The organism is Sulfurospirillum sp. MES (genome assembly GCF_000789415.1).
In the GTDB taxonomy this organism is placed as follows: Bacteria; Campylobacterota; Campylobacteria; order Campylobacterales; family Sulfurospirillaceae; genus Sulfurospirillum; species Sulfurospirillum cavolei.
This window is the reverse complement of sequence record NZ_JSEC01000001.1, coordinates 1-57,671: the sequence shown is the minus strand read 5'-3', so window position 1 is coordinate 57,671 and position 57,671 is coordinate 1. Positions and strand designations below refer to the sequence as shown.

General features: G+C 41.3%; 56 protein-coding genes and 1 other RNA gene (1 of these 57 running past the window's edge). 38 read left to right on the top strand and 19 right to left on the bottom strand.

Translation table 11 applies throughout. From position 1 onward, the window contains the following. From OA34_RS00280 to prfA, 3 genes are all read left to right on the top strand, one after another. Nucleotides 1–607, top strand: partial view of a potassium channel family protein gene (locus tag OA34_RS00280; RefSeq protein WP_039671841.1) — the 3' portion only. The gene continues 1,079 nt to the left of window position 1, outside the view; only the last 607 of its 1,686 coding nucleotides appear in the window; its start codon lies beyond the left edge, outside the window; its stop codon occupies nt 605–607. Nucleotides 608–731: 124 nt separating this feature from the next. Then, the gene (rpsT, locus tag OA34_RS00275; protein ID WP_039671840.1) at nt 732–1,007 is read left to right on the top strand and encodes a 30S ribosomal protein S20; all 276 of its coding nucleotides are present in this window, start codon (nt 732–734) and stop codon (nt 1,005–1,007) included. 37 nt (nt 1,008–1,044) lie between these two features. Continuing rightward, nucleotides 1,045–2,112 carry a peptide chain release factor 1 gene (gene prfA / locus OA34_RS00270; RefSeq protein WP_039671839.1) on the top strand — a complete coding sequence of 356 codons (1,068 nt, stop codon included), beginning with the start codon at nt 1,045–1,047 and terminating at the stop codon, nt 2,110–2,112. A gap of 6 nt (nt 2,113–2,118) precedes the next feature. Here prfA and OA34_RS00265 read toward each other — a convergent pair whose 3' ends face one another. From OA34_RS00265 to coaE, 3 genes are read right to left on the bottom strand one after another with little or no spacing between them, the layout of a single operon-like run. Further along, on the bottom strand, nt 2,119–2,865 hold the full coding sequence (locus OA34_RS00265) for a glucosaminidase domain-containing protein (protein ID WP_254376924.1): 747 nt from the start codon (nt 2,863–2,865) through the stop codon (nt 2,119–2,121). Beyond that, nucleotides 2,843–3,586: a diaminopimelate epimerase gene (dapF, locus tag OA34_RS00260; RefSeq protein WP_039671837.1), complete on the bottom strand. Its 744-nt coding sequence runs from the start codon at nt 3,584–3,586 to the stop codon at nt 2,843–2,845. The genes OA34_RS00265 and dapF overlap by 23 nt, the downstream gene beginning before the upstream one ends. Beyond that, the gene (gene coaE, locus OA34_RS00255; protein WP_039671836.1) at nt 3,567–4,172 is read right to left on the bottom strand and encodes a dephospho-CoA kinase; all 606 of its coding nucleotides are present in this window, start codon (nt 4,170–4,172) and stop codon (nt 3,567–3,569) included. Before coaE ends, dapF begins: the two co-directional genes overlap by 20 nt. Before the next feature lie 88 nt (nt 4,173–4,260). Here coaE and purM point away from each other — a divergent pair, with 88 nt between their 5' ends. Together purM and OA34_RS00245 are read left to right on the top strand one after the other, a co-directional pair. Further along, on the top strand, nt 4,261–5,259 hold the full coding sequence (gene purM, locus OA34_RS00250) for a phosphoribosylformylglycinamidine cyclo-ligase (protein WP_039671835.1): 999 nt from the start codon (nt 4,261–4,263) through the stop codon (nt 5,257–5,259). Next, nucleotides 5,256–6,041 (top strand): YdcF family protein, encoded by a 786-nt coding sequence (locus OA34_RS00245; RefSeq protein WP_039671834.1) that lies wholly within the window; start codon nt 5,256–5,258, stop codon nt 6,039–6,041. Before purM ends, OA34_RS00245 begins: the two co-directional genes overlap by 4 nt. A 3-nt stretch (nt 6,042–6,044) precedes the next feature. Here the strand turns inward: OA34_RS00245 and OA34_RS00240 are convergent, their stop codons facing one another. Genes OA34_RS00240 through rsmA form a run of 7 tightly spaced genes read right to left on the bottom strand, consistent with a single transcriptional unit; the run spans nt 6,045 to nt 13,946 of the window. Further along, nucleotides 6,045–6,323 (bottom strand): EscU/YscU/HrcU family type III secretion system export apparatus switch protein, encoded by a 279-nt coding sequence (locus OA34_RS00240; RefSeq protein ID WP_039671833.1) that lies wholly within the window; start codon nt 6,321–6,323, stop codon nt 6,045–6,047. After that, complete coding sequence (locus tag OA34_RS00235) at nt 6,320–8,152, bottom strand: flagellar hook-length control protein FliK (RefSeq protein ID WP_039671832.1); 1,833 nt, start codon at nt 8,150–8,152, stop codon at nt 6,320–6,322. Before OA34_RS00235 ends, OA34_RS00240 begins: the two co-directional genes overlap by 4 nt. A 34-nt stretch (nt 8,153–8,186) precedes the next feature. Then, nucleotides 8,187–9,380, bottom strand: coding sequence for a replication-associated recombination protein A (locus OA34_RS00230; RefSeq protein ID WP_039671831.1), 1,194 nt, complete (start codon nt 9,378–9,380; stop codon nt 8,187–8,189). Then, nucleotides 9,370–10,149, bottom strand: coding sequence for a pseudouridine synthase (locus OA34_RS00225; RefSeq protein ID WP_254376981.1), 780 nt, complete (start codon nt 10,147–10,149; stop codon nt 9,370–9,372). Before OA34_RS00225 ends, OA34_RS00230 begins: the two co-directional genes overlap by 11 nt. An 8-nt stretch (nt 10,150–10,157) precedes the next feature. Beyond that, nucleotides 10,158–11,123: a KpsF/GutQ family sugar-phosphate isomerase gene (locus OA34_RS00220; RefSeq protein WP_039671830.1), complete on the bottom strand. Its 966-nt coding sequence runs from the start codon at nt 11,121–11,123 to the stop codon at nt 10,158–10,160. Nucleotides 11,124–11,131: 8 nt separating this feature from the next. After that, nucleotides 11,132–13,135 carry a ribonuclease J gene (locus OA34_RS00215; RefSeq protein ID WP_039671829.1) on the bottom strand — a complete coding sequence of 668 codons (2,004 nt, stop codon included), beginning with the start codon at nt 13,133–13,135 and terminating at the stop codon, nt 11,132–11,134. Then, nucleotides 13,104–13,946, bottom strand: coding sequence for a 16S rRNA (adenine(1518)-N(6)/adenine(1519)-N(6))-dimethyltransferase RsmA (gene rsmA, locus OA34_RS00210; protein ID WP_039671828.1), 843 nt, complete (start codon nt 13,944–13,946; stop codon nt 13,104–13,106). Before rsmA ends, OA34_RS00215 begins: the two co-directional genes overlap by 32 nt. 149 nt (nt 13,947–14,095) lie before the next feature. Here rsmA and hisF point away from each other — a divergent pair, with 149 nt between their 5' ends. The 3 genes from hisF to rlmN are packed head-to-tail and all read left to right on the top strand — an operon-like array spanning nt 14,096 to nt 16,482. Continuing rightward, nucleotides 14,096–14,854: an imidazole glycerol phosphate synthase subunit HisF gene (hisF, locus tag OA34_RS00205; protein WP_039671827.1), complete on the top strand. Its 759-nt coding sequence runs from the start codon at nt 14,096–14,098 to the stop codon at nt 14,852–14,854. Next, the gene (locus OA34_RS00200; RefSeq protein ID WP_039671826.1) at nt 14,851–15,402 is read left to right on the top strand and encodes a phosphorylase family protein; all 552 of its coding nucleotides are present in this window, start codon (nt 14,851–14,853) and stop codon (nt 15,400–15,402) included. The genes hisF and OA34_RS00200 overlap by 4 nt, the downstream gene beginning before the upstream one ends. A 6-nt stretch (nt 15,403–15,408) precedes the next feature. Beyond that, entirely contained in the window at nt 15,409–16,482 is a 1,074-nt protein-coding gene (gene rlmN / locus OA34_RS00195; protein ID WP_039671825.1) for a dual-specificity RNA methyltransferase RlmN, read from the top strand. 100 nt (nt 16,483–16,582) lie between these two features. On the opposite strand, the gene OA34_RS00190 is transcribed toward rlmN, so the two are convergent. Together OA34_RS00190 and OA34_RS00185 are read right to left on the bottom strand one after the other, a co-directional pair. Further along, complete coding sequence (locus tag OA34_RS00190) at nt 16,583–17,197, bottom strand: fumarylacetoacetate hydrolase family protein (protein ID WP_039671824.1); 615 nt, start codon at nt 17,195–17,197, stop codon at nt 16,583–16,585. Then, a complete protein-coding gene (locus OA34_RS00185; protein ID WP_039671823.1) occupies nt 17,194–18,114 on the bottom strand; it encodes an RluA family pseudouridine synthase in 921 nt (306 codons plus the stop codon). The genes OA34_RS00190 and OA34_RS00185 overlap by 4 nt, the downstream gene beginning before the upstream one ends. A 116-nt stretch (nt 18,115–18,230) precedes the next feature. On the opposite strand from OA34_RS00185, the gene purB reads away from it, so the two are divergent. The 12 genes from purB (at nt 18,231) to OA34_RS00125 (ending at nt 30,018) form a co-directional block, all read left to right on the top strand. Further along, the gene (purB, locus tag OA34_RS00180; protein WP_039671822.1) at nt 18,231–19,559 is read left to right on the top strand and encodes an adenylosuccinate lyase; all 1,329 of its coding nucleotides are present in this window, start codon (nt 18,231–18,233) and stop codon (nt 19,557–19,559) included. After that, complete coding sequence (locus tag OA34_RS00175; RefSeq protein ID WP_039671821.1) at nt 19,559–21,925, top strand: ribonucleoside-diphosphate reductase subunit alpha; 2,367 nt, start codon at nt 19,559–19,561, stop codon at nt 21,923–21,925. Before purB ends, OA34_RS00175 begins: the two co-directional genes overlap by 1 nt. A 71-nt stretch (nt 21,926–21,996) precedes the next feature. Further along, the gene (locus OA34_RS00170; RefSeq protein ID WP_039671820.1) at nt 21,997–22,695 is read left to right on the top strand and encodes an aspartate/glutamate racemase family protein; all 699 of its coding nucleotides are present in this window, start codon (nt 21,997–21,999) and stop codon (nt 22,693–22,695) included. 213 nt (nt 22,696–22,908) lie between these two features. Continuing rightward, complete coding sequence (locus OA34_RS00165) at nt 22,909–25,023, top strand: ribonucleoside triphosphate reductase (protein WP_039671819.1); 2,115 nt, start codon at nt 22,909–22,911, stop codon at nt 25,021–25,023. Beyond that, a complete protein-coding gene (gene nrdD, locus OA34_RS00160; protein ID WP_039671818.1) occupies nt 25,020–25,184 on the top strand; it encodes an anaerobic ribonucleoside-triphosphate reductase in 165 nt (54 codons plus the stop codon). The genes OA34_RS00165 and nrdD overlap by 4 nt, the downstream gene beginning before the upstream one ends. Beyond that, nucleotides 25,171–25,851: an anaerobic ribonucleoside-triphosphate reductase activating protein gene (locus OA34_RS00155; RefSeq protein ID WP_286682822.1), complete on the top strand. Its 681-nt coding sequence runs from the start codon at nt 25,171–25,173 to the stop codon at nt 25,849–25,851. The genes nrdD and OA34_RS00155 overlap by 14 nt, the downstream gene beginning before the upstream one ends. A gap of 146 nt (nt 25,852–25,997) precedes the next feature. Beyond that, nucleotides 25,998–26,333 (top strand): preprotein translocase subunit SecG, encoded by a 336-nt coding sequence (gene secG, locus OA34_RS00150; RefSeq protein ID WP_039671816.1) that lies wholly within the window; start codon nt 25,998–26,000, stop codon nt 26,331–26,333. 3 nt (nt 26,334–26,336) lie between these two features. Then, on the top strand, nt 26,337–27,293 hold the full coding sequence (locus OA34_RS00145; RefSeq protein WP_039671815.1) for a polysaccharide deacetylase family protein: 957 nt from the start codon (nt 26,337–26,339) through the stop codon (nt 27,291–27,293). Next, nucleotides 27,280–27,840 carry a ribosome recycling factor gene (gene frr, locus OA34_RS00140; protein ID WP_039671814.1) on the top strand — a complete coding sequence of 187 codons (561 nt, stop codon included), beginning with the start codon at nt 27,280–27,282 and terminating at the stop codon, nt 27,838–27,840. The genes OA34_RS00145 and frr overlap by 14 nt, the downstream gene beginning before the upstream one ends. An 8-nt stretch (nt 27,841–27,848) precedes the next feature. Next, entirely contained in the window at nt 27,849–28,457 is a 609-nt protein-coding gene (gene pyrE, locus OA34_RS00135) for an orotate phosphoribosyltransferase (RefSeq protein WP_039671813.1), read from the top strand. Nucleotides 28,458–28,463: 6 nt separating this feature from the next. Next, nucleotides 28,464–28,925 carry an RDD family protein gene (locus OA34_RS00130; protein WP_286682769.1) on the top strand — a complete coding sequence of 154 codons (462 nt, stop codon included), beginning with the start codon at nt 28,464–28,466 and terminating at the stop codon, nt 28,923–28,925. 4 nt (nt 28,926–28,929) lie between these two features. Then, entirely contained in the window at nt 28,930–30,018 is a 1,089-nt protein-coding gene (locus OA34_RS00125) for an MFS transporter (RefSeq protein ID WP_039671812.1), read from the top strand. On the opposite strand, the gene OA34_RS00120 is transcribed toward OA34_RS00125, so the two are convergent. The 4 genes from OA34_RS00120 to typA form a co-directional block, all read right to left on the bottom strand. Continuing rightward, nucleotides 30,002–30,457 (bottom strand): flagellar basal body-associated FliL family protein, encoded by a 456-nt coding sequence (locus tag OA34_RS00120; RefSeq protein WP_039671811.1) that lies wholly within the window; start codon nt 30,455–30,457, stop codon nt 30,002–30,004. The two genes, OA34_RS00125 and OA34_RS00120, sit on opposite strands and share 17 nt — an antisense overlap. Further along, a complete protein-coding gene (locus OA34_RS00115; protein WP_039671810.1) occupies nt 30,457–31,422 on the bottom strand; it encodes a DUF3137 domain-containing protein in 966 nt (321 codons plus the stop codon). The genes OA34_RS00120 and OA34_RS00115 overlap by 1 nt, the downstream gene beginning before the upstream one ends. A gap of 20 nt (nt 31,423–31,442) precedes the next feature. Next, nucleotides 31,443–31,997 carry a LemA family protein gene (locus tag OA34_RS00110; protein ID WP_039671809.1) on the bottom strand — a complete coding sequence of 185 codons (555 nt, stop codon included), beginning with the start codon at nt 31,995–31,997 and terminating at the stop codon, nt 31,443–31,445. Nucleotides 31,998–32,069: 72 nt separating this feature from the next. Further along, the gene (gene typA / locus OA34_RS00105; protein WP_039671808.1) at nt 32,070–33,869 is read right to left on the bottom strand and encodes a translational GTPase TypA; all 1,800 of its coding nucleotides are present in this window, start codon (nt 33,867–33,869) and stop codon (nt 32,070–32,072) included. Nucleotides 33,870–34,063: 194 nt separating this feature from the next. On the opposite strand from typA, the gene fliK reads away from it, so the two are divergent. The 5 genes from fliK to thyX all read left to right on the top strand — a co-directional run bounded on the left by fliK (nt 34,064) and on the right by thyX (nt 41,574). Next, complete coding sequence (gene fliK / locus OA34_RS00100) at nt 34,064–35,758, top strand: flagellar hook-length control protein FliK (RefSeq protein ID WP_039671807.1); 1,695 nt, start codon at nt 34,064–34,066, stop codon at nt 35,756–35,758. A 12-nt stretch (nt 35,759–35,770) separates the two neighbouring features. Continuing rightward, nucleotides 35,771–36,481: a flagellar hook capping FlgD N-terminal domain-containing protein gene (locus OA34_RS00095; protein ID WP_041962775.1), complete on the top strand. Its 711-nt coding sequence runs from the start codon at nt 35,771–35,773 to the stop codon at nt 36,479–36,481. 9 nt (nt 36,482–36,490) lie between these two features. Beyond that, the gene (locus OA34_RS00090) at nt 36,491–38,185 is read left to right on the top strand and encodes a flagellar hook-basal body complex protein (protein WP_039671806.1); all 1,695 of its coding nucleotides are present in this window, start codon (nt 36,491–36,493) and stop codon (nt 38,183–38,185) included. 85 nt (nt 38,186–38,270) lie between these two features. Then, a complete protein-coding gene (locus tag OA34_RS00085) occupies nt 38,271–40,898 on the top strand; it encodes a flagellar hook-basal body complex protein (protein WP_039671805.1) in 2,628 nt (875 codons plus the stop codon). Nucleotides 40,899–40,953: 55 nt separating this feature from the next. Further along, a complete protein-coding gene (thyX, locus tag OA34_RS00080; RefSeq protein WP_039671804.1) occupies nt 40,954–41,574 on the top strand; it encodes an FAD-dependent thymidylate synthase in 621 nt (206 codons plus the stop codon). A 59-nt stretch (nt 41,575–41,633) separates the two neighbouring features. Here thyX and ruvC read toward each other — a convergent pair whose 3' ends face one another. Beyond that, entirely contained in the window at nt 41,634–42,098 is a 465-nt protein-coding gene (ruvC, locus tag OA34_RS00075) for a crossover junction endodeoxyribonuclease RuvC (RefSeq protein WP_039671803.1), read from the bottom strand. A gap of 159 nt (nt 42,099–42,257) precedes the next feature. Between ruvC and dnaA the strand changes: the two genes are divergently transcribed. From dnaA to OA34_RS00045, 6 genes are all read left to right on the top strand, one after another. After that, nucleotides 42,258–43,583: a chromosomal replication initiator protein DnaA gene (gene dnaA / locus OA34_RS00070; RefSeq protein ID WP_039671802.1), complete on the top strand. Its 1,326-nt coding sequence runs from the start codon at nt 42,258–42,260 to the stop codon at nt 43,581–43,583. Nucleotides 43,584–43,737: 154 nt separating this feature from the next. Then, the gene (gene dnaN / locus OA34_RS00065; RefSeq protein ID WP_039671801.1) at nt 43,738–44,805 is read left to right on the top strand and encodes a DNA polymerase III subunit beta; all 1,068 of its coding nucleotides are present in this window, start codon (nt 43,738–43,740) and stop codon (nt 44,803–44,805) included. Between the two features lie 25 nt (nt 44,806–44,830). Continuing rightward, on the top strand, nt 44,831–47,143 hold the full coding sequence (gyrB, locus tag OA34_RS00060) for a DNA topoisomerase (ATP-hydrolyzing) subunit B (RefSeq protein WP_039671800.1): 2,313 nt from the start codon (nt 44,831–44,833) through the stop codon (nt 47,141–47,143). Next, complete coding sequence (locus tag OA34_RS00055; protein ID WP_039671799.1) at nt 47,143–48,558, top strand: GGDEF domain-containing protein; 1,416 nt, start codon at nt 47,143–47,145, stop codon at nt 48,556–48,558. The genes gyrB and OA34_RS00055 overlap by 1 nt, the downstream gene beginning before the upstream one ends. Beyond that, nucleotides 48,545–48,940: a preQ(1) synthase gene (gene queF / locus OA34_RS00050; protein ID WP_039671798.1), complete on the top strand. Its 396-nt coding sequence runs from the start codon at nt 48,545–48,547 to the stop codon at nt 48,938–48,940. Before OA34_RS00055 ends, queF begins: the two co-directional genes overlap by 14 nt. Then, on the top strand, nt 48,934–50,145 hold the full coding sequence (locus tag OA34_RS00045; RefSeq protein ID WP_039671797.1) for an HD domain-containing protein: 1,212 nt from the start codon (nt 48,934–48,936) through the stop codon (nt 50,143–50,145). The genes queF and OA34_RS00045 overlap by 7 nt, the downstream gene beginning before the upstream one ends. Before the next feature lie 21 nt (nt 50,146–50,166). Here OA34_RS00045 and ffs read toward each other — a convergent pair. Further along, nucleotides 50,167–50,264, bottom strand: an RNA gene (gene ffs, locus OA34_RS13405) — signal recognition particle sRNA small type. Nucleotides 50,265–50,315: 51 nt separating this feature from the next. Here ffs and OA34_RS00040 point away from each other — a divergent pair. Both OA34_RS00040 and mutY read left to right on the top strand, forming a co-directional pair. Further along, nucleotides 50,316–50,990 (top strand): uracil-DNA glycosylase, encoded by a 675-nt coding sequence (locus OA34_RS00040; protein ID WP_039671796.1) that lies wholly within the window; start codon nt 50,316–50,318, stop codon nt 50,988–50,990. Then, nucleotides 50,975–51,961 carry an A/G-specific adenine glycosylase gene (gene mutY, locus OA34_RS00035; RefSeq protein ID WP_039671795.1) on the top strand — a complete coding sequence of 329 codons (987 nt, stop codon included), beginning with the start codon at nt 50,975–50,977 and terminating at the stop codon, nt 51,959–51,961. Before OA34_RS00040 ends, mutY begins: the two co-directional genes overlap by 16 nt. Here mutY and OA34_RS00030 read toward each other — a convergent pair. After that, nucleotides 51,908–53,098 carry a multidrug effflux MFS transporter gene (locus tag OA34_RS00030; protein WP_039671794.1) on the bottom strand — a complete coding sequence of 397 codons (1,191 nt, stop codon included), beginning with the start codon at nt 53,096–53,098 and terminating at the stop codon, nt 51,908–51,910. The two genes, mutY and OA34_RS00030, sit on opposite strands and share 54 nt — an antisense overlap. A 125-nt stretch (nt 53,099–53,223) precedes the next feature. On the opposite strand from OA34_RS00030, the gene OA34_RS00025 reads away from it, so the two are divergent. The 5 genes from OA34_RS00025 to OA34_RS00005 all read left to right on the top strand — a co-directional run bounded on the left by OA34_RS00025 (nt 53,224) and on the right by OA34_RS00005 (nt 57,396). Next, a complete protein-coding gene (locus tag OA34_RS00025; protein WP_254376952.1) occupies nt 53,224–53,892 on the top strand; it encodes a hypothetical protein in 669 nt (222 codons plus the stop codon). A 9-nt stretch (nt 53,893–53,901) separates the two neighbouring features. Continuing rightward, nucleotides 53,902–54,525 (top strand): tetratricopeptide repeat protein, encoded by a 624-nt coding sequence (locus tag OA34_RS00020; RefSeq protein WP_286682767.1) that lies wholly within the window; start codon nt 53,902–53,904, stop codon nt 54,523–54,525. 316 nt (nt 54,526–54,841) lie between these two features. After that, nucleotides 54,842–55,855, top strand: a complete 1,014-nt coding sequence (locus OA34_RS00015; RefSeq protein WP_039671793.1) for a hypothetical protein — start codon at nt 54,842–54,844, stop codon at nt 55,853–55,855. After that, the gene (locus OA34_RS00010; protein ID WP_039671792.1) at nt 55,855–56,289 is read left to right on the top strand and encodes a type II toxin-antitoxin system death-on-curing family toxin; all 435 of its coding nucleotides are present in this window, start codon (nt 55,855–55,857) and stop codon (nt 56,287–56,289) included. The genes OA34_RS00015 and OA34_RS00010 overlap by 1 nt, the downstream gene beginning before the upstream one ends. A 9-nt stretch (nt 56,290–56,298) precedes the next feature. Beyond that, nucleotides 56,299–57,396 (top strand): tyrosine-type recombinase/integrase, encoded by a 1,098-nt coding sequence (locus OA34_RS00005; RefSeq protein ID WP_039671791.1) that lies wholly within the window; start codon nt 56,299–56,301, stop codon nt 57,394–57,396. Nucleotides 57,397–57,671: the final 275 nt, after the last annotated feature.

Here is a 57,671-nt window from a genome sequence, read left to right as displayed (position 1 = left end):
AACCAACGACGATACGACCAACCTTTCTATTTTAGCGACGGCCAAAAAACTAAACCCATCGATTATTACCATTGCGCGTGAAAACGAATTGGAAGATTTTTCGATTTTTCAAAACTCCGGCATCGATTCGGTTTTTATACCCGCAAAAATTTTAATCAATAAAACGGTACATGCCATCCTCAATCCGGCACTCGATCAGTTTATCAAACACATTTATGCGTTAGACGAGACAGACATCATCGCTTTGACCAAAACGCTCTTAAACATCTCGATGCATCCGTCGATTTTCGCACTGAAAATCGACGCAACGCAAGCCCCGATGCTTTTAAAACATACGAACAATACGCTTCCGCTCTCTTTACTCAAAACGTCTCTTAAAAATAGACGCATCGATAACAATCTGATCGTGCTCATGCGTTTACGGAACAAAGAAGTATCGCTTTTCCCTTCCTGGAACGAAACGATCGCCATCAATGATCTTTTTTTATTTGCCGGCGACGAAAATGCTCAAGATCACCTCGAGTCGATTGCACAAAATTATTATGAGTTTTATTATGCTCTTGAGGGTAAAGAAAAAAGTATTTTCGGCAGATTACGCACGCCTTAGCCTTCAAAGCTCTTTGAAGGGATGATTTTAGAACAAATTTATTTTAAAATGCCCTTAAAATAAGTTGCGTTTAATATTAGTTTTTATATAATCTACGCCTAAATTTAAAACGAAAGGCTTATCTATGGCAAATCACAAGTCAGCAGAAAAGCGTATTAGACAAACCAAAAAACGCACCGAAAGAAATAGATTTTATAAAACTAGAATCAAAAATCTAACACGTGCCGTAAAAGAAGCTGTTGAGGCGGGTGATCAAGCAGCTGCCGCCGTTGCGTTGAAAAATGTAAACAAAAGCTTTCACTCTTATGCCGGCAAAGGTATTTTGACGAAAAATACGGCTGCTCGTCGCGTAAGCCGTCTTGCTCAACTTGTTAATACGCTAGGTAGTGTTGCTGCATAACCTGCGGCAACTCCCTCTTTATTTTTAGTTTCCCTTCATGTTAAACGAAAAACTTGTCCCCTTCGTCGAGCGCTATAATGAGCTTTCCGCTCTTCTTAGTGATCCTAATATCGCTAACGATATTAAAAAAATGACGGCTCTTTCCAAAGAGCAATCTTCTCTTGAAGAAATTAAAGACAAGTCGCTTGCCTATCTTTCGACCTTAACCCAAATCGAAGAAAATAAACTCCTTTTGGACGACGAAGAACTCGGAGAGTTGGCAAAAGAAGAACTCAAAAGTTTAGAACTTCTTAAAGAAACGTTGGAAGAGGAAATTAAACTTCTTTTACTTCCCAAAGACCCTAACGACGAACGTAATATTTTCCTTGAAATTCGTGCAGGAACCGGCGGAGACGAAGCTGCCATCTTTTCGGCGGATTTATTTAAAGCTTATTTGCGTTATGCCGAAAACCGCGGGTGGAAAGTTGAAATTGTCTCATTAAGCGAAGGGGTTTTAAACGGTTATAAAGAAATAATCGCGTTGATTAAAGGGCAGGGTGCTTTTTCACGACTTAAATACGAAGGCGGCGTTCATCGTGTTCAACGTGTACCTTTAACCGAATCGCAAGGCAGGGTTCATACGTCTGCTGTGACGGTGGCCGTGATGCCCGAAGTCGACGACGTCGAAATCGATATTCAAGAAAAAGACCTTAAAATCGATGTAATGCGTTCATCCGGAAACGGCGGACAATCGGTCAACACGACCGACAGTGCCGTACGTATTACGCACTTGCCGACCGGGATAGTCGTCGTAAATCAAGACGGTAAGTCTCAGCATAAAAATAAAGACGCCGCTATGAAAATCCTAAAAGCGAAGCTTTACGATATGGAGATGCAAGAGCGCAACGCCAAAGAAAGTGAAGCACGTAAACAACAAGTAGGTTCCGGCGATAGAAGTGCAAGAATTCGCACGTACAATTATCCTCAAAACCGTATTACCGATCATAGGGTAGGGCTCACGCTTTACCGTTTAGATGCCGTGATGGAAGGCGGACTTTTTGATGAGATTATCGAGCCTATTATCGCGCATTACCAAGCCGAGCTGATGAAAGAAGCTAACTTTTAATACCGCTTATTGATCGTAAATACTTAAATTGTTTTGCTCGATCATCTCTCGAATCATTTTAATGTACTCCTCTTTCAGTTCGGAATAATTAACCATCGTTTTTGCCGATTCCATACCGTTGAACGTTCGACCTTCGAGAAAAGCTTGATAACGCCTTTCGCGAAATAGCGAATAGGCATCGTTGGTATTGAGGTTGAGCATATACGAAGTAACCGATTTTTGTAAAGAGCTAAAAACGCGAATCATATGTGTTTTACCCGGTAATCGGTTCTGAGGCATTAAACCGATGCCAGAATACGTCCAGTGACCAAAAAGGTTATTGGCTTCCCGTGCGAACCGACTCTTCCCCCAACCGCTCTCCAATGCTGCTTGTGCAAGTGCCATCGAAACGGGAACCGTATTGATTCGTTTGTAATATTCGTCGCGATCGAAGAGGTTTTCGATCCCGTATTTATTGCGTAATGCGATCAGGTAACCGACATTTTTCTGATTTAGCCCCCGAAAAGCTCCCGGCATCGCCTTCGCAAAAAAGTCGGTAATAAACTCACGGTCTTTTTTAATTTCGTCGTTACTTTTATCGACTAACGCTTTCATATGAAGAAAAAAAGCCTCTTTTTGTTTGGTATTGTCGTCAATTTGATAGTAGTCGTTCGGAAGTCCTCCGGCATAAAGCGTACCGGAGATACTTAAGAAAAAAGCGATAAAAGAGAAGAAAAAAATCTTCACGAATTTAGAGTTCCAGCGTCGTTTCAAAGACCTTTTGTACGAGACCTTTGAAAAAAAGTTTGTTGCCTTCGATGCGCAATTGCAACTCCTCTTGACTCGTCGGATAGACTTTGGCGCAATCCTCTAGAAACTTTTCGCGATACGCACTGTAAAAACACGCCGCCATACCCGTTCCACACGCCAATGTTTCATCCTCGACACCGCGCTCGTACGTTCTTACATGTAAGGCTTTTTCACGAATCATGGCGTAATTGACGTTGGCGTTGTATTTAAATCTCATTTGGCGTGCAATCGTTTTGTCAAAACAACCGATATCCTCCACAAACGTTACCAAATGCGGTACGCCCGTATCGCAAAAATACCATACCAAACCGTTTTCTTCAAACGAATCTCTCAATTTTTTCGGCTCGGTTAATTCCGTCTCTACGACGTCGCCCTCCACACAAGAATGAATCACGCCGGCACCTGTCATAAAACGCATTTGTGCGTCGCAGAGCCCGTTGGTATAAGCATAATGCGCGCATGCGCGCGTTCCGTTACCGCACATAGACGCAACCGAGCCGTCGTTGTTGTAAAATTGCCATTTAAAGTCATGTTCGTTATCGGGCAACAAGACGATCAATCCGTCTGCACCGATTCCGCTTTGTCGATTGCATACTTTTTTGGCAAAATCGCTTCGGTCTTTCTCGATAAACGTATGTAAAATAACAAAATCGTTTCCGCTAGCGTTATATTTTGCAATCTGCATATTTTCCTCTTACAAATTTGATAAATTTTTCAATTTCGCTCTCTAAAAATTTCATATCGAACGAGTTGTTAATCAGAAAATCGGCCATAACCCTCTTTTCTTCAATACTAATTTGTGCATCGATACGTTTTTGAGCCTCTTCTTTCGTAAAATCTTCACGTATCATAAGCCGTTTTCGCTGAACTTCGACCGGAGCATAAACGACGACGACGACCTTACACTGATACCCTTCGCTTTCAAAATAGAGCGGAATATCGATAATATAAGGTCTTTTCCGCTCCTCAAGCACTTCGCTACGTTTGAAGATTTCGGCGCGAATCAACGGATGCAAAAAAGCATTCAGTTTTTCACGTTCCGCTTTATCGTTAAAAATCAGAGCACCCAACGCTTTACGGTCGATCGCGCCCTCTTTGATCACGCGATCGCCGAAAATCGCTTCCACTTCTTTGACATGTAAAGGCAAAATCTCTTTGGCGATTTTATCGGCATCAATGACCTCAAACCCTTGTGCGTGAAGCAAAGAAGAAACCGTACTTTTACCCGTTGCAATGCCGCCGGTTAGGACGATCGCGTGTTCGTATGCCATGAATTCTTTCAGACCTTCAATTAGATTTTATAACGATTTTAACATACTTTTGTTAAAATCTTTTAAACAACCTCCTAAAGGCTTATTCATGAGTACAGTCAGCTACAAAGACGCCGGTGTCGACATCGATGCGGGAAACCAGTTTGTAGAAAATATCAAACCTATCGTAAAATCAACGTTTGACCGCAACGTTATCGGCGGAATCGGCTCTTTTGCCGGCGCGTACGAACTCCCTTCAGGCTATCGACAACCCGTCATTCTAGGGGCAACCGACGGTGTGGGTACCAAGCTCAAATTAGCTATCGATTCGGGTATTTACGATACGGTCGGTATCGATCTCGTCGCAATGTGTGCCAACGACCTTATTTGCAACTTCGGAACACCGCTTTTCTTTTTGGATTATTACGCGATGAGTAAACTCGAGATCGACGCATCGGTTAGCATTGTTAAAGGTATTGCGGAAGGTTGTCTCCAAGCCGAATGCTCTCTCATCGGCGGTGAAACGGCGGAAATGCCCGGAATGTACCACGGTAAAGATTTCGATCTTGCCGGATTTGCGGTCGGAATTGCCGAAAAAGACGAGATGAATCGTTTGCCGCATGTGAAAGCGGGCGATATTTTAATTGCACTTCCCAGCTCGGGTGTGCATTCCAACGGTTTTTCCTTGGTAAGAAAGCTCTTTTTTGATAAACTCGGTTATACGTTTGAAACGGAATTTAACGGTAAAACGTTGATTGAAACGCTTTTAACGCCGACACGTCTCTACGTCAAACTTTTTAAAGCACTCAAATCGCACATTAACGCTTTAGCACATATCACCGGCGGCGGTATCGTCGAAAACCTTCCGCGCGTTCTTCCCGAAGGCTTGCAAGCACATGTCTACATGTCAAAAATCAAAACATTGCCGATTTTTGATTTTATGAGCCGATACGTCGACGAAAGCGAAATGCACCGAACGTTCAATATGGGCGTGGGTATGATCTTAGTCGTGAGTCCCGAAAACGTCGATACGGTCTTATGTAACAGCGACGGCTATGTTATCGGCGAACTTAAAACCGGCACGCGATGTGCACTCATGCTTCCATGAGTAGCGTTTATATCGTTTCTAAACTCTTTACGTACCTGTTTTTACCGCCGGGTATTTTTGCTCTCCTTTTTGTCGGCGCAGCGTTTTTCGTCAAACGCTTTCGCCTTTTTTTCTTTGCCAACGGCATTATTCTATACTTTTTAAGCACGCCTTACGTTGCCGATTGGCTTTTAACGCCTTTGGAAGCACCTTACAATACCTCCTTCGAAAAAAGAGCCGTAGATGCGGTCATCGTACTGGGAGGAGGGCATACGCAAGGCGTTGCCAACCTACCGCTTAGCAGCGACGCGTATAAACGCATGATGTGGGGACTTATGGTTGCCAAGTCCAACAACCTTCCGCTCCTATTTAGCGGCGGCGGCAATCAAAAAGAGTATCTGGAAAGCGATGCTTTTTTGGATAGCCTTAAAGAGATCAAATCGTATCTCGACATCCAACCGCCAAGTTCCAAAAGCCTTGCTAGCAAAGAATTTTCTTTACATGTAGAAGATAAAAGCATCGATACCTACCAAAATGCGCTCTTTAGTAAACAAGCTTTCCAAGCGGTAGGTATCTCCGAGCCGACCGTTTATCTGGTAACTTCGGCGTATCATATGAGGCGTGCCGTGATGCTTTACGAGCATTTCGGTTTCCACGTGATTCCTGCGGCAACCAATTTTAAAATTAACCATCGAGCCCGAGATATGTGGGATTATTTTCCCAATGCGCATGCTTTTTATAAAAGCTTCATTGCACTCCATGAATATGCCGGATTGCTCAGCTTGAAAATCAGAGGCATTTAAGCGTTATTTACGTTTATCGTTCGTAATTTTATAAATAAAACTAAAGACTTCCGCCACGGCTTTATAGAGCATCGGCGGAATCTCTTTATTGATTTCTATCTTCGAGAGCAACTCGACCAAATCAGCGTCTTTTTTAATCAGAATATCGTGTTCTTTCGCAAGTTTGATAATATGCTCTGCAACGTTTCCTTTACCGGAAGCGACGACTTTAGGAGCGTTATGTTTTTCGCGTTCGTACTTGAGTGCGACGGCTTTTTGAATTTTCGGCTTTGGATCGTTCATATTTTTAGGTTAATCCCGAATTCAATTTGCTCACCGCTAAAATAATCGTTTTTAACGGCTGAAACGTCTTTGTATTCCAACATTTTTATCATACCCGTTATCAACCCGACTTCATTCAAAGCTCGTTTGAGTTTTGGAAGTTGATCGCCGATTTTCTTTTTGAGCTCGCTTTTTTGTACGGCAACGTTCATATCTACGTATTTATCGTTCGATAGAACCAACATCATATTGATTTTACCGTAATATTCCAAATCCAGATCGATTTGGCAATGAAAGCTCTCTTGCGTACTTTGTTTCATCATCATAGAGCCGTTTTTCATCCCTTCCCAACTAAAAGGAATATACACGTGCGTCGAACTGCTGACGTAAGAAAAGAGCTGATGGTATTCGATTTGCGTTAACAGGCGATTTGTAATTTCATATGCTTCTTTATTCTGAGGCGACGTCGCAAACGCTTCGTTGAGCTTCGTTAAGACCCCTTTTATATCACTCAAGAGTTCTACGTCGCTTGGATCGAGTTGGAGTTTTTGCGCCAATGTTTTACCGACGAAGAGTTCCGGCTTAATCAGTGCATGAATCGTCTGATCCAACGTGCTACTTTTAGTGTTAAACTCGGCTTGACGTACGGTCTGAGGATCGATGACTTCGATTTGCTGCTTAATACGATTAGCAAGCATTTTTAAAGCTTCTTCGACGCTTTGAGGCATCGCGGAAGAGGAGGGCAGAGGCATCGCCGTAACCGAGGAATTTTGTACCGAAGAAGCTATGACCTCTTGATCGCTCATCGGCTCTTCTACCGTATGCTCTTGAAGTAATGCACCTTCTTGCATTGCCGATACGGGAGTTTTCGGAATAGACATCGTATTTGCGGCATCCAGGAGTGAAGATTTGAGCGACTTGACGATTTCTTGGAGAAAGTTTCCTTTCAGAAGTAATTCATCGATCTGAGGCTCAAGATCGTTTAAACCGAGCTCGCTTAAATTTTCTTTGAGCTGTTCTACTAAAACTTGGACTTGCGCATTAAAATGTTCCTCGACTTTCATCGATGCGGGATAATTTTCGACTTTAGACGCAATTAAATCGGTTTGTTTGATCGCATATTCAAGCTTTTGCACCGTTTGATACGCTTCTTTAAACATAGAAGGCTCTGCTAAGACTTGCTTAACGCCTTGCCGAAAAAGATCGAGTAGGGTTTTTAGGTTACCTTGCGCCTCTTTAGATGAGAGATCCTGTGACGTCGCCAATAAATCCAAAACGGCAGAGATCTCTTTGGTAATCGGCGACGATTGAAGCAACGGCGTGTCTAAATGCGTTTGAATATGCGTACGAAGTGCCTCCAACGTATCCGATGCGCCTTGTATCTTAAGCGTATTTGCCAATTTCGATTCAAAGAAAATACCGGAATTTTGTATCTGCGTTTGGAGCATCTTCGTATCGATTTGATCGATATTTTTTGTAAACAATTGCAATAAAGCCATCGGTTGAGCTATCGTAGAATCGAGCTTAACCGTTGTCGTTAAGGTTTTAATATCGTCGGCAAAATTACCCATATTTTTAAAAAGTTGGCTCTTTTGTAAAACCTCATAAATTGCACTTTTCGATTTTGCCTCGCTGATCGCACTTCCTAGAAGTTGTGCTACAACCTCTTTTGCATCACTCGGCGTTTTCGCATACGCTGTTTTTTCGCTACTTAGTTCTAACGGTAATTGCGCACTTTTTTGTATAAGCGCATCGGCTTGCCGTGTGAGTGTCTCTTTAGTCTCAAGCGACGTTTTCGTATCGAGCGTTTGCAGTTGATTGGCAAGAAGCGAAGCCGTATTGACGTCCATAATGCATCACCTTATAGGGTAAATAATTCGTATGTTAACGGTGAACCGATTTGATTTTTTCCAACCACTCGTTTAAAGTCTTTTCAAACCCTATCGGCAAATTTCGATAAAAATGAAGCGGTTTTTCACTGTAGCTTTGCTCGACCCAACCGCCAAAATCGTGCGGATACAAATACCCTTTAGGTGAAGGACTTTTAAGATGTTCCGGAACCGTTAACGCTTTTTCGTTTTTGACATACGATAACGCATCGTTAATCGCCTGATAGGCACTGTTCGATTTAGGACTACATGCAAGGTAGATCAAGCATTGCGATAAAATAATACGCGCCTCGGGATAACCGATCTTACTTACGGCCGTTAGCGTACTGGCAGCGAGATTTAAAGCGTTAGGATTAGCGTTACCAATATCTTCGCTTGCAAGAATGATTAATCTCCGCGCAATAAAGTCGGGACTTTCCCCGCCGTCTATTAAACGTGCTAGATAATAAAGTGCCGCATCGACATCTGAACCTCTCACGCTTTTAATCATGGCGCTAATGAGATTATAATGCGTATTATCTGAACTCACGCCGTCTTTGAGCGCACTCGGTCGCAACGATTTTAGCGTTTCAAGGCTGACATGTAAATCGACTTTCAGTGCAAATTCTAAAAGGTTTAAAAGCGATCTGCTATCGCCGGCACTGGAACTTACGAGGTAATTCAACGCATCTTCGTCAATCGTACATGTCACGACATTTCGTACGCGCTCGACGATAACACGCAAATCCGATTCTTCTAACGGATAAAACTCAAATAACATCATCCGTGAGCGAATACCAGAGCTTAGGACGAAGTATGGATTTTCGGTTGATGCTCCGATAAGAATCATCTCGTGGTTCTCCATCGGCAATAACAAAACCTCTTGCTGTGTTTTAGAAAGACGATGAATTTCATCGATAAAAATTAACGGTTTTTGCAAAGCGTTTTTATACTGTGAAAGAATTTTACGAATTTCTTCGACTTTAATACTGGTGGCGTCGAGCTCAAAAAAAGGCAAATCCAACTCATTCGCGACGATACGCGCTAAGGTCGTTTTTCCTACTCCTGCAGGACCAAAGAAGAGGGCATGACTCATCGAGCCTGCTTTTAACAGTTTGAAGAAAGGGCTACTTTTTGCACTTAAGTGTTTTTGTCCGGCTAACTCTTCGATGCGTTTCGGGCGAAAGAAGAGGGCAAAGTTATTGATCATCGCCCTTGGTATCCTGTTTCACGTATTCAAGATAATCGCGCAAAGCATTATATTCGCTTGCATTAAAAAAACGATGTTTTCCCGGCTTTAGCGTTCCTAAATCGACTTTGCCGTAGCTCACGCGTTTGAGATCTACGACATCCACGTCGAAATATCCGAAAAAGCGTCTCAGTTCTCTGTTTTTTCCTTCGTTAATTGTCACTTTAAGCGTCGAAAACGTCGGCGAATTTTTAATAATACGATACGCTAAAAACGGCGCAAACTCCATGGAATGAATCTCACTCTTGGCATGCCCGCCTTTTCGAGCATCGTCCAATTTCAATCCCTCTTGCATCGCTTTTTCCATCGCTAACGTAATCGCTCCGTTAATCTTAACGTAATAAACCCGCTCCAAATCGCCGTGCATTAACGCCGAAACCACGGTGGGAGAATCACACAGAAGCAAAAGTCCTTCGCTGGCGAAATCAAGTCTTCCGACGCTTAAATAATGCCCGAATTTCGACGGAAGCGAATCGTAAACCGTCTTGCGTCCGCGATCGTCTTTTTTACTTACCAATTCACCTTTGGGTTTATGGTACACGATAACCGAATAACCATGCTTTTCAAAAAGCGCATTACCTTTAATTTCAATCCTGTTTTTAAAACTCACTTGCATCGAAAGATCGTCTACGACTTTACCGTCGACTTTCACTAAGCCGTCTTTGATCAATTGATCCGCTTCACGTCGCGAATAGTGCGTATTGTGGGAAATCATCTTATTAAGTCGCATTAATTCTATCATTTTATCCCCGCTTCTACCAATTGGTGAATGTGCAATACGCCCTCTAGCTTACCTTGTTTATCGGTAATCGCAAGTAATTGTATTTTATATTTTTCGATCAATGCTAGCGCATCGCTTGCAAGGATCGTCGCGTCGTCGATCGTTTTGGGTTGCTTCGTCGCATATTCGTACGCATACGCATCCATGCGAAAATCGTCTCGCATTAACGCACGTCGTAAATCACCGTCGCTTAAAACGGCTAACAACGTATGGTCGCAATCCGTAATCAGGACATTGCCTAGACGCCCTTCGCTCATAGCAATAATCGCCTCTTTCAATTTTGTTTTTTCAGAAATAACGGGTAACTCACTCGTGAGCATCAAATCTTTTACTTTGACAAACAAACGTTTGCCGAGACTTCCACCCGGATGGAACGACGCAAAATCCTCTTTTTTAAAATTTTTCTGCTTCATAAGGCAAACGGCTAACGCATCTCCTAGCGCTAACGTCAGCGTTGTCGAACATGTAGGAGCGGCATCGAGAGGGCATGCCTCTTTTTCGATGTGTAAAGGAATAAAAATATCGCTGTAACGTCCCAATGACGACTCTTTTGAGCGCGCCATACCGATCAGGGGAATTTCGAAACGTTTGATATGCGGCAAAATTTTAATCAATTCTTCACTCTCACCGCTATAACTGATGGCTAACACGGCATCTTCTTTACCGATCATACCCAAATCTCCGTGCATGGCTTCAGTCGGATGTAAAAAGAAACTGCTCGTTCCCGTACTCGCAAGCGTTGCGGCAATTTTTGCACCGATCAATCCACTTTTTCCAACCCCCGTTACGATCAGCTTTCCTTTAATCTTTGCTATCGCAGACGTCGCTTCATTGATCTCTGGCCCGATATGCGCCGCCGTGTTTAAAAGCTCTTTGGCTTCCAATTCTAATACTTCTTTGGCTATTGCTTGAAAATCTTGCATCGGCGATCCTACATCATGAAAATCGTCGGAACGATTGTCGGGTATTTTTTCATCTGGCGATAGATATGTTTACGAACGACTTGTCTTACTTCGTTTTCAAGGGCACGCGCATTTTCGAGTAGCTCTTTTTTAGCATTGGCGATAAACTGATCGATTACGCCTTCCATCTCTATCGAGAAAGCTTTGTCGTCTTTATCCGGCACAAGTCCGTAACTGATAATTTTCGGCTTTGCAATCAATTTGTGCTCGCTTTTATCGATTTGAATCACAAGCATCACGAGTCCGGCTTCCGCTAACTTTTGTCGATCGATAACGACATCATCGGCAATTTGCTCATTGACTTGGTTATCGATAAAGACCTTACCCGTTTTAATCGTTTTGATTTTTTTCATATATTTGCCGCACAATTCCACTTGATCGCCGTCACTCATCAAATAGATATTACGCTCCGGAATACCGCATTGCATTGCCGTTTCTTTGTGTTTGGTAATATGATTGTATTCGCCGTGAACCGGAAGGAAAAACTTCGGTTTGACCAAGCGGAGAATCAATTTTTGCTCTTCTTGCGCAGCATGTCCGCTCACGTGAATTTCGCTAAAATCTTGGTATGCTACGTTTGCACCGCTTTTTAATAAAAAGTTTAACACCTTAGAGACGCTGCCTTCGTTACCGGGAATCGCTTTAGCGGAGATAATAATTTGATCGGTCGGTTTAATCTTTACATGTCGATGTTCATCTGTCGCCATACGATACAAGGCACTCATCGTCTCGCCTTGGCTTCCCGTCGTAACGATTAAAACGTCTTTATCGTTATGCTTATTCACTTCATGCGGATCGATAAAAATACTTTTATCCAACTGAATATACCCTAGATCAATCGCGGTAAAGAGGTTGCGTTCCATCGACCTTCCGATCACACAGACTTTGCGTCCGTATTTTAAACCGTAATCAATTGCTTGATAAACCCTATGAATATTCGATGAAAACGTAGACATAATCACCCGACCCTTTGACTTTGCAAAGATAGAATCAAACGTTTTCCCAACCGTACTTTCGCTACGCGTAATACCTTCTTTATAAGAGTTGGTACTATCGCTCATTAAACACAATACGCCTTTTTCACCGTATGCCGCAAAACGGTTCAAATCGGTTACATACCCGTCAATCGGAGTATGATCGATTTTAAAGTCTCCCGTATGAATAATCGTTCCGGCTTCTGTCGTAATTGCCAATGCGGAAGCGTCGATAATCGAGTGCGTAATATGGATCCATTCGATTTCGAATTCGCCGATTTTATAGAGTTTACGCTTTTCGACCGGACGAAAATACTTCTTATACGCTTTTAAACCGTGTTCGTCAAATTTGTTTGAAATCATTCCCAACGGCAACGGCGTTGCGTAAAGCGGAAACTGCATCTCTTTAAAAAGATACGATATGGCTCCGATATGATCTTCGTGCGCATGTGAAATAATAATTCCGGCTATTTTTTTCTTAATTTGTCTCAAATAACTAAAATCTGGCACCAAAATATCTACGCCGTGCATATCTTCACTGGGAAAACTCATACCGACATCCAGCACGATTGCCGAAGTGTCAGTCTCAAAGACACAAATATTGCCACCGATTTCGCCGAGGCCTCCCAACGGAGTGATTTTGATCTTTCCTTTGGAGTTTTGCTCAACGACGGAGGCTTTATTCAAGCGTTCTTTGTGCATTTTTTGGTTTGCATCAATCGCTTTTTTTATATCGCGCTGCCACGGTTCGTTACCGTCGATCGAAGGCGTTTGCGTTTTCACTTTATTGCGTCTACGGTTATTGGTTTTCGGTTTGTTTTCGCCGGCATTTGGCTGTGCAGTACCGTTGTCGGTTTGCTCGACTGCCGTTTGGTCTTCCCCAGAGTGCATTGGCGCCGCTTTCGGTTTCGAACGTCGTCGTCTGTTTTTATTGGGTTTTGGCGGCGTTGCCGCGTTGGATTGCTCGTTATTCGTGGATGGAATCTCGTTTTCTTGCATCATTCAACCTTAAATGTTTAAATAGTAGATGATGAGACGAGACGCTGAGTTCATGAGGTCGAATCGTTACGGGAATAGCATGAATTTGCATCACTTTTTCAACAAATTCTCTATTATATTCACTCGAAATATTTTTTAACCACGTCTTACGCGGACTTTGAAAAGAGCATCGCAAATACTTTTTAAATTTTTGCAGAGTCTTTTCGTCTTCAAATATTCCAAGAAATTTATCCTGTATAAATTCTTGTTTTTTGTCGATTCTCAAAATAGAAGATGTCACTTTCGGTTGCGGCTCAAACGATGTCGGAGCTACGTCAAAAAGCAGTGTTGCCGTTGCGATACTTTGCGCTAGAATAGTCAAAGAGCTAAACTCTTTCGTTTTCGGTACGGCCGCAAACTTCTCTGCGACTTCCTTTTGCACCATTACCGTCATCGATCGACAGTAAGGATCTTCTAGAGCGTTCAAAATAATCGTCGTCGCAATGTAATAGGGTAAATTCGCCACTAAATCATAAGGCTCGCTTTGCAACGAACCGTTATTAAACTGATCAAGCACATCGGTATGCACCAATGTTAAGCTTCCCTCTTCTATCTCTTTTGAGAACTTCTCTCTCAAATAAACGCACAAGTCTTCATCGACCTCATATGCTACTAAAGGCTTTACCTTAAGTAGTTCTTGCGTCAAATCACCTAAGCCAGGTCCTATTTCAATAAGTTTAAATTCATTGTGGGGCATCGCTTGGATGATTTTGTATAGAATATTTCTATCTTTTAAAAAATTTTGGCCAAATTTTTTCTTTGCCTCTATCAATTTGACTCACTCTTTTTAAAATTTTATTGATTTTACTCAATTTTTACTTACAAAATTGTTAGGAGGCAAAAGAAGCAGGTTTTTCAGAAGTTTTTTTTAATACTTTTGCTATCATAAACACTCAACATTTCCCTTCTAAAGAGACTTTTATGGACTACTTTGCCAAACGTATTATCCCATGCCTTGACGTTAAAAACGGTCGTGTCGTTAAAGGCGTTAATTTTGTCGGCTTAAAAGATGCCGGCGATCCCGTTGAAATTGCCAAACGTTACAACGAAGAGGGTGCAGATGAAATTGCTTTTTTAGATATTACGGCAAGTCATGAAGGTCGAGGAACCATCGTCGAAATTGTCGAAAAAGTTGCACGTGAAGTTTTTATTCCGCTGACGGTTGGCGGAGGGATTCGTACTTTAGAAGATATTTACCGCCTTCTCAATGTAGGATGCGATAAAGTCAGCATCAATTCTCCAGCCATTGCAAACCCTCATTTCATCGACGAATCGTCCAAACGTTTCGGTTCTCAATGTATTGTCGTCGCTATCGACGTCAAACGCACGAACGATAGATGGAACGTTTTTATTAACGGCGGACGTATCGATACGGGCATTGATGCTATAAATTGGGCAAAAGAAGCAGCGGATAGAGGTGCCGGTGAAATTCTTTTAACATCTATGGATTGTGACGGTGCAAAAAACGGTTATGATCTTTCCATTACCTCACAAATCAGCTCTCTGCTTGATATTCCTGTCATCGCAAGCGGTGGAGCAGGGACGATGGAACATATTAAAGATGCTTTTACAAGCGGTGCCGATGCGGCGTTAGCCGCTTCTATTTTTCACTTTAAAGAAATCGAGATCATGGCACTCAAACACTACCTTAAACGTCAGGGAATAGCGGTTCGCTTATGATACTTTGTGCCGGCAACAATGAACATTTTGATTTTGCTCAACCCATTGGTGTCGGGCTTATACAAAGTGCTATACAGCTTACCCGATACATTCTAGAGCAAAAACCTTCTTTTGTGTTTTTTGTAGGAACGGCAGGCAGTTATGGACGATATAAGCCGTTCGATCTTGTTTTGAGCCATAGTGCTGCCAATGTAGAACTTAGTTTACTGCAAAATCAAAGTTATACACCGATTCAAAATACCGTTCATGCAAAACATCATTATAATGTTTCACGTGGAACAAATTACCCTTTTGAAACCGTCAATTCTAGCAATTATATTACAACGGATTTTCAGGTATCGCACTCTTTCAATGAGAAAAATATTGCTTTAGAAAATATGGAATTCTTCTCCGTTATACAAGTAGCCAATACCTTTGATCTTCCATGCCTTGGCTTGTTTGTCGTTACCAACTATTGCAATGAAAATGCCCATCGTGATTTTGTCTCCAATCAAGCGAAAGCCAAAGAGTTAATTACCTTACATGTAGAAAAAAATATGAAAATTTGAGGGCATATGGAACAAATAAATATACTGGATTTGTCAAAAGAAGAGTTGTCAAACGCGATAAAACCTGCTTTTCGAGCAAAACAAATTTATCAATGGCTGTATCAAAAATACGTTACGTCTTTTGAAGAAATGAAAAATCTACCGAAAGAACTTCAATTGGCGTTAAAAAAAACGTACTATCTTGATCCTTTACGCATCGTCAAAATCGAAGTCAGTAAAGACGGTAGTAAAAAGTACCTTTTTGAATTGAAAGACAAAAACACGGTTGAGTCGGTTCTTTTACCCATGAAGCAAGAACAAGTCGACGAAGAGGGCAAACGCGTGCATCATACACGCTATACCATCTGTATTTCGTCACAAGTGGGTTGTAAAATCGGCTGTACTTTTTGCCTTACCGGTAAAAGCGGATTCAAACGCAACCTCTCTGCCGGAGAGATAACATCACAAGTTTTAATGATTAAACGCGATAACGCTATTGCCGAAAACAGACGCGTTAACATCGTTTTTATGGGTATGGGCGAGCCGCTCGACAATTTAACTAACGTGAGTAAAGCCGTTCATATTTTCAGCGATATCGACGGTCTTTCTATTTCAACGCGACGTCAAACAATTTCAACGAGTGGACTTAGTTCACAAATCGAAAAATTAGGGCAACTTGACTTGGGCATTTTATTGGCAATTTCGCTTCATGCCGTCGACGATACTTTACGCCAAAAGCTAATGCCGATCAATAAAGCTTACAATATCGAATCTATCATGAATGCCGTACGTGCTTTTCCTATCGATGCACGCAAACGCGTGATGTTTGAATATCTTGTGATGAAGGGCATTAACGATGATCAAAGCAATGCCAAAAAACTGGTCAAGCTCTTACACGGCATTAAAGCAAAAGTTAACTTGATCTATTTTAATCCGCATCACGGAAGCGATTTTGATCGTCCGAGTGAAAAAGACATGTTAGCTTTTCAGCAATATCTCGTTGATCACGGGGTATTGTGTACGATTCGTCAATCCAAAGGCATCGATATCAGTGCGGCTTGCGGACAATTACAGGATAAGGAAAAACATGACATCGCTTGATATGGTACAATTAGGTTTTTTAATCATTGTCGTCATCGTAGGTGTAGGAGGAATGATTAACGTTCTATTTAGAAAAAAGTAAAGAGCTTCTCGCTGCTCTTTACTGCACAATCCACTCTTGCGATACGATTTCTTCTGAACCGATAAAAATTTTTCCGATAAATTTATCGTTTGAATGAAAAGTCCCGACACCTTTTGGAGTTCCGGTCATAACAATATCGTTATCTTCCAAAGCGCAAAAAGTCTCAATTTCTTCAAGGATAGTAAACGGTTTATAAATCATCAAATCACTGCTTCCTTCTTGAACTAACACATCGTTAATCCATAATTGCATCGCAACTTTATGCAGATCTGAAGGTTCAATACCGACAAACGTACTCATAACCGCAGCCCCGTTAAAAGCCTTTGCACGTTCCCACGGTAAGCCTTTTGCTTTCAACTCACTCTGCAATGTTCGGTTAGTTAAATCTAAACCGAAACCGACTCCACAAATTGTTTTATTTCGGATGAGAAATGAAATTTCTCCCTCATAGTGTAACGTTGTTTGCGATTGTGCCGTTAGCGTATGCGCAATAGCAGAATTGGGTTTCATAAAAAGAACCATCGACGTTGGAAGTTCGTTATGAAGCTCATAAATATGCTCTACATAATTACGACCGACACAGACGACTTTACTTGGCACAATATCTTCGCCGTTAAAATGAATCGTGTTCATTCGTTGACCCTTTCTTGGAGTAAATTGTAAAATTCACTTTTGGCATTAAAAGTAGATTCTATTGCATAATCAATCCCTTTATAACAAAATGCCAAAGATTGTGCATGCAATAACAATCGCGGACTCAAGGTTTTACGCGTTTGTTCTTCATGCGACATACTACCGTCTAAAAATCTTTCTGCATCTACTTCGTCGATACCGTAAATCGGATCGCCGACGATTGGATGTTTCACGTGGAACAAATGAGCTCTGATTTGATGTTGCCTTCCGGTATAAGGAATTGCCTCAATAAACGTTGCATGTTTATCTTCAAAGTAGCATACGGGAATGACGCGCGTCTGAGAAGGTTTCCCCGTTTCATCGACATGTACTTTCAAACGTATTTGACTTGTTACAATATCACGCTTGAGTTTAGCATCAATCAAAAATTCATCGGAAATTTTTCCGCGAACCAAAGCAAAATATCGTTTATGCACTTTACGTGCGGCAAAGATAGCTTTTAACTCAATTTCCGCTTTTTTATTTTTTCCTATCAAGACAAGTCCGCTTGTACTTTTATCGATACGATGCGCGGCATTAGCATCCTTGCCGTAACGCGATTTAATTTCATCGTTGAGGGTGTAACCATCTGAGCGTTTTCGAGGATGGATCATGACGCCGCTGGGTTTATCGTAAACCGCAAAATCTTCCGTTTCAAAAACAGGGATAAGCCCTTTAGACGTTCCTTCAAAAACGACTACGGCAATTTCTCCAAAAATGCGAGCCGATTTTCGCGTCAATAGCTCATCGTTCACGTACACACGCTTTCGATCAATCGTTTTTTGTGCCTCACTCATCGTTATACCAAAAGTATCCATTAAAAAACGAAATGCAAGAACGGGTGTTTCTACCGTAAATTTCTTAGTCGTATAAGACAAGTTTCAACCCTTTTTTAGTCCTATTTTGTTAAAATTTTATCTTCAAAAATAGAATCCATTTTAGATAATTTCATCGTATTTTATCATAGAAAAATCATAAACGAAGAAGGAAGAAGATGGTAGAGCGCTACGCTAGAGAAGAGATGAAAAAGCATTGGACGATCGAGGCCAAATACAACGCTTGGCTTAAAGTGGAAAAGGCGGCGACCAAAGCGTGGAACAAACTCGGACTTATTCCGGACGACGATTGTGAAAAAATCTTAACAAATGCAAAATTCGATATTGACCGTATCGATGAAATCGAGAAAGTTACCCGACACGACGTTATCGCTTTTCTTACGAGCGTCGCGGATAGCTTAGGCGATGAGAGCAGGTGGGTTCATTACGGTATGACCAGCTCTGATTGTATTGACACGGCCGTTGCACTACAGATGCGCGATTCCTTACATGTCATTATTGAAGACGTCAAAGTTTTAATGGAATCGCTCAAAAAAAGAGCAATGGAACACAAAATGACTTTGATGGTCGGCCGCAGTCACGGTATTCACGGCGAACCGATTACCTTCGGGTTAGTGCTTGCCATTTGGTACGAAGAAATTAAACGAAGTCTTAAAAATCTTGAAAACGTCATGGAAGTGATCTCCGTAGGGCAGATTAGCGGTGCGATGGGGAATATGGCACACTCACCGATCGAACTCGAAGAACTTGTATGTGAAGAATTAGGACTTAAACCGGCTCCCGTTTCCAATCAAGTCATTCAACGCGATCGTTATGCCGCACTGATGAACGCACTTGCGCTTTTGGCTTCCAGTTGCGAAAAAATTGCCGTTGCAATTCGACATTACCAACGAACCGAAGTCTATGAATGCGAAGAGTTTTTTGAAAAAGGGCAAAAAGGAAGTTCGGCAATGCCGCACAAACGCAATCCCGTTTTAAGCGAAAACATTACGGGTCTTTGTCGAATGATTCGTTCGTACGCCATCCCCGCTATGGAAAACGTTGCATTATGGCATGAAAGAGACATTAGCCACAGCTCGGTCGAACGCTTTATTTTACCGGACGGTTTCATTACCGCCGACTTTATGCTAACCCGTTTAAATAGCGTCATTTCCAAATTAGTCGTTTATCCCGAAAATATGATGAAAAACCTTAACCTCACGGGTGGGCTGGTCTTTTCACAACGTATTTTGCTCGAATTACCTTTATGCGGCGTTTCCCGTGAAGATGCTTACAAAATCGTCCAAAGAAATGCCATGAAAGTCTGGGAAGATTTACAGCAGGGTAAAGCGGCTCTCAACGCCAAAGGCGAAAGCCTCTATCTTCAAAATCTCCTTAGCGATGAAGATTTAAGAGCGAACCTCAGCGAAGCGCAAATAAGAGAATGCTTTAATTACGATTACTATACAAAAAACGTCGATAAAATCTTCCAAAGGGTATTCAAATAATGCTAACCGTTCAAAAGCGTAATGGTCGTACCGAGCCGCTCGATATTTCAAAAATACAAAAATACACAAGTTCTGCTATCAAAGGCTTGGAGAATGTGTCACAAAGCGAACTGGAAGTCGATGCAAAAATTCAATTTCGCGATCAAATTACGACCGAAGAAATTCAAAAAACATTGATTAAAACCGCAGTCGATAAAATCGATATCGATCGACCGAACTGGACCTATGTCGCCGCACGTCTTTTTTTATACGACTTGTACCATAAAGTCAACGGTTTTACGGGATACGGTAACTTCGGCGAATATCTCGAACGAGGCGAAAAAGCGGGACGTATTGCCTTAGGACTTAAGGAAAAATACGACCTTAAAGAATTGGAAGCGTACATTCAACCCGAGCGCGATTTGCAATTTACCTACCTTGGAATCAAAACTTTGCACGATCGCTACTTGATTAAGGACAAACAAGGAAAACCGATCGAATTGCCGCAACATATGTTTATGGCAATCGCAATGTTTTTGGCACAAAATGAACTCAACTCGATGGATTGGGCAAAAAAATTCTACGATGTTATCAGCAAATTCGAAGTTATGTTGGCCACGCCGACGCTTTCCAATGCACGAACAACACGCCATCAGCTAAGCTCGTGTTATATCGGCAGTACACCCGATAATATCGAAGGCATTTTCGATTCCTACAAAGAGATGTCGCTTCTAAGTAAATTCGGCGGCGGTATCGGTTGGGATTGGAACTTGGTTCGCTCGATGGGAGGTATGATCGACGGGCATAAAAATGCCGCAGGCGGTATTATCCCGTTCCTCAAAATCACCAACGATATCGCGATCGCCGTCGATCAACTCGGTACCCGCAAAGGTGCTATCGCCGTTTATATCGAACCGTGGCATATGGACGTATCCGACTTTTTGGATTTGAAGAAAAACTCAGGAGAAGAGCGTCGTCGTGCCCATGATCTTTTCCCCGCCTTGTGGATTAATGATCTGTTTATGAAACGCGTCGAAACAAATGCTATTTGGACGCTTTTCGATCCGGCGGAAACATCCGATCTTTCCGAGGTCTACGGAGAAGAATTTGAACGTCGCTATCTAGCCTACGAGCAAAATGAGTCCATCTCAAAAGAACATATTCCGGCGAAAGAGCTGTGGAAAAAGATTTTAACGAGCTATTTTGAGAGCGGAAGTCCGTTTCTTTGCTTCAAAGATAACGCCAATAAAGTCAATCCAAACGACCATGTCGGCATTATTCGTAGCTCCAATCTCTGTACGGAAATCTTTCAGAACACCGCACCGAACCATTATAAAATCAAAGTCGTTTACAATGACGGCAGCATCGATACGTTTGAAGAGACCGACAGAGTAACGGTCGATAGCGGGCTTAGCAAAGAAGCAAAAAAAATTACGGCACTCGATTCAATCAACGGAAAAGATATTTTTATCGTTGAGAAAGAGATGGTCGAAGGTAAAACCGCCGTATGCAATTTAGCTAGCGTCAATCTTTCCAAAATTCATACAAAAGAAGATATCGAGCGAACGATCCCCATTGCGATTCGTATGCTCGATAACGTAATCGATCTCAATTTCTATCCGCACGCCAAAGTGAAGCACACCAATATGAAATCGCGCGCTATCGGATTAGGAGTTATGGGCGAAGCGCAAATGCTTGCCGAAGCACATATCGCATGGGGAAGCTACGATCATTTTAGCAAGATAGACGAAGTGATGGAAGCCATTAGCTATAACGCCATTCTAGCCTCGTCCAATCTGGCTATCGAAAAAGGGGTTTATCCCGAATTTCAGGGATCGAAATGGAGCAGGGGAATTTTCCCTATCGACACGGCAAACGAAGAGGCGAAAAAGCTGGTTGATCGCGGAGGCCTATTCGGTTACATGTACGATTGGGAAAGCCTGAGAGAGCGCGTGAAGAAAAACGGTATGCGTAACGGTTACCTCATGGCCATTGCACCGACGAGCTCGATCTCCATTTTGGTCGGAACGACACAAACGATCGAACCCGTTTACAAACGCAAATGGTTTGAAGAAAACCTATCGGGCATGATTCCGGTCGTCGTACCCAACCTCAGCCCGGAAACATGGGGATTTTATACGCCGGCATACGATTTGGATCAAAAAGTCCTCATCAAAGCGGGTGCCATTCGCCAAAAATGGATCGACCAAGGGCAAAGCCTCAATATCTTTATGACCTTAGATAAAGCCAGCGGAAAATACCTAAACGATATTTACATGTTAGGCTGGAAACTCGGTATTAAATCAACGTACTATCTCCGATCGCAATCGCCGGAGAGTAAAATTGAAGTTGCCGATCGCAGTATTGAATGTGAAGGATGTCAATAGACGTGATACCGCAACGTTCGTAGGAAAAGGTATTTTACGCAACGTTGCATTTTGCACTAAAAGGATTTAACATGAAAACCATCGGTTTAATCGGCGGTATGAGTTGGGAATCGACCCTGTTGTATTATAAACTTCTAAACGAAGGGGTCAAAGAACGTTTGGGAGGGCTTCATAGCGCACAAATTATTTTACATTCCGTGGATTTTGCCCCGATCGCTCGTATGCAAAACGAAGGACGCTGGGATGAGGCGAGCATTACGTTGACGCAAGCCGCTCTTTCATTAGAACATGCCGGTGCCGACGTCATTTTACTCTGCACCAATACCATGCATAAAATGGCACCGTTTATCACACCGTATCTTAAAACACCTTTTTTACATATCGCGGAAGCGACGGCCAATACGCTGAAAAAAAACCGCGTCAAAAAAGCACTTTTATTCGGAACCAAATTCACGATGCAAGAAAGCTTTTACAAAGATATTTTACATTTCCACGGTATTGACGTACTGATACCGAATGAAGAGGAAATTCAAACGATCAATCAGATTATTTTCTCCGAATTATGTGTCGGCAAAATTGAAACACCCTCTTTGAACTTTTTTGTAACCCTGATTCAAAACTATCAAAAAGAACATACCGATTTAGATGCGGTCATCTTAGGATGTACGGAAATCGGTCTACTCCTTCATCAAAAAGACTCGACGCTACCGCTTTTTAATACGACGACTATCCATGTCGACGAAGCGTTAGAATACGCTTTGAAATCTTGAAATATAAATAAATTATATTAATTTATTTTTTTAATATAAAATAGGAAAAAGTCCTTTTAAGAGCTTATATAAAGGACTTTTATCTTATTAAGAAACAATGGCATAAAAACTCATTTTTTAGAGTGTGACATATTTGTCGCAGGTTAATTATTAAGTTTTTTTAAATTTTATACTTACTATAATCTTTCATACTTTATTCTACTTAGGACAACCATGCTAACCAAAGTACTCAAACGTGACGGCACAACCGAAGAGTTCCTCCCTTTTAAGATTGAAGATGCCATCAAAAAAGCATTTAAAAGCGAAGGGGTTACCTACGATCAATCTATTTTCGACGAAATTATCAAACGTATCGAGAAAAAACGCGTTGCAGCGGTTGAAGACTTTCAAGACATGATAGAGCAAGAACTCTATAAGGCACGTTACTTTGACGTCATGCGCTCTTTTATGCTTTACCGCCATACGCATAAAATGCAACGAGAACACATTTACGGACTCAGCGAAGATACGACGTACGTCAATTCGAGCCAAACGATTGAAGAGTACATCGGTAAAAGCGACTGGAGGATTAAAGCCAATTCCAATACGGGATATTCCAACGCCGGACTCGTCAATAATACCGCGGGTAAAGTTATCGCCAATTACTGGCTCGATAAGATATATTCCAAAGAAGAGGGATTGGCACACCGAAACGGCGACTATCACATTCACGATCTTGATTGTTTGACTGCGTATTGTGCGGGTTGGAGTTTGCGCGTTCTTTTGGATGAGGGCTTTAACGGCGTACGCGGACGCGTAGAGAGTCGTCCTCCCCAACATTTCCGTGAAGCCTTAGGGCAAATGGCAAACTTTTTGGGAATCCTTCAAAGCGAATGGGCCGGTGCACAGGCATTTAGTTCGTTTGATACGTATTTAGCACCGTATGCGTTTAAAGATAAAATTTCATTCAAAGAAATTAAAAAAGCGATTCGTAGTTTTATTTATAACCTAAACGTTCCGGCGCGTTGGGGACAAAGTCCTTTTACGAATATTACGATCGATTGGACCGTGCCGAAAGATTTAGCGGATCAAATTCCGACGTCAAGCCAAACGCATCTGTTTAAAGGCATTAACGACGCCGAACTTTTAAGTGAAGCAAAAAAAAGAGGCGTAAACTCTTTGGAAGCAATGACGTATAAACACTTTCAAGCGGAAATGAATCTTATTAACAAGGCTTACTACGAAGTTATGACGGAAGGTGATAAAACGGGTCAACCGTTTACGTTTCCGATTCCGACCGTTAACATTACCGAAGATTTCGACTGGGATGGAGAAAATACCGATTTACTTTTTGAAAATACGGCTAAAATCGGCTCTTCTTACTTCCAAAATTTTATCGGAAGTCAATACGTGCGAGACGAAAACGGAAAGCTCGTCGAAAATCCTAAAGCGTATAAACCCGGACATGTACGTTCCATGTGTTGCAGACTCCAATTGGATTTAAGAGAGCTTTTAAAACGAGGCGGAGGGCTTTTCGGAAGTGCCGAAATGACGGGAAGCATCGGTGTCGTTACGTTAAATATGGCACGTTTGGGGTATCTCTATAAAGGCGATAAAGAGACCTTAATGGAACGCTTCGAATACCTGATGGATTTAGCCAAATCAACGTTGGAGAAAAAACGAGTTTTTGTCCAAGAGATGTACAATCGTGGACTCTATCCGTATACGGCACGCTATTTACCGGGATTTAACAGCCATTTTTCTACCATCGGCGTAAACGGCATCAATGAGATGATTCGTAACTTTACGGGCGACAAGCATAACATAACCGATGAATTCGGAATGAAATTTGCTCATGAAATTTTAGAGTTTATGCGCGCAAAAATGGTTCAGTATCAAGAAGAAACCGGCAATCTTTACAACCTTGAGGCCACACCGGCAGAGGGAACGACGTACCGCTTTGCGAAAGAAGATAAAAAGAGATTTGCCGATATTATTCAAGCAGGGTCGGGAAAGAACGTTTATTATACGAACTCTTCTCAATTGCCTGCCAATTTTACCGACGACCCGTTTGAAGCACTCGATATGCAAGACGATTTGCAGTGTTCTTACACCGGCGGTACGGTTTTGCACCTTTACATGAAAGAGCGCATTAGCTCTAGCGAAGCATGCAAGAAATTGGTTAAAAACATTATTACCAATTATCGTATGCCGTATTTGACGATTACACCGGTCTTTTCGGTTTGCGAAAAACACGGTTATATCAGCGGGGAGCATGAGTTTTGTCCGAAATGCGACGAAGAATTATTAGCACAATACCACAAAGAGGAGGGTGAAGCAGCGTCATGAGTAAAACGGAAATTTTAGAGAAATTGCAGGAAAAACGAACAAAATGTATCGTTTATACGCGCGTTATGGGGTATCACAGGCCGGTAGAGAGTTTTAACGTAGGTAAATTAGGCGAACACAAAGAACGTGTCCAATTTGTTGAAAAATGTGCTTGCCGATAAGGCGATCCACAGTATCACGAAATTTACGACGCTGGATTTTCCCAATCATCTAGCGTCGATTTTTTGGTTTGCCAAATGCAATATGGCATGCCCTTACTGCTACAATCCGCAAATCGTGCGGGGAGAGGGTCTCGTTAGCCTCGAAGAAGCACTGAATTTCTTACAATCCCGACAAAACAGACTGGACGGTGTTGTCTTAAGCGGAGGCGAATGCACGCTTTACCCGCACCTTGAGGCCTTGACATGTGAAATCAAACGACTAGGTTTTCAAATCAAAATCGACACCAACGGTTCAAACCCGACGTTATTGGAGCGATTGATCGAAAACGAAATGATCGACTACGTTGCACTCGATTACAAAGCACCGTTAGAAAAATACGAAGCACTCGTTCATTATCGACATGTCGAACGCTTTGAACACAGTTTAGAGCTTTTGATACGCTCCGAAATACCTTTTGAAGTCAGGACGACGCTTCACAATGATCTTTTAAGCGTCGAAGACATTAATGCCGTGATTCAAGACTTACATGTCAAAGGTTACCGCGGTACGTATTACCTGCAACGCTACTTACATGTCGAAGAGACGATGGGAAATACGATGCCGCCTCAAAACGTTTTCGACCGTACGAAACTTTCAAACTTGCTTCCGATTAGCTTTCGAAATTAAGTCGATCGAAACGCTTCGAATCGCGAAAATCACTCCTGCGATCGGTACAAATACCACATCAAAAAAAGAGGCTTTAATACATTTTAAAATCGGTTTGGGTATAATCTTCAGTTCTACTAGATTATGAAACACAAAGGACATCTCAAATGACCACCGTTTTATTGGTTTTACAATTTGTTTTAACCGGTATATTAACCGTTGCCGTATTACTTCAAAAAAGCTCTTCTATCGGACTTGGCGCGTATAGCGGCAGTAACGAATCGCTTTTCGGAGCAAAAGGACCTGCCGGATTTATGGCAAAATTTACGTTTGTCGTCGGTATTCTTTTTATCGCAAATACGCTTGCGTTAGGCTATTTTTACAATCAAGATAAAAAAGTTTCGATTGCCGAAGATATCAAAATCGAAAAGAGCGTCGTTCCGAGCACTCCTGCACCGATGCCCTCAGCTCCAAGCGCACCTGAAGCTCCCAGCACCAAATAATCGATGAAATTTTTTTGGTGGTTTTTGCTTCTTAGCGTAACGGTATGGGCGGATGCCCATATCTTTATCTATCATCGATTTAACGATGATCGCTATCCCAGTACCAATACGTCGTTGCAAGAGCTACGGTATGAATTTGAGTATTTTAAACGCAACGGGTATGAAGTCGTTCCGCTTGAAAAACTCGTTCAAGCACTCCGGGCAAAGGAAACGATCCCCGACAACTGGGTCGTCCTCACGATAGACGACAATTATAAAAGCTTTTACCGACACGGACTTGCACTCTTCAAAGAGTACGGTTATGCGTTTACGATGTTTGTTTACGTCGATGCTACGGAGCAAAAATACGGTGATTATATGAGCTGGGACGAACTCAAAGAACTTGCGAAATACGGCTCTTTAGCGTTTCACTCTATGCATCACCCGCATATGACCGAACTGAGCGACGACGCTCTTAAAAAAGATTTCGACGAAGGATTGGCCTTATTTGAAAAACGTTTGGGTATTAAACCGCGCTACTTCTCGTATCCTTTCGGAGAGTTTAGTCCGCGCGTTAAAGCCATTGCCGAAAGCTACGGCTTCGAAGCGATTTTAAACCAAAATATGGGTGCGGTTGCTTCCTTTAGCGATCCCTTGGACTTAGACCGTTCGGCACTTGTAGGCAAAAGCGATTTGAACGCCTTTTTAAAATACAAAGCCTTGGAAGCGACATGGATCGAACCTCAATACCTTCTCAAAGACGCTAAAGTCGGTACCTTACATGTCAAAGCTAACACAAGCGCAACCAAAGGCGGTTTGTATATCAGCGGTTTTGGCTATCAAGAACTTGAGCTTCAAGAAGGTGTTTTTCAAGCGAATATCACTAAAATTTTGACCAAAGAGCGCACGAGGTTCATCGTCTCCGTGGGCAATAAAATTTCAACGAAACTACTCGTAAAGGATAACTATGGAACTAAATAAAGTATATGCCGAACAAAAAGAGCATATGGAAAAATGCATCTCTGCCCTTAAACGCGACTTTATGACGATTCGTAGCGGAAAAGTCGCTATCTCGATCTTAGATAACATTCATGTCGATTACTACGGAACGCCGACTGCTTTAAATCAAGTCGCAACCGTTTTAGCAACCGACGCTACGACGATTAGCATTACGCCGTGGGAAAAAAAGATGCTACGCGAAATCGAAAAAGCAATCATGCAAGCCAATATCGGCGTCAACCCGAATAACGACGGCGAAAGCGTCAAACTCTTTTTCCCTCCGATGACGAGCGAGCAACGAAAAGAGAGTGCAAAACAAGCCAAAATCATGGGCGATAAAGCCAAAGTTGCCGCACGTAACGTACGTAAAGACGCCAACGACCAAGTGAAAAAGCTCGAAAAAGATAAGCTGATCACCGAAGATCAATCCAAAAAAGCGCAAGACGAGGTTCAAAAAATTACCGATGCGACGGTCGCAAAAATAGACGACTTGGTCAAAGAAAAAGAAGCTGAATTGCTCAAAATTTAAGGGTTTTTATGCAAATCGAAAACATTTATAAAGAAGCTAACGCGCTTTTAGAAGGACATTTTTTACTTAGTAGCGGCAAACATTCTCGTTTTTACCTTCAAAGTGCCAAAGTTTTAGAAGACCCTAAAGTCGCTGAAGAACTTGCCGTCGCACTCGCAAAAATGATTCAAGCCTATGGACTGGAAATCGACACCGTCTGTTCTCCCGCTCTTGGCGGCGTATTGGCGGGATACGAGCTAGCACGGGCACTGGGCAAACGTTTTATCTTTGCCGAACGCGTCGGCGGAGAGATGACGATTCGTCGCGGTTTTGACGTGAAAAAAGGCGAGAAAATTTTGGTCTGCGAAGATATTATCACGACAGGCGGTTCCGCACTTGAAGCGGCAAACGTCGCTCAAAGTATGGGCGGTATTATCGTCGGATTTGCAGCCCTTGCCAATCGCGGTTTTTGCAAACGCATCGGAAGCGATTTGGAAGCGAAACCGACATGTAAGCTTCCAAACGACGCACCGTTTTTTGCCTTGGCCGATTTTGAGTTCGATATCTACGATCCAAGCGATTGTCCTTTGTGTAAAGAAGGAAGTATCGCATACAAACCCGGCAGTCGAGGAAACTAAGCATTTATGCGATGGCGTGAGGCGAAAAAAGGCGGCTTAAAAGCACCGATTGCGAAACGGCAAACCGATCGTATCGCACCTTTTTCCAAGCGCGCCAAGGCATTTATCGTCGATTCGTTTATGCTTCTCATGCCGATTCTTTACGTTGTATTCTATCTCGTTTTCGGTTCACGCGAAGGCTTTGCGCAACACTGGGGATTAGGATGGCTGCTCGTCTTAGTTCCGTACGGCCTCGTAACGACGCTCTTTTTTTCCAAAACGGCACAAACACCCGGTTTTAAAGCTTATGATATCGAGCTTAAAGACCCTCAAACACTTCGTACGCCGTCTCTTGCGATGTTGCTGATACGCTATCTTACGGCACTGCTTACATGTATAACGCTCATCGGACTTTTGCTCCCTTTGCTACGCAAAGACCGCCGTACGCTTTACGATCTTCTTAGCCGTAGCGTGCCTCTTTGCAAGTAAGCCCGTGATTTTTACTAAAATTTCGAGTTTCTTCTTTTTCTATTTCGTCGTGACCGGCGTGTATGTCATTTTTATGCCTAAAATGCTTCAAACCATCGGCTATAACGCTTTTCAAATCGGTGCCGTCTTTGCGCTCGCCCCGTTGATGCGCTTCATCGTTCCGTTTTTTTTCCTAAAGCATTTTGAACTCTCGCGTACGGTTTTTTATACCGCTTTACTCGGCGCCATCGGTGCCATAGTGCTTTTTTATCCCACAATCGAGCATTTTTACCTTTTCATGCTTCCCAATATGCTTTTAGGAGCGTGTTTGGGTATGATCTTGCCTTACGTTGAGACATACGCAATGGAACATCTTAAAAAAGAGCGTTTCGGACGTGCTCGACTTTTCGGCTCGATCGGCTTCATGGCAATCGGCATCATTCTTGCGCGTCGCTTGGAGCATTTCGACAACGCTTTGCACTACCTTTTGGCGGCGATCGTACTTACGGCGGCATCCGCCTATTGGCTTACGCGCCGTAACGCTCTTTTATCGGCACCGACCGTTTCAAATACGACTTTCCGATTTTCGCATGCTACGTTTTTGTGGATCAGTTTCTTTCTGATGCAAGTAAGTTTCGGCGCGTTTTACAACTTTTTTACCATTTACGAAACCGCTCACGGTATCACTTTAGAGACAACCAGCTATTTGTGGGCTTTCGGCGTCGTTTGCGAAATTATTCTATTTTATTTTCAAGCACCGCTTCTCAAACGTTTTACGCTTTTAAGCCTTCTGAAATTCGGCGTTTTAAGTGCCGCCGTTCGATGGTTTTTACTCTTTTTATTTCCCTCGTCTCTTTTGGTTTCTTACGCAACGCAATCCTTGCATGCGTTTAGTTTTGCACTGCACCATACCGCAGCTTTGAGCTTACTCTATACGCTCTACGCACACAAAAAGCTTGCAGCACAGTTTTACTACGGGCTTTCTTTCGGATTGGGAGGATTTGCGGGTGCATTGATCGCGGGTAATTTTTACGGTCCAAGGCTTTACATGTACGCCGGTTTGATAGCGTTACTTTCGCTTGGAAGCCTTTTCTTTTTCAAGGAGAAAGAATAAAATTCTTAAGATAAATCGTCTCGACTTCGTACCCGAAATTCTCTTCGAGCATACCTATTAATTCGCTTTTTAAACGCTCTTTCCCCTCTAAGGTATCCAGCCCGTTGGAGTCCATCGTATTGAGGTACTGCAAAACGGCGTTTCGAACGTTTTCCATATTGCCTTTAAGGGCTTTTTTGCCGTTAGCGTTTTTCATAATCAGGGCAATATCGGCTTTCATTATTTTGAATTTTTGCGAGCGGATATTGATATAAATCGTATCCAAGTTGACCTCATTGGCATCAGTGCTGACGTTCGTCGCTTTGGTTGTTGAAGCAACGTTTTCGTATGAAGAAACCGATGAATCTTCTTTGAGCATATAGCGAATCGTCCAAAAACCGATACCGATGAGCAAAATGATAAATCCCAACGTAATTTTGAGCAATTTTTCATTGAGCATTAGCGTTTACTCCATAATTTTTCATTGAGTTTGAGTTCTTCAACGATCCCGACGACCGTATTGAGAAGTTGAAAATACTCTTTAATATACGAAAATTCCAATAATGAACGTGTTAATATCGGCTCAAAAAGAGATTTTGTGTAGGCAATAGCAATATAAATTCGCGAAGCGACGAAAGAGAGATAGATCGGTCGGTTAATTTTTCGTTGAAGAAGCACGATTTTTTCCATGAAGGAATGTGAAAGAATATAGCGGCTCTCTATCGGATCGTCCCCGTAAACGACGAAAATTTTTTCAAATTCGGCATGATCGAGCTTCATCAGCGATCCTCTGGCGACGTTCATACGTTGAAACCATGTTCCTAAAACACCTAAAGTTCGCTCCGCCGTGTCGGGTAAAACTACCGTTTTACTTTTAAAGGCTTTGTTAAAGTCGGCGCAAAAAAACAGCCCTTGAAAAATCGTCTCCCACCGTTCTCTTCCTTTACTATCACGCTCTTTTTGTTGCGTATGTAAAAAACTGAATCGCACGTCGATTTTCGCAATCGAACCGCTTACCAGATCGCTTCCTTCAAATCGATCGTAATCTTCCAAAAAAAGCTCGCTTCTTCGGTATGCTTCTTCATCGATGGCACTTTCTTTGCGATACGAAAGCGATGCATCGATTTGATAAAGCAGCTTTTCGATCACCTGATCTTTAAAGAGTGCCGTAAAACCCGCTTTTTCGTGACGGTAAACAAACATAAAAATCAAAAAGCCGCTCATAGCGCTGAGTAAGCCTGCCTGCAAAGGTGCAAAATGCATGTGTTGATGTAAAACGGTAAAAAAAACGACCGCTCCTATGCTCATAAAAAAAGCGACCGTTTGGAGCTTTTTGACGATGCGCTTGCGTTCCTCTTCCAAAGGGAAGAGTGCTTCTTGCATCGTTTCGTAGTAGTATTCAAGCAGCGATGAAAGCGTCGCCATGATACGAAGGGGGGCGTTAACTAACGAAAAAGATTTTTGACGTTGACGTTCTCACGCTCCGTAACGTCAATACGCAACACTTCTTTTTTCTCTAAGTGCATAAAACCCGCAAGTACATTGGTAGGAAACATCTCAAGCGCATTATTATAATCGGTAACGCTTTGATTGTAAGCACGACGTGCGGCGGAAATTTGCTCTTCGACCTCATGAAGCGTATGTTGAAGATGTAGAAAATTTTCGTTTGCCTTGAGTATCGGATAGTTTTCAACCGTTACCATCAACGAACCCAATGCGGACGAGAGTGCTTTGTCCAATGCCATCTTTTCCTGGGCATTAAGGCTCGGTTGAAGGGCTTGCGAACGTAAAGAAGTGATTTTTTCTAAAGTTCCCGCTTCGTGAAGCATATACTCTTTGAGCGTCGCGACAAGATTGGGAATCAGATCGTAACGTTTTTTCAAAACCGCGTCGAGTCCCGCAAAGATATTATCGACTTGATTTTTTTTAGAAATTAACGTGTTGTACAAAACGATAAAAATGAAAAGCAGTGCACCGCCGATGATCAAAAACGTTTCCACGATAAACCTCCTTATGACATGGGCTCTGTCAAGTCTACATGTAGATTCGGCAGAGCCCTCGATCAAGCTATATTAACGACTCATACGTTTACGTTGCGTCGGATCTAAGTATTTTTTACGAATGCGAATATTTAAAGGCGTCACTTCGACGAGTTCATCGTTTTCAATCCACTCAAGTGCTAGCTCAAGGTTCATTTTTCGAGGCGGAACCAGTTTAATCGCTTCATCGGCACCGCTACTTCTAACGTTGCTTTGCGGCTTGCCTTTAATCGGATTGACGTCCAAATCGTTCGGACGTGAATGTTCGCCGATAATCATACCCGAATAGACTTTAACCTGCGCATCGATAAACAAAACGCCTCTTTCTTGCAAGCTAAAGAGTGAATAACCCATTGCCGTACCCGTTTCCATAGAGGTCAACGCACCGTTTTTGCGGTGTTCGACTTCGCCGCTCAGCGGACGGAACTCTAAAAACGAATGGTTCATAACGCCTTCGCCTTTGGTATCGGTCAAAAACTGTCCGCGAAAGCCGATAAGACCGCGCGCGGGAATTTCAAACTCGATTCTCGTCTGTCCGTCACCCGTCGGATTCATCGTTTTCATTTCCGCTTTTTTGCGGCCGAGTTTTTCGATAACCGTTCCGGTAAACTCGTCAGGCACGTCAATTACCAAGTGCTCGTAAGGTTCCATTTTGACACCGTTTTCTTCCCTGATGATAACTTCGGGACGGCCAAGGGAAAACTCATACCCTTCGCGGCGCATATTTTCTGCTAAGATCGTAATTTGCAACTCGCCACGGCCGGAAACTTTAAATTTACCTTCGCCCTCTGACTCGTATTTCATCGCGATATTGGTTTTCATCTCGGATTCTAAACGCTCGGATAGTTTATTGGAAGTAACGTATTTGCCGTCAAGTCCCGCAAACGGAGAGTCGTTAACCGCAAAAACGACCGAAAGCGTAGGCTCTTCGATATGCAAAGGATCAAGCGGCATCGGATTATTCGGATCCACGATACTATCGCCGACGTCAAGCGTCTCAAAACCGGCAACCGCAACGATATCGCCGCTTTCGGCTTCGTTAATATCGATACGATCTAAACCGTGAAAACCGATCAATTTAGAGATACGTCCGCGCGTTTGTTCTCCGCTCGCTTTGGCAAGCATGACGGTTTCGTTCTTTTTAATCGTACCGTTAAAAATACGCGCAATACCGATTTTACCGACATAATTATCGTAATCAAGGGTAAATACCTGTAGTTGAAGCGGATTTTCGGGTTTGCCCGAAGGTGCGGGAACATGTTTGATAATCGTCTCAAACAAAGGTTCTAAGTTTTTGTTTTCGTCGCTCATATCGTACTTGGCGTAACCGTCGCGTGCCGCGGCGTAAACAATGGGAAATTCCAACTGCTGCTCGTTCGCACCGAGCGCAACGAGAAGGTCGAACACTTCATCGACGACGCGATCGGGATCGGCGGCAGGCTTGTCGATTTTATTAACGACGACGATCGGGCATAAACCCAAACTTAACGCTTTTTTGACGACAAACTTGGTTTGAGGCATAACGCCCTCTTGTGCATCGACTAACAATAAAACGCCGTCGACCATTTTTAAAACACGCTCAACTTCACCGCCGAAATCCGCGTGGCCCGGAGTGTCGATAATGTTGATTTTCGTCTCTTTATAACGAATCGCCGTATTTTTAGAAAGGATAGTAATGCCCCGTTCTTTCTCAAGATCGTTGCTATCCATCGCTCTTTCTTCGACTTTTTGGTGTGCGCTAAAGGTCCCCGATTGTTTCAACAACTCGTCGACTAAAGTAGTTTTGCCGTGGTCAACGTGCGCGATTACGGCAATATTTCTAAACTCTTGCAAAAAATTCTCCTCGTTATCTTAGCTTTTACATCTCTTAATAAAACATACGTGGCAGGTGTAGTTCGAAGAAGTAATATGTTTCATTATACCATTTTCTCGCTAAATTTACATGTAAAGCTTTGTTACCGATGTGGAATGAAGATTGCTTGTTAAAAGCGTGGAATTATCTAAAATTTGAGTATAAGGCAATGAACATGCAAGACATTTTCTCTTTTGTTCAAACCAAAAGCAGTCCTTTATCTACAGCGTCTAATAGCGTTAACACCGACGTTTCTGGTACGCAAACGCCTGCGCAAGAAGGAGCGTTTGCCGAAAGTTTTTTTGCAATTATTTTGGGAAAATTGACGCAAGAAGAAAACCCTCAAACGATTGAAGAACTTCCGATCGATACGACGACTTCTGCCGCTACGGAGAACCTTTTGACGACGAGCAATACGGATGAAGCAAAACCTATCGACGAACATCTTTTAGAAGATCTTTTAAGCATCGTCAATACCTTGCAACAAGATTCACAAACAACGAATTTCCCAACGTTAAAAGCGTCTTCAAATCTTGAAAAGATTCTTAACAATGAAACGGCTCGCCAAGATTTTGCCAATGTTAAAAACGTTAGCGACTTGCTTGAACTCTCCAAAAAATACGACTTAGGACTCGAAAAACTCTCGATTTCAAAAGAGAGCGTCGAAAGTTTACAAACCAAATTCCCGAAGCTAACGCAAAATAACTTTTTCGACGAGATTACGACAGCACTCAAGCAAATGCAAACCGAACCTCGACCAACGGCGCAACAAACAACGATTCCGACCCAAGTAGGGCTCATGAATCTTTTGGATAACCAACAGCCCAAAACCCAACCCGTGCCGCAGACGCAATCCATTTTGGGAGAGTTAATTGCCAAAGAGAGCTCTAGCGAAGCAACGCATGCGCAACAACCCATCCCAACGTCGTCTAATCCTTTAGAAGAGACGTCAATCGTAAACGAAAAGCAACAAACGTTAACGCAAAAAATAGTAAACAACGCCGCATCGGAAACTAAAATTACCGACGCTTCTATGCAACAAACGAATGATCCACACACCGACGATGCGGTAAAATCTTCTATCGAAGTATTAACAAAACCGTTGGAAACCGTTATTCAAAAAGCATTGCACGACGTCAAACAAGAAATAAAAAAATCTGAAGTTCCGACACAAGCAATTAACGATAACGACGCAACAACGCAAGAAACTCCGATAGTAAAAACCAATGACCTCAAAGCAGAAGCTATTCAAAAAAGCGATGCTAAAAATGACGAATCGTTGGTAAAACCTTTGAAACAAGAAAAAACAATCGACGTGTCAAACGATGAACTTTCTTCCGTACAGACGACAAAGCCGCTCGTATCGGAAGAGGTAAAGTCATCGAGCGAAGATATACAATCAACACCCGATATTAAAACCGATAGCACCGTAAAACTAACAACAAAACAAGATTTTAACACGACGAATAAACCGACTACGACCAAAGAGAGCCTCTCACAGTTTGCCAGCGATTTAAAAGAGCAGATCGAAACTTACAAACCGCCCATTATGAAAGTGGAACTCTCCTTAAGTCCAAAAAGCTTAGGCGATGTCGACGTAACATTATTGACGCGAGGCAATAATCTACATGTCAACATTTCATCCAATGCTACGACCATGAGCCTCTTCACCCAAAATCAAGACGAAGTCAAGAGTGCTTTGGTCAATATGGGTTTTACCAACCTTGAAATGAACTTTAGCGATCAACGTAACAGTGAACAATCGCAACACAACCAAAAACAAAGCGGCGGAAACTTTAAAGAGTTCGGCGCGGAACAAACCGAGGACGATACGGCACTCTTAGAAATCGTCATTCCTCAATACGTTTAAAAAGGATACAACATGGCAACAGGATATGAAAATCTTATTAAAACGGGAAGCTCTACAACCACTAGCGGTACAAGTTCAAGCACGAGTACGGCAAAAACAGGCTCTGCCGATAGCTTAAATAAAGATGATTTTTTACAGCTTTTGCTCGTTGAGCTCCAACATCAAGATCCGACCGATCCAATGGATAGCGATAAAATCTTGACCCAAACATCACAATTAGCAACCCTTGAAGCTTCCGAAAACACCAATAAAGCTTTGGAAGATTTAGCGGCACAACTGAAACAAAGCGTGAGTGCCGGAGCAACTTCGGTTATCGGTAAAATGGCAAGCCTCGGCTATAACGCTATCACGTTAAAAGACGGCGAAGCGGCGTATGAAGTCTATTTTCCAAATGAGATTAAAGACGGAACGCTTACGATTAAAGACGCTAACAAAAATACCGTGCAAACCATCGACCTTGGAGACGTTGCCGCCGGTAAAAGCGGCGTAGTCGCCTTTAAATGGGACGGTACGAATCAATACGGCGATAAAGTTAAAGACGGATATTACAGCGTTACGGCGGATTACGTCGATGCAAACGGCAAATCGCAAACAACGCAATTCGGTGTTTATCCCGTAGAATCCATTCGTTACGAAGACGGCGAAACTTATGTCAAACTCGGTTCAACTTATTATCCGATGGGTGACGTAACCGAGTTTTACGAACAATCTTTAATTTCATAAGAAACGGCGATGAACAGTTCATTATACAATAGCGTCTCGGGCGTTAAATCGTTTCAGTTCGCGATGGACGTCCAATCCAACAACATCGCTAACATCAATACCATCGGATTTAAAGGAAGCACTCCGGAAATTTCATCGCTTTTTTCAACGACGCTGGCAGGTACCTATGCCGCATATGCTAATGACGACAGTTTAGGTGCTTCTAGCCAAACGACGGCGTTTAATATGAACCAAGGTATCCTTCAAAACACCGATAATGCCTTTGATTTGGCGATCGGAGGAGAAGGCTGGTTTGGGGTTCAAGGGCTTAACGAAAAAACCTATTTTACGCGAGCAGGACAATTTTCAATCGATTCTAACGGCGATCTAGTCGATATAAACGGCAATTATCTTCTAGCAACGTCGGGAGACAATATCACTCCGACAACGCTTGATGAAACAACCCTCTCCAAATTCGGTACGTATTACAAAAGCACCGCAAAAACACCTGCGCAACCGTATGCAATTAGTGCTACGGGAGATGTGCCTCTTGGAAGCGTCGGGAAACAAACAAAAGTGCATTTACCCGATTTATTGTACTATCCTCCGACGGCAACAACGAGTGTTTCTTACAGTGCTAGCTTAAATCCAAAGGTCACGACAGGTTCCGTTAGCGTTCCTCTGAACAGCGATGACTACACGCAAACCGTTACCGCCGCTTCCGGAAAAATAAGCCTAAACGGAACGACGACACATACGAGCGCACTTCAAAATCCTCAACCGGGGGATCAAGTGCTCGTTACCGTTACGGATAACGCCGGTAAAAAATTAACGACGACTACCCAATTAGATGCGTCAAATCAATGGAGCATTTCCAATGTTAATGTCAGCGAACTCGATACGAGTAGCCCTTTAAACGTTTCGGTCTCCGTGACTTCCAACCAAGAGGTTGCCAATCAAGACCATGCATCGATCGGTATTATTGGTCCAGACGGCGATAAAGATACGCTTGATATGACTTTTACGAAAAGAGTTCCTCAAGCCGCTTCGGGAACGACATGGGATGTTACCGCCAATATTTACAGCTTTTATGAAAATTACGACAGTACAAAGACCTATGATCCTTCACTCTATTACGTTAACCAAAAAGACGCCAAAGTCTATGAAATCGTCGACACCCAAACGGGTACCTTAGAATTTGACGGAGCCGGTAGACTTCTTAGCAACTCTTTGCCCGCACTTTCCAACGGAGGGACGACTCTAAACGTCAATCTGGGAACACTTAATAGTTTTGACGGACTTGTTTCCAGTACCAGTATTACTAAAACGAGTAGTTATCAAACAAACGGTACCGTCGAAGGGTTTTTAAAAAACTACGGAATGGACGGCAACGGCAATATTATTGCCGAATTCGATAACGGAAAAAGCTCCGCTATTGCTAAAGTTGCCGTATACCACTTTCAAAACGACCAAGGTTTAACGTCTGCATCTTCAAACCTCTTTGAAGAGTCTTCCAACAGCGGAAAAGCTATTTTTTATACCGATAAAGACGGAAATGCTTTTTTAGGCTCCAATGTTTTAAATCACCGACTGGAAGGAAGTAACGTTAGTATGGCAACGGCATTGACCGAACTAATCGTGATACAAAAAGCATTTACCGCAAGTTCTAAAGGCATTACGACCAGCGATGAGTTGCTCCAAAATGCTATCAATATGAAACAATAGTTTTTGACATTATATGGAATAAAAATTGCTTTTGATTTTAAACACTATTCATTACACTAAAAAGTAACTTTAAAAAGGATACGCTATGATGAGATCACTTTGGGCCGGCGTTACCGGATTACAAGCGCACCAAATAGCCATGGACGTAGAAGGTAATAACATCGCAAACGTTAATACAACAGGTTTTAAATATTCTCGTGCTAATTTTTCCGATCTTCTCAACCAAACAGCAAAAATTGCTACAGCTCCTCAAGGTGAACTTGGTGGTAAAAACTCTATGCAAATAGGTCTTGGAACACAAGTCAGTTCCGTTACTAAAATGTTCAAACAAGGATCTATTCAAACCACCGATAAAAATACCGACCTTGCCATCAGCGGAGATGGCTTTTTCGTTATATCTCCTGATGGTGGAAATACGTATAAATACACCCGAAACGGTGACTTTACCTTTGATGCCAATGGTAACTTTGTCGATGCCAATGGTTACATCGCACAAGGGTGGCTCAAAAACGATGAAACAGGTGAAATTGACTCAACCGCTCCTATTCGAAACATTACCATTCCACCAGGACTTACCACACCTGCAAACGATACAGGCTATATTACTCTTAAAGCGAACCTCAACTCAGGCGATACCACAAAAAATAAGAGTGCTATCTATTCGTTGGACCAATACAAGGGTTGGTATGACAAAGACACCAATAATATCAAATCTACCACAGAAATTCATGATGAAAATGATACCTCTTTAAACACATTTAACACAGATAATGACCTCGTTGAACGTGGTGTTGATATGGGTGTTTTATTCGATGCAACAGGTAAAGCATTCAATCTTCGTGAAGGGCAAGGTTTATGGGTTAGTTATTCTGATGCTATTTCCAAGCAGGCAAATATTCAATCAAATGGTTCAACATCACTGAGTATTTCACTCAATGGTGTCTCTATTTCAGGATCACTCACCGCCGCAGCCATTGCTGGTAGTCCAACGGCCGACGAAAATGCACTTCGTGCCACAGAAATTGCAAACTTAATTAATGCAAAAACAAGTGATACGGGTGTTGTTGCAACGGTTGAAAATGGTAATAACCTTATTTTAAAAAATACCAATAAGCTAGGCACCGATGAACAACATAAAAATATTAATTTGATTGTAACATCTCCCGCAGGTACTGGTTTAACAACAACCAATATCATTACAGCGTATCAGTACGTCTATTCTAATTCTTCAGCCACAACAAATTCCGTCTATGATGCTGGAACCGCTAGAAAATTTCACACCACAGAAGATTTACGTGCAACCATGCAAACAGATGCTAGGTCATACGTCAATTATACAGGCGTTGCCGTGACGGATGGTGCCGATGCTGGAACAGATTGTATTACTGAGTGGAGAACAGTCGTTGCGCCTGCAACAACCTCAGCTCAAGCACAAAATAAAAACGATGGTGTTGAAATCACAGTAAATAGCGAAGGAAAATACATCATCAAAAACCCTAAAGGGGACGCATTTAACGTTGATGATGACACCGATACAGGTGCCATAATGGGTGCTTATAATAATGCCATTAGTGGAACAGATATTACTGCTATTTTGAGTGCACAAAGCATTTTATTTCCAAGTGGGTCACAAATTCTTCAAAACTTTGTTCCCTCAGCAGATATTATTATCAATGGAACAACCTATTTAGCAGGCAGTACTGTTACAGCTCCGATTACCTTATCAGCAGATGTTACGCTTCCACAAGGAACAACCTTTTCAGGTGCGGCTGCGGCTGCCGTTGATGTAACAACGTCTGGTATTACATATAAAAGCTACAATACAGATCTTGATGACCAACCAATGTACATTTCCGTAACAGGATTAACCAATGCAAGTGGCGGTATAAGTGAGAATCTTAATTTTACAACAGCATTCTCAGCACTCCAAGGATCCTTGCCATCAGGAACCGCTGAAAGAGCCACACAAAATATCTATATGGCAAGCCATGCCTCTAGTATTGACGTATTTGATTCCTTAGGTTCAAAGCATACTGTACGTTTTGAATTTAGAAAAACAGGTCAAACAGATAATGGTGGTACAGAGTGGTCAATGTTAATTACCGTACCAGAGCCAGGTCAAATTAACTTTTCAGCAGGTAACCTACCTCAAAATATTATCACTGGTTCAATTTCATTCAACAGTGATGGCTCTTTAGCAACCTTTTCGCCAACCAATTTAACCTATACTGCCAATAACGGTTCAACACCCAATCAGAACATTGAGCTTCATTTTGGTACTTTAGGACAATTTGATGGTATGACATCGTTTGATAAAGAGTCAAACACATCTGGTATTTCACAAGATGGTTATCCAGGTGGTGATTTATCGGGTATTAGGGTAGATGAAACAGGCACACTCATCGGTAGTTTTACCAATGGACGAAGTTTTGGTCTTGCACAAGTTGCCATGGCAAAATTTACCAACAATGAAGGCTTAGAAAGCGACGGCGGAAATACCTTTATTCAAACATCAAACTCTGGTGATCCTGTTATTGGCCAAGCTTCTGTGGGTGGTAGAGGCGCTGTTCAAGCAAGTTCACTTGAGATGAGTAACGTGGATCTTTCACGTTCCTTAACGCAATTGATCGTTATCCAAAGAGGATACCAAGCAAACTCCAAAACGATCACGACTTCGGATGAAATGCTCAATACGCTTCTTCAATTAAAATAGATTTTTTTAGCTTACATGTACTACAATGAGTCCCAAAAAACTTGGGACTCAACACATGAAAATTACACTGAATCACTACACTCCGTTACTTATTTGTGCAGACGCTATTCGTACATGTTGGCAAAGTTTTGATAAAAGCGATAACGGCGGCGAAAAGGATAAAGAGCTGATCGATCGCGTCGGCAATAAATTTAAACACGCTTCAACGTTGGAACATCTGGTTTACAATTTTTACATCGAAGGCGTTTCCAGAGCCTTGCTTCAAGAACTTGCGCGTCATCGTATGGCTTCACTTTCGGTAAAATCCACCCGTTATACCCTAAAAGAACTCAAAAACGAAGCACTCTTTACATGTAAGGATTTTGAACGCGCCCAAAAGTACCTTGTCCTAACGGGCGTCGAAATGGTAGACGAAATGAGCGTCAAAGCACTTGAAAACTTGCGTTTGGTACTCAACGAAGGCATTAGCAACGATAAAGCCAAATACTGCCTTCCGGAGAGCTATAAAACCGAACTTACGTGGACGATTAACGCGCGAAGCCTTCAAAACTTTTTAACGCTTCGAAGCGATAAAAGTGCTCTGTGGGAAATTCAAAATTTAGCCCATGCCCTTTACGGAGCACTTCCCGAAGAACACCGATACCTCTTTAGCCTCAAAGAAAACGTATCACTTTAAGCCTTACATGTCAAGACTGACATGTAAGCTTTTAGCGTCAAAAAACCGATTAGTATTGATTAAAGCCTTTGCGCATGCGTAATCGCTATTGCTATGGCATCGGTAATATCCAAAGGCTTAATTTCTTGTTGAATGCCTAAAATCTTCTTCACCATAAACGACACTTGTTCTTTTTGCGCTTTACCGTTTCCCGTAACCGCTTTTTTAACCTGCAAAGGAGTGTATTCACTAAAGTTGCCCTTGAGTTGCAAAATTTTAAGACTTAACGCTCCTCGAAATTGCGCCAATTTTAGTACCGTTTTGGGGTTGTATGCATAGAAAATATCTTCAATTGCCACTTCGTCTATCACATGGGATCGAAAGATCGTATCAAGCCCTTCGACCAATTCCACAATCTGATGCTGTAAAATTTTTTCCTTAATTTTGATCAGTCCGGCTTCCACTAAAATAAGTTTGCTTTTTTCTTTACGGAGCACGCTGTAACCGCAGTTTCGAGTACCTGGATCTATACCTAAAATCACCATATTTTTGTCCTTTATTCACGTCTTTTGTCACAGTGTGAATAACTTTTTTCACATTATAGCGGCACTTGCTTTAACAAGGAACTAATAATAGTTTGGTTAAAATAAAACAAACTTATTCACATGTTATTCACGATGTGAAGACTTTTTTAAGGAGATTGATTGTTAGCCGACACCGTTATTGAACTCTTAAAAGAAGAAATCTCTTCTTTAGAATTTGAACGCTACATCAAACAACTTAAATTTAACGAAAAAGCATCCAATTCAGACCAAATGGTTTTTGTCGCTCCCAATATTTTAATTTCCAATTGGGTTAAAACCAAATACGCCGAAAAAATAGCCCATCTTTTTGAACTCAAAACGGGAAAAAAACCCGAAATTAAAGTCGTACTCAAAGAACACCTCAAAACATCCAAGGTTAAATCAAGCTCCGTAGAAATGATCGAAGCGATCAAAAACGTCAAAAATACGATTTTAAATCCTTCCTACACGTTTGACAGCTTCGTCGTCGGAAGTTCTAACCAATATGCTTATACCGCCGCAAAATCCATCGCCGAAAAACCGGGTATTATGTACAATCCCGTTTTTATCTACGGACCGACCGGTCTTGGTAAAACCCACCTGATTCATGCAATCGGCAATTATTGTCAAACCAAAGGAAAAATCGTTATTTACGCAACGATCGAGCAATTTATGAACGATTTTACCTATAACCTTCGCAACCAATCGATGGATCGATTTCGCGAAAAATACCGCAATTGCGATGTTTTATTAATAGACGATACCCAATTTTTATCCAACAAAATTCAAACGCAAGAAGAATTTTTTCATACGTTTAACGAATTGCACTCGGCCGGTAAACAGATCGTTTTAACGTCCGATAAACCGCCTAAAATGATTAACGGTTTAGAAGATCGTCTCAAAAGCCGTTTTGAATGGGGGTTAATCGCCGATATCGGACTGCCCGAACTTGAAACGAAAATTGCGATTATCAAGAAAAAGTGTGAGCTTGACGGCATCAATTTAAACAGCGACATCGTCAATTACATCGCTTCCAATATGGGCGACAATATTCGTGAAATCGAAAGCGCTATTATTAACCTCAATGCCTATGCCTTATTGATGCGCCAAGAAATTACGCTTGATTTTGCGAAAAACGTTATGCGCGAACAAATTAAAGAACGCCGCGAAAATATCAGCCTTGAAGATATTATTCAAATTATTGCAAAAGACCTAAATATCAAACCGAGCGAAATCAAATCGACCAAGCGCAGTAAAAACATCGTCGAAGCCAGACGCATCGGCATTTATTTAGCCAGAACCCTAACCCCCAATTCCATGCCTTCCTTGGCATCGTATTTCGGTATGAAAGATCATACGGCGGTTTCGCACAATATTAAAAAAATTAACGAACTAATCGAAACAAACGAAGCCTTTAAACTCAAAGTTGAAGATCTTAAAAATAAAATTTTGACCAAAGAAAAATAAAAAGTTTTAGAGAAAAACGTGATGACATGTGAAAAACAAGAACCAAAACTTTCACTACAAAAAGCCCTATTTTTAGGTATAATGTATCTTGTTTTCACTCATTCAACCCAAACTACTACTTCAACTATTTTAATAAATAATTAAAGGAGACTCAATGAAAGTTTCGATTAAAAAAAGCATTTTAGAAAACATTCTTCTCAATACTCAACCTTACCTTGAGAAAAAAGATTTGAGTCAAATCACTTCACATGTACTTTTATCGACGGAAGAAAATCAACTCGTTATCAAAGCAACCGACTATGAGATCGGTTTGAGTTACCATACTCCCGAAGTTTTGATTAGTGCATTCGGTCAAGCCAGTGCGAACGGAAAAAAACTCTTGGATATTATTAAAAGTTTGAAAGACGATGATATCGTACTTGAAACGATTAACGATTATCTTCATATTCAACAAAGCCATTCCAAATTTAAACTTCCGATGCTTAATTCTTCCGATTTCCCGACTTTTCCGGCAATCGACAATAAACCGAAATTTAATATCGACAGTGCAACCTTGGTACGCGCAATTAAAAAAATTGCCCCTTCCATCGATACGAACAACCCAAAATTTGAACTTAACGGTGCATTGATCGATATTAAAGACAATACGATTCATCTGGTTGCTACCGATACGAAACGTTTGGCAGTTATGAGTATTGAGCAACAAACCGAACACAATTTTTCGTTAATTATTCCTAAAAAAGCCATTTCGGAAATTCAAAAACTCTTTTTCGACGAAATCGAAATTTTCTACGATGAAAATACGTTGATTGCACAATCGAGCTATTTTACCTTCTACACAAAGCTCATCAACGGTAAATTCCCCGATTACGCACGTATTATTCCTAAAACAAAAAATTATTCACTCTCGCTTAGCCGAGAGTTGATGATCGATGCAATCAAACAAATTGCGATTATTTCGGCGGAAATTAAACTCACGTTTCAATCCGAAAAGATTATTTTTGAAAGTTTAAACGATGATAACATTGAAGCAAAAACGGAAATCGATTTTCACACGGGACTTGAAAACGAAATATACCTTGCGGTAAATAGCCGTTACGTTTTGGATTTTCTATCTCACATCGAAAACAACAGTTTTACCTTAGGTTTTAACGATAGCGGTCTTCCTTTTACCTTAGAGAGTGAAAATTTTATGACGATCGTTATGCCGATTATGATATAAGAATTATTAAAGAAGCGGAGAAATTATGAGTACTTACGGTGCAGACAATATTAAAGTTTTAAAAGGCCTTGAAGCGGTTCGTAAACGTCCGGGTATGTATATCGGCGATACGAATATCAACGGCTTACACCATTTAATTTACGAAGTCGTCGATAACTCTATCGATGAGGCAATGGCGGGCTATTGTGATTATATTAAAGTAGAATTGACGCGTGAGGGATCGGCAATTATTACCGATAACGGACGGGGAATTCCCGTCGGTTGGCATGAAGGCGAAAATATGTCCGCCGCAACGGTTGTTTTAACCGTCTTACATGCCGGTGGAAAGTTTGATAAAGATACCTATAAAGTGAGCGGCGGTCTTCACGGCGTGGGTGTTTCGGTCGTAAATGCGCTTTCGTCTAAACTTGTTGCAACGATTAAGCGTGAGGGAAACGAACATCGCCAAGAGTTTGCGTGCGGTATTCCTCAAACGCCCTTAGATGTTGTTAAAACCACAAACCGAACGGGAACGACGATTGAATTTTGGCCCGATGCTACGATTTTTGAAACCGTTGAATTTCAATTTGAAATTTTAGCGCAACGATTTCGCGAACTTGCCTATTTAAATCCTAAAATTAAAATCGAACTTAAAGACGGACGTGACGGACGCGCCGAAACGTACCATTTTGAGGGCGGTATCAGACAGTTTGTTCTCGATCTTAACAAAAAAGAAAAAGTTGCCGAAGCGGTTCACTATACGGCAAGCGTGGAAGACGTAGAAGTCGATATCGCGATGATGTACAATTCGACCTACAGCGAGATCGTGTATTCGTTTGTCAACAACATTAAAACCATCGACGGTGGAACACACGAAAGCGGTTTTCGTGCCGGCTTGACGCGAGCTATTACCAATTACATCTCTTTAAACGCAGGTATCCGCGAAAAAGACGCCAAAATTACGGGTGATGACGTGCGTGAAGGTTTGATCGCTATTGTGAGCGTTAAAGTTCCCGAACCGCAATTTGAAGGTCAAACCAAAGGAAAGCTCGGAAGTTCGTACGTTAAACCGATTGTTCAAAAATTGGTTTATGAGCAATTAGTTAAATATTTTGAAGAAAATCCGATCGAAGCTAAAGCCATTATGAATAAAGCTCTTATGGCGGCACGCGGTCGCGAAGCGGCTAAAAATGCCCGTGATTTAACGCGTCGAAAAGATGCTATGAGCATCGGTACGCTTCCTGGAAAATTGGCGGATTGTCAAAGTAAAGACCCTTCTATTTGTGAACTTTACCTCGTTGAGGGCGATAGTGCGGGCGGTTCGGCAAAACAGGGACGTGATAGGGTTTTTCAAGCCATTTTGCCGCTTAAAGGTAAAATCTTAAATGTTGAAAAAAGCCGCTTGGATAAAATTTTAAAATCGGATGAAATCAAAAATATGATTACTGCTCTTGGATGCGGTATCGGCGATGAGTTTAACGAAGAAAAATTACGTTACCACAAACTCATTATTATGACCGATGCCGACGTCGACGGTAGTCACATTCAAACGCTTCTTTTAACGTTTTTATTCCGTTTCTTGCGACCGATCGTCGATAACGGTTACGTCTATTTGGCACAACCGCCTTTGTATCGCTATAAAAAGGGTAAAAAAGAGATTTATCTCAAAGACGATACCGAAATGAATGCTTTCTTAATCGAGTCGGGTTTGGAAACGATGGAAATAGAGGGCGTCGGAACACCGGATTTAATCGATTATTTTAAAATTATCGCAGCGTATCGCGGTATTTTAAAAGAGCTTGAAAAACGCTTTTCGATGATCGAAGTGGTTCGTTATTTAATTGAAAATCCAGATTTAATTTCTCTTTCTTCACACGAGCTTTTCGAAGCGATTAAAGCGTATATTCAAAAAGTCGGATACAATTTATTAAACCATTATATTACGCCTGAGAGTCTTCATCTGTTTATTCAAACCAATGACGGCTTGGAAGAGTTACTTTTAGACGATACTTTTTACGGCAATGCTTTATACGAAGAGGCACGTTATATTTACGGCAAAATTCAAGAGCGCGATTTTGACGTTTTTGAAGGACGCGATCCGATTGAAATTTTAGACGAAATTGAAAAAAATGCTAAAAAAGGCGCTTACATTCAACGTTATAAAGGTCTGGGTGAAATGAATCCTGAACAGCTTTGGGAAACGACGATGAATCCCGAAAACAGGCGTTTATTGCAAGTTAAAGTCGAAGATGCCGAACTTGCAAGCGAAACCTTTACGCTTTTCATGGGCGATGAAGTCGAGCCGCGCCGACAATACATTCAAGATCACGCCAAAGACGTTAAACACTTGGACGTTTAATGCTCTATTCGGAGAAGAAAGAAAGAGAAAATCGATTTATTACCGCCTTAAAAATCGCTTTTCCTTTTCTTCTTCTCTTGGGTATATTTTTTCATGCATCACAGCTTTTTAAGCACGATACGCTCAATTTTATTCTTCTGATTTTATTAATTCCCGTTTACGTGTATTACACGGTTTATTTAATTTATTACGGTTTTCAAACGACGCTGATCGATCCGATTACTAAAACATTTAATCGAACAAAAATTCTCTCAAAAATTGAAAAGATCAAACAAAAAGATCAAACACTGATTGTTTTATTACATGTCAAAAATTTGAGTGATATTAACGATCGCTACGGCTTTAATAACGGTGATAGCGTTTTGAAAAAATTGATTGAAAAATTACAAGCGTTTTTGACTGAACATCATTTAAAAAACGTACCGATCGGTCGTTACAGTAACAGTATGTTTCTTTTTTATACGCGTTATCCTTATTTAAAGTTAAAACATTTTATGATGCTTTTTACGAAAAGCATTCAAAATGCCGGTATCGACAATATCGAAGTTAAGATCGATTTTGCGATGATCGGAGCACATTACGACGAATCGACGGAAAATATCATTGAAAAATTGATTTTATTGAGTGAAGAAACCGATAAAAAAGAAGAAGAAAAGGTAGTATTAAAGCCCGATGCAATGAATAAAATGATTGTTCATGCCATTCAAGAAAACCGTCTTTTTTTTAAATATCAACCCTGCGTAAAATACGACGACCGTTCCCAAAAACTGTATGAAATTTTAACGCGTATCGATTTACAAGAACAAGGCATCCTTAGTAAACAGCAAATTCAACGTATCGTCAACCATGCGGGATATGAAAAAGAGTTTGACGAAAAAGTTTTTGGGTTGCTTTTAGAAGAGTTAAAACCGCTTTTAGAACAAAGTGATGCATTATTTTGCATTGAAATTTCGCCGGTTTCGCTGCGAAATACCGCTTTTAAGCGTTACCTTCAAACGCTTTTTAAACGTCTCAAAATCGATCCGAATCGTTTTATTCTTGAAATTATCGAAAAAAAAAGTTATGAAGAGATGGGGCGTTTTAATGAAATTGTTAAAAGTTACCGAGAACTCGGTTTTAAAATTGCACTTGGAAATTTCGGCGGGAATAACGCGAGTATCGAGTATTTAAAATATCTTACGATTGATTGGATAAAATTTGATATTGAATTTACTAAAAATATTGAAGCGGATACGTACCGTGTTTTGCTCAAGCATTATATTGAGTTGGCAAGGTCGCTTCACATTCGGACTATGATAAAATTTGTCGATAAAAAAGCTCTTTTTGAAAAAGCAAAAGCGTATGAGCCTGATTTTATACAGGGGTTTTATATTTCAAAGCCCAAAACCATAGGAGAAATAGATGAAATACGGTGAAAAAATTATTAAAGAGTTCGATGTTGAAAAAGATTTGGAAATTTGGCCGAATCAACACAAAAAAAATTACGTCATTAAATTGACTTTGCCGGAGTTTTGTTGTTTGTGTCCACGAAGCGGTTATCCTGATTTTGCAACGATTTACATCGATTATATTCCAAACGAATGGGTGGTAGAGTTAAAAGCGATCAAACTTTACATCAACAGTTTTATGAATCGTAATATTAGCCATGAAAATTCGGCAAATGAAATTTACGATCTTTTAGACACTAAACTCAAACCCAAGTGGCTCAAAGTCGTTGCCGATTTTAATCCGCGCGGAAACGTTCATACCGTTATCGAGATCGATTCTAAAGTCGTACGAAACGAGAGCACATGTTAAATCCAAAACTCATCGAACAATTTTTCGGCGCGGCGTCTATTCAACGTTGGAATGACTATCCGCGTATGGTGGAGCTGGTGGAACTCGATAAACAAGCACACAAGTTTATTATCGCTTATTTCGTGGCGAAAATGGAAGGCGACGAAAGTATCGATATGCGTTCATTGATTGAAGCGGGTATTTTTGAATTTTTACGCCGTGTGGTCGTGACCGATATTCGTCCGGACGTTTTTCGAAGAGCGCTTCAAAAAAAAGAAAAAGAGATTAATACGTGGGTGCTTTCCCAACTGTACGATTCGCTCAATGAAATTGAAAACGGAGCGTTTTACCGACGGTTTGAGACGTATATTAGCGATAGTTCTATGTATAAAAAAGAGCGTTTTATTTTGAAAGCGGCTTCTTACATGTCAACACGTTGGGAATTTTCGATCGTGTATCAAACGAGCCAATTTTTAAACAATATCGACCGTGTTAAAGAAGCGGTCGAAGAGGAAATCGAGGATTATTACGAGCTGATTAGCATTCGAAAAATGGCGATGAATAAGAAAATTTCGAAAGTAATCGATCTAAGCGGACGTCTTCGTTTTCAAAAACGTTGGGCGCAAACGCCGCGCATTCCCGAAACGTCCGTTTTGGGACACATGCTCATCGTTGCGATTTTGGGTTATTTTTATTCGCTCTCTGCCAAAGCGTGTGACACCCGTTTGGTCAATAACTTTTTTTGTGCCCTGTTTCACGATCTTCCCGAAGCTTTGACGCGCGATATTATCTCTCCGGTCAAATATTCCGTGAGCGGTTTGGACGACATTATCAGCGAATTTGAAATTAAGATGATCGAAGAAGAGATCCTGCCGAATTTACCCGAGGGTTTGCTCAAAGAGTTTAAGTATTTGCTCGGTTTGTACGGCGACAACCATAAAGACGAATTTATGAATCGCATTTTCGAGCATGAAATAACGGCGATCGACGATCCTTGCGAATACAACGAAGACCGATTTCAAACCATCGACGGTAAAGCACTTAAAAATTGCGATAATTTAGCCGCATTTATCGAAGCCACGCTTTCGATTTCGCACGGCGTCAAATCCAAAGAGTTAATCCAAGGTAAAGAACATATTCGTCAAAAGCTCAAAGAAAAAGGGAAAATGGGCAATGCCGATTTTTACGAGTTGGCATTGGAAATTGAAAATTATTTTGGAGCGTAAAAGAAGTATAAAATAAAAAACCCTCTTCCAGATGGCTGCGGCACACACCTTAAAAAAGTGCTCTGCTGTGTTCCCACCCTGAAGCGATGCTCTTAGAAGACGTTGCACAGGTCTAGAAGAAGGCGAAGCGTATTTTACCCAAAAATTCTTAAAAAACATAGAGGAAGCGTATGGTCGATCCTAAAATTGAAACAAGTTGGAAGAAGGTTTTATGGGACGAGTTTCAAAAACCTTATTTTGAGACCTTAAAAGCTTTTTTAGCCGAAGAAAAAAAACGTTTTACGATCTATCCGAGCGGTGCTAATATTTTTGCGGCGTTTGATCATACGCCTTTTGACAAAGTCAAAGTGGTTATTTTAGGGCAAGACCCCTACCACGGCATTCACCAAGCGCACGGATTGTCTTTTTCGGTGCAAGAAGGCGTGCCGCATCCTCCCTCTTTGCAAAATATTTTCAAAGAGCTTCACGATGACTTAGGATGCCCTATCCCTCAAAACGGAACCTTGAGCGCATGGGCAAATCAGGGCGTTTTTTTGCTCAACACCGTTTTAACCGTACGTGCGGGCGAAGCTAATTCGCATCGCGGACAAGGATGGGAAATCTTTACGGACGAGGTTATCAAACGTCTAAGCGCGCAAAAAGAGCATCTTGTTTTTATTCTTTGGGGAAGTCCCGCCGGTGCGAAAGCTTCGCTGATCGATGCAAAAAAACATCTCATTTTACGCTCCGTTCACCCTTCGCCTTTATCAAGTTACCGTGGTTTTTTCGGCTCAAAACCGTTTTCTAAAAGTAACGACTATTTGATTCAAACCCGACAACAACCGATTCAATGGTGTCTTTCTTAAGCGTCGTTCACGATCGCCTTTACGCATGGTATCAGGCTAACGGTCGTCACGATTTGCCGTGGCGACAGACCGATGATGCGTATCGCATTTATCTCAGCGAGATTATGCTTCAGCAAACGCAAGTTAAAACCGTTTTGGAGCGGTTTTATTTTCCGTTTTTAAAGCGATTTGAAACTCTTCAAAGCGTAGCCGAAGCTCCTTTAGACGATGTTTTAAAAGCATGGGAAGGTCTTGGATATTACACGCGGGCTAAAAACCTTCATCATACGGCGCTGACATGTCAGGGGGTTTTGCCGAAAACTCCCGAAGAACTCGGTGGACTTAAAGGAATCGGGAAAAGTACGGCACATGCGATCTGTGCGTTTGCCTATCGCCAAGCGTTGCCTATTTTGGATGCCAACGTTAAGCGTGTTTTATGCCGCTATTTTGCCTTACATGTCAAGAATGAAAATGTATTGTGGCAAAAAGCATGGGAGCTTTTGGATACGAAACGCCCCTTTGAGTATAATCAAGCGATGATGGATTTAGGCTCGATGGTTTGTACGTCTAAAAATCCTACATGTAATGCGTGTCCGATGAAACTGACATGTCAAGGCAAAACGAATCCCGAAAGTTATCCGCAAAGCGTTAAAAAACCGAAAATTCCGATTAAAAAACGGTTTGCTTCGGTTGTGATTCAGGAGGGAAAATTAGGATTGATTCAACGTAAAGAGAGGCTTTTACACGGACTTTGGGGTTTTGTGCAAACGGATAAAAAACCCGAAGGTCGTTTTTTAGGTATTGTCCGTCACACCTATAGTCATTTCAAACTCGAACTCGAAGTGTTTCAACCGCGATATTGCGGCAAAGCACTCGACGGTTGGTTTGATGAAGAGGCAATAGCCTCGTTAGCCCTCTCGACGGTCGATAAAAAAATACTACGATGCTGGCGTAGTATGATGATGAAAAGCATCATTTCGAACACCGACTAAAAAGAGCGTCACGCTGCAAAGACTTACTCCCATCATCACGCCCATAACGGGTAAAAGCGTTCCATCATGCAAAAAGCTTGCGACAAAGCCCATCAAAGCACCCATACTGTACTGTAAAACGCCGATAATCGCGTTCGCGGACGCACTGATGTTCGGGAAAAATTCCAACGTCAGTGAAACCGAGTTGGAAAAAATAAAACCTAAAGAGCCGATGTAAAGCATAATCAACGGGAAAATAAAAGCAATGCTTTGATCGCGAAGTATAAAAAGTAAAAAACCCAAAAATGCTTGCAAAACCATACCGAAACGCAAGAGGTAAAAAGGCTCGATACGTTTGACAAGATGGGCGTTGAGCCTACCTGTCAGCATCAGTAAGATGACGTTACTTGCGAAGAAAAACGAAAAAAGCGTCGCTCCGATGTGAAAATGTTCCATATAAATAAACGACGAAGAGGTAATGAACGTGTACATCCCGGATGAGCACAATATTTGCGATACGATCAAAACCATCGCCGTTTTATGGCTTAAAACGCGTTTGTAATTTTGAAAAGGAGTTACTTTCGTGTTGGTTTGCATGCCTTTGGGAAAGAAAAAAAAGTAGATCGTAAGAATCATAAAGGCATAAATGCACAAGAAAACAAAAATACTTCGCCATGAAAAAAGTTTTAAAAATAAAGCACCGAGCGTAGGTGCGATTAACGGCGCGGTTAGCATAATCATAGCAATCAGTGAAAAGACGCGCGCACTCTCTTTACCCTCGTATCGATCGCGCACAGTTGCAGAGACGTTGACCGTAGCGATGCCGCCGCCGAAAGATTGAATCGCGCGTAAAATCCAAAAAAGCGTAATATCATGCGTAAAAATAAGCGCAAAGCTACTGAGTCCGAAAAGAATCAATCCGATGCTAATCAGCGGCTTTCTTCCGTAGGCGTCCGAAATAGGCCCGCCGAAAAGCTGACCCATCGCAATACCGAAGAAAAAAAGACTGAGGCTAAATTCGACATTGGGTATGGAAGTATGAAGGTCGCTTGCGATGGAGGGAAATGCCGGTAAATACATGTCGATCGACAAAGGAGAAATTGCCGATAAAGAGGCGAGAATAAGGATCAACTGACGTTCGCTTAAAGAGTGGTGCATTCTTTTTTTCCGTAATTTTTTAAAAGATTATAGGCGATTAGGTTAAATTGAATGTTAATAAAATCCTTTTGAATGCTTTAAGTCGTTGCGTTATACAATAAAGTCAAAGGTGTAAAGGAGCGTCTATGTTGCGAAAATGGTTAACCCTTTTGATCACGGCGTGGCTTTTGCTCGGTTGCAATGATAAAGCGGCGAACCATGCGAATGTTACGGTCGAGGGTGTGGACGCAAACGAGCAAAATGCTATTAAATCGGTTATTTTGAACGGGAAAAACCCTCCCAAAGAGTACCGCGAACTTGTATGGAAAAAACTCAAATGCAGCGATGCAATTAGTCAAAGAATCGGAAAACGGGCAGTTTTTATTGCACATCGATTTCAAGAAAAACAGATTTACGGCGGAGAAGTAACGCGCGAGGCGATCTTTTTTATCGGAAACGATAAGCCGAGCAAGATTATCGATTTTGATGTTAAAACGGCATTTAGCGCATTTTTGGCGACACCGAGTATTCAAGAGATTTTTGCACCTTCGATTTGGGATTTGAAGCGGTTGCACGAATTATTTCCAACAAGTGCAAACGATGCTTCGGCTAAAGAGACGATCAAAGATTTTATTTATTCGATCAAGCGGTTTGCCAAAGAAGATCAAAGTTACCTCGATCAAGCGATTTCCACGGCAAATACGCCGATGTCGATTGCTAATAATACGGCGTTGTTCATTGTTATGCGCCTTTTCCCCGAACTCTTGGAAGAGCTGTTGTTTGACGAAATAACGTACAAGGGCAAATATTATTAAGGAGATACGATGAAAGCTCTTATCTTTAAAATCGCGATAGGGTTTTATTTCAGTATCGGTATGCTTCACGCCGATGCTTTAAGCGAAGGACTCGGTGCCTATGAAAAAGGAAACTATATGGCATCAAGCCTCTTTTTTGAAGAAGCCTGCGATAATAACGTAATGGAGGCATGCTATAACCTTGCGCTGATGTACGACGAAGGTGTAGGCGTTTATAAAGACGATCAAAAAGCGATGAGGTTATTGACAAAAGCATGTGAGGGGGGATTTGTCGATAGTTGCTATAATCTTGGCATAATGTACGAAAAAGGCGAAGGTGTTACGCAAGATACGGTAAAGGCGTTTACGCTTTATTATCAAGCTTGTGAAAAAGGGCATACGCGAGGATGCTATTCGACCGCACTTATGTACTATAAAGGCGAAGGCGTACGAAAGAACTTTGTTGAAGCCGCAAAACTTTTTCAACAAACATGCAATGAAGGTTATGAAAAAAGTTGCTTTAATCTAGGCGTGATGTACCGTGACGGACAAGGCGTGGTTCAAAACAGGCAAAAAGCAATCGAGTTGTTCTCTCAAGCATGCACGATGGGTTTTGATCTCGGATGCAAAAACGCTCTGTTGCTCAAAGAGTGATAGAAAAATTATAAGCGTTAATGTTGCACTTAAGAATTGAATTAGCATTTTAATAAGGCGTATTTTAGGAGTTTAAGGATTGGTGGCCGGGAGAGAGGGATTTTAAAGGCACTAATTTTCTATATTATACATTTTGTAAAATAATCATCAAAATAGCGTATTTCAGGCCTTTATAAAACTTTCTCAATTTCCAATAATATGTTATTATTCCAATAAAATATAAATTTATGTTGGAAATAGGTTGGAATAAATTTATATAAAGTATAAAAATAAACTGCTACAATAATCAATATTATATCGTTTCTCGGAGTAAAGAATGGCACATGATTTAACATCATCGACAGTCGGTAGACAAAACATTCTAAACAATAATTATGCATTGGAACAAATAGAATCTAATTTGTCGCTTGGCGGTACATATTGGCATGATGAAACCGTTTTTACGAAGGTGCAAGTGGCGGAATTATTAGAAATTGATATAAGGACTGTTGAACGATATTTGGAAAATCATTATGATGAATTAACACAAAATGGATATAAGGTTTTAAAAAATATCGATTTAAAACAGTTTAAGGAGGATGTCTCCGACATTGATGTCGGTGACATCTCCAGGATCCCTTCATTAGGGCTTTTCCCGTTTAGAACAGTTTTGAATTTAGCTATGCTGGTAACCGAAAGTGAAAAAGCAAAAGCTATCAGAAATAAGATACTTGATATCGTCATTGATGTTGTTGCTCAAAAAGCCGGTGGGCATACTAAGTATATTAATCAGCGAGATGAATCTTATCTCCCATCTGCATACAAAGAATATAACTATCGTCAAGAATTTACGGATGCACTTGATTATTATCTCCAAGCAGATAAATGGAAATATGGGAAGTATACAAATAAAATATATGAAGTAGTATTTTTAGAAAATGCAAAAGAGTATAAAAACATCCTTGATTTAAAAAAGAAAGATCAAATTAGAGAAACTATGTATTCTGAAGTATTAAATGCTATCGCTAGCTTTGAACATGGATTAGCTGTAGAAATGAAGCAACAATATGACGAACTCGGTAGGAAATTAACAACAAAAGAATTGGATACTTTAATTGAAAAAGCAGCAAAAAATCCTTATCTAACACCACATATTAATGATGCCAGGGCAAAGATGGCAAGTCGTGATTTATGTTTTAGAGATGCTTTGCATCAAAAGCTTGAGAGTTACATACAATCGGTGCCAACAGTAGATTTTGAGAAGTTCCTTGGTGAAACAAGTAAATCTTTAGAAGAAAGGTTATCTGATCCCGATACCTTAGCCGTTTTAAAACGATTAAAAGATCGATAATGGAACAGCAAATATTTTATTTTGATACAAAACACGCGATTTCCGTTCATGATTGGATTATAGATAATAGCGGTGGGTTACAAGGGTATCGTGAAATCGGTCTTTTGGATAGTGCATTAGAGCATATTCAAAATGATGTATATTATCCGACATTTCAAGATAAGCTCAAGCATTTAATCATCGCAATCAACAAGTTTCACCCTTTTAATGATGGCAATAAGCGATCGAGTCTAGTGCTAGGAGCTTATTTTTTAAAGCTTAACGGATATGACTATTGTATTGATAGATTTATATTAAAAATGGAAAATATCGTTGTATGGTTGGCCGAAAGTAAAATCAATGACGAATTATTGCTTAATATCCTTCACTCAATTATAGAAGAAGATGAATTTAACGAGTCGTTAAAGTTGGCGATTTTTGAAGCTGTACGGTAAGTATCCTCTATGAGCCGCATCAAAACTAAATATCAAGGTGTTTTTTATCGTGAAGCTGTCACGAATGGTAAGCCTGATAAGACGTATTATATCGTTTTTAAAGACGTGCATAATAAAACCGTTGAGACAAAGATCGGCAAAGAAAGCGAAGGTGTACGTGCAAATTACTGCAATCAAAAGCGAAATGAGATTATCACAAAGCAACGCTTAGGCGAAGATCTTCCGGCAATTGCCGTTAAAAAGAAAAAGCATATTATCACGTTAGATACGGCCGCAGAAAAGTTCTTCAAAGAACGTGAGATGCAAAATAAAGATAATGCTCATACGCAATCAAAATACAATAATTGGATCGCGCCGGTACTTGGCCAGATGGATATCGATTTAGTTGGGCTAGAGGAAGTAAGAGGATTACAAGAGAGCCTGGTAAAAAAAGAGTACGCGGCAGCCACGATTAACTTTACGATCAATCTTTTACATGCCATCGTCAACTACGCAATTGAAAATAAACTATCAACGACTGTTCATAATCCCACAAAAAAGCTCAAGCAATTGAAAGTCGATAATGCTCGAGATCGATATTTGACGAAAGAAGAGTGCCAGAAGCTCTTAGAAGCCGTTGAAGATGAACCGGTACTCAGACTATTCGTGCGCTTGAGTTTGAGCACTGGAGGGCGATTAGAGACGATTCTGAGTATATGCAAAAAAGATATTGACTTTGCTAACAAAACAATCGCTCTCAAGGATCATAAAAACGTTTCTTCGTATCGTGGTTTCCTCAACGATGATCTCACAAGTTATTTGAATGAATACTGTCAAGATCTAAAGCCAAACGATAAGCTGATCACAATGCCGGTACGTACACTCAGAAGACAATTATCAAATATTTTTGTAGATCTCTTTAATGCAGATTTAGACAAAAACGATAGAAAAAACCGAGTGGTTATTCATACCTTGCGACATACGTTCGCAAGTCTTTTAGCAATTCAAGGAACACCAATATTTACGATTCAAAAGTTGATGAATCATCAGGATATTAAAACTACGCTTCGATATGCTAAATTGAGCCCGGAGAGCGGTAGAAATTTTGTTGAAAATTTATATTCTTAGGCCACATAAATATACGAAATAAATCTTAATTTGAACTAGGTTCTAAATTCAATAGGTCATCAATAATAAAAAAATACTATTTATATGGGTACTAAATATGATTATCTTGAATAAATAGCCCAACTTGAATAAAAAGGATAGATTTTCAATCTCAACTTTCGCACATAGATTTCAAAGATTAATCGATCTATAAAAGCCCATAAATAGGCACTTTTAAGTATAATTTAGTCGACTAAAACACGATTATACGGAGCTTTTTTATGGGCATGGACAAT

Excerpts from the sequence above, each read along its gene's own strand:
- OA34_RS00095 (WP_041962775.1), top strand. The coding sequence starts at position 35,771 with ATGGCAACAGGATATGAAAATCTTATTAAAACGGGAAGCTCTACAACC.
- rpsT (WP_039671840.1), top strand. The coding sequence starts at position 732 with ATGGCAAATCACAAGTCAGCAGAAAAGCGTATTAGACAAACCAAAAAA.
- thyX (WP_039671804.1), top strand. The coding sequence starts at position 40,954 with ATGAAAATTACACTGAATCACTACACTCCGTTACTTATTTGTGCAGAC.
- OA34_RS00040 (WP_039671796.1), top strand. The coding sequence starts at position 50,316 with ATGGTCGATCCTAAAATTGAAACAAGTTGGAAGAAGGTTTTATGGGAC.
- OA34_RS00220 (WP_039671830.1), bottom strand. The coding sequence starts at position 11,123 with ATGCAAGATTTTCAAGCAATAGCCAAAGAAGTATTAGAATTGGAAGCC.
- ruvC (WP_039671803.1), bottom strand. The coding sequence starts at position 42,098 with ATGGTGATTTTAGGTATAGATCCAGGTACTCGAAACTGCGGTTACAGC.
- OA34_RS00090 (WP_039671806.1), top strand. The coding sequence starts at position 36,491 with ATGAACAGTTCATTATACAATAGCGTCTCGGGCGTTAAATCGTTTCAG.
- OA34_RS00085 (WP_039671805.1), top strand. The coding sequence starts at position 38,271 with ATGATGAGATCACTTTGGGCCGGCGTTACCGGATTACAAGCGCACCAA.
- OA34_RS00200 (WP_039671826.1), top strand. The coding sequence starts at position 14,851 with ATGATACTTTGTGCCGGCAACAATGAACATTTTGATTTTGCTCAACCC.
- prfA (WP_039671839.1), top strand. The coding sequence starts at position 1,045 with ATGTTAAACGAAAAACTTGTCCCCTTCGTCGAGCGCTATAATGAGCTT.
- OA34_RS00145 (WP_039671815.1), top strand. The coding sequence starts at position 26,337 with ATGAAATTTTTTTGGTGGTTTTTGCTTCTTAGCGTAACGGTATGGGCG.
- purM (WP_039671835.1), top strand. The coding sequence starts at position 4,261 with ATGAGTACAGTCAGCTACAAAGACGCCGGTGTCGACATCGATGCGGGA.
- OA34_RS00025 (WP_254376952.1), top strand. The coding sequence starts at position 53,224 with ATGTTGCGAAAATGGTTAACCCTTTTGATCACGGCGTGGCTTTTGCTC.
- purB (WP_039671822.1), top strand. The coding sequence starts at position 18,231 with ATGGTAGAGCGCTACGCTAGAGAAGAGATGAAAAAGCATTGGACGATC.
- dapF (WP_039671837.1), bottom strand. The coding sequence starts at position 3,586 with ATGCAGATTGCAAAATATAACGCTAGCGGAAACGATTTTGTTATTTTA.
- rlmN (WP_039671825.1), top strand. The coding sequence starts at position 15,409 with ATGGAACAAATAAATATACTGGATTTGTCAAAAGAAGAGTTGTCAAAC.
- OA34_RS00230 (WP_039671831.1), bottom strand. The coding sequence starts at position 9,380 with ATGATCAATAACTTTGCCCTCTTCTTTCGCCCGAAACGCATCGAAGAG.
- dnaN (WP_039671801.1), top strand. The coding sequence starts at position 43,738 with ATGAAAGTTTCGATTAAAAAAAGCATTTTAGAAAACATTCTTCTCAAT.
- OA34_RS00175 (WP_039671821.1), top strand. The coding sequence starts at position 19,559 with ATGCTAACCGTTCAAAAGCGTAATGGTCGTACCGAGCCGCTCGATATT.
- OA34_RS00045 (WP_039671797.1), top strand. The coding sequence starts at position 48,934 with ATGTTAAATCCAAAACTCATCGAACAATTTTTCGGCGCGGCGTCTATT.
- fliK (WP_039671807.1), top strand. The coding sequence starts at position 34,064 with ATGCAAGACATTTTCTCTTTTGTTCAAACCAAAAGCAGTCCTTTATCT.
- OA34_RS00055 (WP_039671799.1), top strand. The coding sequence starts at position 47,143 with ATGCTCTATTCGGAGAAGAAAGAAAGAGAAAATCGATTTATTACCGCC.
- OA34_RS00190 (WP_039671824.1), bottom strand. The coding sequence starts at position 17,197 with ATGAACACGATTCATTTTAACGGCGAAGATATTGTGCCAAGTAAAGTC.
- frr (WP_039671814.1), top strand. The coding sequence starts at position 27,280 with ATGGAACTAAATAAAGTATATGCCGAACAAAAAGAGCATATGGAAAAA.
- OA34_RS00240 (WP_039671833.1), bottom strand. The coding sequence starts at position 6,323 with ATGAACGATCCAAAGCCGAAAATTCAAAAAGCCGTCGCACTCAAGTAC.
- OA34_RS00005 (WP_039671791.1), top strand. The coding sequence starts at position 56,299 with ATGAGCCGCATCAAAACTAAATATCAAGGTGTTTTTTATCGTGAAGCT.
- OA34_RS00215 (WP_039671829.1), bottom strand. The coding sequence starts at position 13,135 with ATGCAAGAAAACGAGATTCCATCCACGAATAACGAGCAATCCAACGCG.
- OA34_RS00010 (WP_039671792.1), top strand. The coding sequence starts at position 55,855 with ATGGAACAGCAAATATTTTATTTTGATACAAAACACGCGATTTCCGTT.
- nrdD (WP_039671818.1), top strand. The coding sequence starts at position 25,020 with ATGAGTAAAACGGAAATTTTAGAGAAATTGCAGGAAAAACGAACAAAA.
- OA34_RS00225 (WP_254376981.1), bottom strand. The coding sequence starts at position 10,149 with ATGCGACTTAATAAGATGATTTCCCACAATACGCACTATTCGCGACGT.
- OA34_RS00235 (WP_039671832.1), bottom strand. The coding sequence starts at position 8,152 with ATGGACGTCAATACGGCTTCGCTTCTTGCCAATCAACTGCAAACGCTC.
- OA34_RS00120 (WP_039671811.1), bottom strand. The coding sequence starts at position 30,457 with ATGCTCAATGAAAAATTGCTCAAAATTACGTTGGGATTTATCATTTTG.
- queF (WP_039671798.1), top strand. The coding sequence starts at position 48,545 with ATGAAATACGGTGAAAAAATTATTAAAGAGTTCGATGTTGAAAAAGAT.
- OA34_RS00115 (WP_039671810.1), bottom strand. The coding sequence starts at position 31,422 with ATGGCGACGCTTTCATCGCTGCTTGAATACTACTACGAAACGATGCAA.
- OA34_RS00130 (WP_286682769.1), top strand. The coding sequence starts at position 28,464 with ATGCGATGGCGTGAGGCGAAAAAAGGCGGCTTAAAAGCACCGATTGCG.
- OA34_RS00165 (WP_039671819.1), top strand. The coding sequence starts at position 22,909 with ATGCTAACCAAAGTACTCAAACGTGACGGCACAACCGAAGAGTTCCTC.
- OA34_RS00245 (WP_039671834.1), top strand. The coding sequence starts at position 5,256 with ATGAGTAGCGTTTATATCGTTTCTAAACTCTTTACGTACCTGTTTTTA.
- OA34_RS00030 (WP_039671794.1), bottom strand. The coding sequence starts at position 53,098 with ATGCACCACTCTTTAAGCGAACGTCAGTTGATCCTTATTCTCGCCTCT.
- OA34_RS00015 (WP_039671793.1), top strand. The coding sequence starts at position 54,842 with ATGGCACATGATTTAACATCATCGACAGTCGGTAGACAAAACATTCTA.
- gyrB (WP_039671800.1), top strand. The coding sequence starts at position 44,831 with ATGAGTACTTACGGTGCAGACAATATTAAAGTTTTAAAAGGCCTTGAA.
- OA34_RS00170 (WP_039671820.1), top strand. The coding sequence starts at position 21,997 with ATGAAAACCATCGGTTTAATCGGCGGTATGAGTTGGGAATCGACCCTG.
- mutY (WP_039671795.1), top strand. The coding sequence starts at position 50,975 with ATGGTGTCTTTCTTAAGCGTCGTTCACGATCGCCTTTACGCATGGTAT.
- coaE (WP_039671836.1), bottom strand. The coding sequence starts at position 4,172 with ATGGCATACGAACACGCGATCGTCCTAACCGGCGGCATTGCAACGGGT.
- OA34_RS00020 (WP_286682767.1), top strand. The coding sequence starts at position 53,902 with ATGAAAGCTCTTATCTTTAAAATCGCGATAGGGTTTTATTTCAGTATC.
- hisF (WP_039671827.1), top strand. The coding sequence starts at position 14,096 with ATGGACTACTTTGCCAAACGTATTATCCCATGCCTTGACGTTAAAAAC.
- secG (WP_039671816.1), top strand. The coding sequence starts at position 25,998 with ATGACCACCGTTTTATTGGTTTTACAATTTGTTTTAACCGGTATATTA.
- pyrE (WP_039671813.1), top strand. The coding sequence starts at position 27,849 with ATGCAAATCGAAAACATTTATAAAGAAGCTAACGCGCTTTTAGAAGGA.